The following is a 55686-nucleotide window of genomic DNA, read 5'->3' as shown; positions in this document are numbered from 1 at the left end:
GCCAGGCCGACACCGCCCTGCGGACGGCCGACTCGGGCTACCTCACCCGTCGTCTGGTCGACGTCTCCCAGGACGTGATCATCCGCGAGGAGGACTGCGGCACCGAGTCCGGTCTGCCCAAGCGGATCGCGATCGAGAAGAACGGTGTGCTCGTCCCCGATCCGACCATCGAGACGGCGGTGTACGCCCGGTGCCTGGCCACCGACATCACCGACGCCGACGGTGAGGTCCTGCTGCAGGCCGGTGTCGACCTCGGCGACGTGAACATCGCGATGCTCATCGACAACGGGATCACCCAGGTCAAGGTGCGCTCGGTGCTCACCTGTGAGTCCACCTCCGGCACCTGCGCGATGTGCTACGGCCGTTCGCTCGCGACCGGCAAGCTGGTCGATGTCGGCGAGGCCGTCGGCATCGTCGCGGCCCAGTCGATCGGTGAGCCCGGCACCCAGCTGACGATGCGTACGTTCCACACCGGTGGTGTGGCCGGCGACGACATCACCCAGGGTCTGCCGCGTGTCGTCGAGCTCTTCGAGGCCCGCTCCCCGAAGGCCAAGGCCCCGATCGCGGGTGCCGCCGGCCGGATCCGGCTGGAGGCCACCGACCGCGGGCGCAAGATGTACATCGTGCCCGACGACGGCGCCGAGGAGTTCGAGGTGCTGCTGGGCCGTCGTGCCCGGCTGCTGGTGGAGGACGGCGATCACGTCGCGGTCGGCCAGCAGCTGACCAACGGTCAGCTCGACCCGCAGGACGTGCTCGAGGTGCTCGGTGTCGCCGCGGTGCAGCAGCACCTGGTGGACGAGGTCCAGAAGGTGTACGGCACGCAGGGCGCCCCGATCCACGACAAGCACCTGGAGATCATCATCCGCCAGATGCTGCGCCGGGTGACGGTGCTGGAGTCGGGCGACACCGACATGCTCCCCGGTGAGCTGGTCGATCGTCCGTCGTACGTCGCGCAGAACCGCAAGGTCGTCGCCGAGGGTGGCCAGCCCGCCCAGGGGCGTCCGGTCCTGATGGGCATCACGAAGGCCTCGTTGGCCACTGACTCGTGGCTGTCCGCGGCCTCCTTCCAGGAGACCACCAAGGTGCTCACCGACGCCGCCATCCACGGCAAGTCGGATTCCCTGGTGGGCCTGAAGGAGAACGTGATCCTCGGCAAGCTGATCCCGGCCGGCACCGGCCTGGAGCGCTACCGCAACATCCGGGTCGAGCCGACCCCGGAGGCGAAGGCGGCGGCCTACACGATGGCCAGCTACGAGGCGTACGACTACGACCTGATGTCCGGCGCCGGCACCTCGGTCCCGCCGCTGGACGACTTCGACCTGGGCGGCTACCGCTGATCGGAGTCGGTCACCGACGCTGAAGCGCCGTGGGGGTGTCCTGGTGGACGCCCCCACAGCGCTTCCGGTGGACAGCGAGGGGCCGCTCAGTACGGGTGTTTTGACCAACGGCTCGTAAGTCGGTAGCCTTGCTACCTGTGTCCGGCATGTCCGGGCCAGTCGCAGCGCCCGCTCGCGGGGTGATCGGTCATCGGCCATCGGCCGTCATGGGCCGATCGTGGTGAACAACCTGGGTGAGGTCCCGGACTGCGCAGTGCATGAGCAGTGCGCGGGGTCGGCCACCGAAGGCTTCCGTTCCGCCGGCAGAGCCGCGAACATGCGGTCGTTCCGCCGCCACGAGGCGACGTCGCGCGAGGGTTCTCCCGTGCGTACGTCCTCGTCGGTAGGGGATCGCAGCCAGGAGTCATCAGACCCCGCACAGGAGTCGTACGACATCAGGGCATACCCGACAGCCGGGTGCGCCCGACCAACGGAAAGAGATACCAGCCGGTGCCAACTATCCAGCAGCTGGTCCGCAAGGGCCGGACCGACAAGGCGACGAAGAGCAAGACGCCTGCCCTCAAGGGTTCTCCGCAGCGCCGTGGCGTCTGCACCCGCGTCTACACCACCACCCCGAAGAAGCCGAACTCGGCCCTGCGGAAGGTTGCCCGTGTGCGCCTCTCCAGCGGCGTCGAGGTGACCGCGTACATCCCGGGTGTGGGCCACAACCTGCAGGAGCACTCGATGGTGCTCGTGCGCGGCGGTCGTGTGAAGGACCTGCCGGGCGTTCGCTACAAGATCATCCGCGGCTCGCTGGACACCCAGGGCGTCAAGAACCGTAAGCAGGCCCGCAGCCGCTACGGTGCGAAGAAGGAGAAGTAATGCCTCGTAAGGGTCCCGCACCCCGTCGCCCGATGCCCGCCGACCCGGTCTACGGCTCGCCCCTGGTGAGCCAGCTGGTCAGCAAGGTGCTCGTCGACGGCAAGAAGTCCGTCGCGCAGAACATCGTCTACACCGCTCTCGAGGGCACCCGGACCAAGACCGGCGTCGACCCCGTGCAGACCCTCAAGCGTGCGCTGGACAACGTCAAGCCCGCCCTCGAGGTCAAGTCCCGCCGGGTCGGTGGCGCCACCTACCAGGTGCCGGTCGAGGTCAAGCCCGCCCGGGCCACCACCCTGGCCCTCCGCTGGCTGGTCGGGTTCTCCCGCGACCGCCGCGAGAAGACCATGGCCGAGCGCCTGATGAACGAGATCCTCGACGCCTCCAACGGCCTCGGCGCCTCGGTGAAGCGCCGCGAGGACACCCACAAGATGGCAGAGGCCAACAAGGCTTTCGCTCACTACCGTTGGTGACACACCCTGCTTCACGGCGCCGGGCGCCGATGGTCCGCTGCGACGGTTCGCACCTGGTGCGTACCGGTCGGGTTGGATCGTCGGCGCCCGGCGCCGTACCCTGTCCAGGGTCGCGTGTCGCACGCCCATCGGGCCGCGCCGCCATGGGGGCGTGCGTCGGCCACCACATCACTGACCACCGGTCACGCCGCCATGTGCGGTCCACCCGGAAGACCGCACACATGACGAGAGGTACCCTTCGTGGCTGTCGAGATTGAAACCGACCTCGCCAAGGTCCGCAACATCGGGATCATGGCGCACATCGATGCCGGTAAGACCACCACCACTGAACGCATCCTGTTCTACACCGGTATCAACTACAAGATCGGCGACACCCACGAGGGCACCGCCACGATGGACTGGATGGAGCAGGAGCAGGAGCGCGGCATCACCATCACCTCCGCCGCCACCACCTGCCACTGGCACGACATCCAGATCAACATCATCGACACCCCCGGCCACGTCGACTTCACCGTCGAGGTGGAGCGTTCGCTGCGCGTCCTCGACGGGGCGGTGGCCGTGTTCGACGGTGTCGCCGGTGTCGAGCCGCAGTCGATGACCGTGTGGCGCCAGGCCGACAAGTACGGTGTCCCGCGCATCTGTTTCGTCAACAAGCTGGACCGTACGGGTGCCAGCTTCGACCACGCGGTCGACACCATCCGGACCCGCCTGAACGCGACTGCCGCCGTGATGCAGCTGCCGCTGGGTGCCGAGTCCGACTTCTACGGCGTCATCGACCTGGTCGAGATGCGTGCCCTGGTGTGGCGCGGTGAGACCTCGGTCGGCGAGGACTACGAGGTCGAGGAGATCCCGGCCGACCTGCGGGAGGCCGCCGAGGCCGCCCGGGCCGAGCTGCTCGAGGTCGTCGCCGAGAACGACGACGAGTTCATGGAGAAATACCTCGGCGGCGAGGAGTTCACCACCGCGGAGTTCAAGGCCGCGGTCCGCCGGGCCGTGCTGTCCAGCTCGATCACCGCCGTGTTCTGCGGCACCGCGTTCAAGAACAAGGGCATCCAGCCGCTGCTCGACGCGGTGGTCGACTACCTGCCCTCGCCGCTCGACATCCCGGCCATCGAGGGCTTCAAGCCCGGCGACGAGTCCGTCGTGATCGAGCGTCACCCGGCCGACGACCAGCCGCTGTCCATGCTCGCCTTCAAGATCGCTGCCGACCCGCACCTGGGCCGGCTGACCTACATCCGCGTGTACTCCGGCCGCCTCGTGACCGGTGCCACCGTGCTGAACTCGGTCAAGGGCAAGAAGGAGCGCATCGGCAAGATCTACCAGATGCACGCCAACAAGCGTCAGGAGATCGCCTCCATCGGTGCCGGCCAGATCGTCGCCGTGATGGGCCTGAAGGACACCAGCACCGGTGACACCCTGTGCGATCCGGCCAACCCGGTCGTGCTGGAGTCGATGACCTTCCCGGCCCCGGTCATCGAGCAGGCCATCGAGCCGAAGTCGAAGGCGGACCAGGAGAAGCTCGGCATCGCCATCCAGCGGCTCGCCGAGGAGGACCCGACCTTCCAGGTGCACACCGACGAGGAGACCGGCCAGACCATCATCGCCGGCATGGGCGAGCTGCACCTCGACGTGCTGATCGACCGGATGAAGCGCGAGTTCCACGTCGAGGCGAACATCGGCAAGCCGCAGGTGGCCTACCGTGAGTCGCTGCGCAAGAAGGTCGAGAAGTTCGAGTACACCCACAAGAAGCAGTCGGGTGGTTCGGGCCAGTACGGTCGCGTCATCATCGACCTCGAGCCGCAGGAGCCGGGCGCGGGCTACGAGTTCGTCAACGCCGTCACCGGTGGCCGCATCCCCCGGGAGTACATCCCCTCGGTCGACGCGGGCATCCAGGAGGCCATGCAGTTCGGTGTGCTGGCCGGTTACCCGGTCGAGGACGTCAAGGTGACCCTGGTCGACGGCGCCTACCACGACGTCGACTCCTCCGAGCTCGCGTTCAAGATCGCCGGTTCGATGGCCTTCAAGGAGGCCGCCAGGAAGGCCAACCCGGTCCTGCTCGAGCCGATCATGTCCGTCGACGTGACCACCCCGGAGGACTTCCTGGGCACCGTCATCGGTGACCTGAACGCCCGTCGTGGCCAGGTCCAGTCGATGGAGGACCAGCACGGCAACAAGGTCGTGCACGCCCTCGTCCCGCTGTCGGAGATGTTCGGTTACGTCGGTGACCTGCGCTCGAAGACCTCGGGCCAGGCGTCGTACTCCATGGAGTTCGACTCGTACGCCGAGACCCCGAAGAACGTGTCCGACGAGGTCATCCAGAAGGCCCGCGGCGGCGAGTGATCGCCTGAACTTCTGATCGGCGCCGCATAGGATGGACCGGATAGTATAACCCCGGTTTGACTATGCGGCGCCGGTGCAGAAAACTTGGTCGGGTCACCCTCGGGAGACCCGGCGAAAGCGTCAGACCGGTAGTAATCAACGCTTGCCTCGCAACCAGTGAGGCGACCATCAAGAAGGAGCCCCAGTGGCAAAGGCCAAGTTCGAGCGGACCAAGCCGCACGTCAACATCGGCACCATCGGGCACATCGACCACGGCAAGACCACTCTGACCGCGGCGATCTCGAAGGTGCTCCACGACAAGTACCCGGACCTCAACGAGGAGTCTCCCTTCGACTCCATCGACAAGGCTCCCGAGGAGCGCCAGCGCGGTATCACGATCTCGATCGCGCACATCGAGTACCAGACCGAGAAGCGCCACTACGCGCACGTTGACTGCCCCGGTCACGCTGACTACGTCAAGAACATGATCACGGGTGCCGCTCAGATGGACGGCGCCATTCTGGTCGTGGCCGCGACCGACGGCCCGATGCCGCAGACCCGCGAGCACGTGCTGCTCGCCCGCCAGGTGGGCGTGCCGGCCATCGTCGTGGCGCTGAACAAGTGCGACATGGTCGACGACCCCGAGCTCATCGAGCTCGTCGAGATGGAGGTCCGCGAGCTGCTGGCTTCGCAGGAGTTCGACGAGGACTGCCCGGTCGTCCAGATCTCCGCCTACCAGGCCCTCCAGGGCGACCCCAAGTGGGTCAAGTCCGTCGAGGACCTGATGGACGCGGTCGACGAGTACATCCCGACCCCGGCCCGCGAGACCGAGAAGCCGTTCCTCATGCCTGTCGAGGACGTCTTCACCATCACCGGTCGTGGCACGGTCGTCACCGGCCGGATCGAGCGCGGTGTGATCAAGGTCAACGAGACCGTCGAGATCGTCGGCATCCACGACGCCACCCAGACCACCACGGTCACCGGTGTCGAGATGTTCCGCAAGCTGCTCGACGAGGGCCAGGCCGGTGAGAACGTCGGCCTGCTGCTGCGTGGCACCAAGAAGGAAGACGTGCAGCGCGGCATGGTCGTCTGCAAGCCGGGCTCGGTCACCCCGCACACCGAGTTCGAGGGCCGCGTCTACATCCTGAACAAGGACGAGGGTGGCCGTCACAAGCCGTTCTTCGCGCACTACTCCCCGCAGTTCTACTTCCGCACCACCGACGTCACCGGCGCCATCGAGCTGCCGGAGGGTGTCGACATGGTCATGCCCGGTGACAACACCGACATGAAGGTGAAGCTGATCCACCCGATCGCCCTGGAAGAGGGCCTGAAGTTCGCCATCCGCGAGGGTGGCCGCACCGTCGGCGCCGGCAACGTCACCAAGATCATCAAGTGATCCTGGCGTACCTGCCGCGCTGATCAGGCACCGCTGATCGCACCCGGAGGCCCGTCCCCAGACAGGGGGCGGGCCTCCGGCGTGTTCGGGTACGCTCACCCGGACGGGGTGGTGCTGGCCGGGTGGTGCCGGACGTCGGTGGTGCTGGCCGGGTGGTGGGGCCGCCCGGTGTCGGCCGGGTGGTGCTGGCTGGGTGGTGGGGCCGCTCGGTGTCGGCCGGGTGGTGCCGGACGTCGGTGGTGCGGGCCGGGTGGTGGGGCCGCCCGGTGCTGGATGCGCGGTAGGCACGGACAGGGCGTTCTCGCGGATGTTGGGTGGTTCCCGCGGATGCTGCCGGGGTCCGTGTGGTCGGCAAGGCGTTCCCGCGGACCTAGTGCTCTTCCCGCAGACACGTGGGTATCCGCGGGAACACACGAAGGTCAGCGGGAACACACGAAGGTCAGCGGGGACTCCGTCGCCCACGGGGCCGTCTTCCTGGGCCTGATGGAGCACCCTTGACCGGGGAAAATGGGCGTGTGAGGATCGCCGCATGTGCAACTACTGCGGCTGCCAGGACATGACGCTGATCCGCGACTACTACGCGGAGCACAACAGCTCCCGTGACCTGGCCGACGCCGCCCGGCGGGCGATGGACGCGGGGGCGTACGACACGGCGCGCGAGGAGATCGCCCGGCTGGCCACCGAGCTGGAGAGCCACTGGCAGGGTGAGGAGGGTGGTCTGTTCGCCGTGATGGTCGAGCGCTACCCGGATGACTTCGCCGACTACATCGCCCCGCTGGTCGCCGAACACCGGGCGCTGGCGGAGTTCCTGCGCGGGCTCGACATCACCGATGCCGTGCACCGGAAGGCCTTCGCCGACCAGGTCCTCGAACTGCACGAGCACATGCTGCGCGAGGAGGACTCGCTGTTCCCCGCCTCCGTGGTGACGTTCGACGGCGAGGACTGGACCCGGGCGATCGACGGCTGGCAGTCGGCGCACCCGGACCGGGAGCTCATCGCAGACTGAGGGCCGACGACGAGGCGGGGGACGGCGCGCGGGGCGCGGGGGGCGGGGCGCGGGGGGCCGATCAGGTGCACCGGGGAGTGCTCGGGCACAGCAGGCGATGCCCGGGCGCACCAGGGAGTTACCCAGGCGCAACCGGAAACGAGTAGCAGGAGCCTCAACAGGGAACGATCAGGCGCAGCCCTCCGGGCCGCAGGACGGCGCGTCACCGTTGTCGATGCTGATGAAGTTGCGGGGCGCCGGATGGGCTTCCTCCCACACCTTCTGCAGAGCCTGGGAGAACAGCTCGGTGGGCTGGGCGCCGGAGATGGCGTACTTGTCCTCGAGCACGAAGAAGGGCACCCCGGTGACGCCGATCGAGCGGGCGGTGCGGAAATCGGCGAGCACCTCGGCGCGGATCGCGTCATCGTCGAGGGCGGCCCGGACGGCGTCCTCGGACAGGCCGTGGCGGCCGCCGACCGCCACCAGCACGTCCGGGTCACTGATCGACTCGCCGCGGAGGAAGTGGGCTGCGAGCAGGTCGTCCTTCACTGCGGCGACGTCGGTCCCGGCGGTGCGCCGGGCCAGATGCAGCAGCTGGTGGCCGCGCAGCGAATTGGCCGGGACGAGGTGCTCGAAGTCGTACGTCAGGCCGACGGTGGCCGCCTGCTCCGACACCATCTCGAGCATCTGCCGGACCTGCTGGGCCGGCATCTGCTTGACCTCGGCGAGGTATTCCGCCTCGGTGCCGTTGTAGCGATCGGGCAGATCGGGATCCAGCTGGTAGGACCGCCAGGTCACCCGGACGTCGTCCCGGTGGGCGAAGCCGGCCAGTGCCGCCTCGAACCGGCGCTTGCCGATGTAGCACCACGGGCAGGCGATGTCGGACCAGATGTCCACGCGCAGGGTCATGGCGGCCTTCCTGTTGTTCTCATCCTGTTGTTGTCGTTGCGCCGGGTCGTTCCGTCCCGTCGCGCCGGGTCGTTCCAGGTCAGGCATCACCGGCTCGTCGCGTTGCCGGGGATCGTCCCGTTGTCTCGGCCCGTCCCGTTGCCGGGGATCGTCCCGTCGCCCCTCGGCCCGGTGTGGCCGGCGGCTCACTGCCGGACGAGCAGTCCCACCGGGTAGTCGACGAGGATGTCCGACAGTGCGACCGTACCCGACCACTCCAGTCCCTGCAGCTGGCCGCGATAGGTGCCATCGAGATGCACCACGGTGTCGCGCCAGCCGCCGCGGTGGGTGAGACCGTACGGCAGGCGGGTGGCCAGGGTGATCGCGCCGCCGCGGTCGAAGGCGAGGAGATGCTCGGCGGCCGGCCCCTCGGCATGCACCGGGGTGTAACCGGTGAACAGTTCCGGGCGGTCGCGTCGCAGCCGCAGCGCCCGGGAGGTGACCCACAGCTTGGCCGCGCCGGTGGCGTCCAGCAGCGGCGCGTCGGTGCGGCGGAGCAGCTCGGCGCAGGCGGCGAAGTCCACCGGCCGACGGTTGTCCGGGTCGACCAGCGACTCGTCCCACAACTCGGTGCCCTGGTAGACGTCGGGCACCCCGGGCATGGTGAGCTGGACCAGCTTCTGGCCCAGCGAGTTCGACCAGCCGGGGCGGGCGACCAACCCGAGCAGGGTCCGCATCAGCTCGACGGTGTCCGGGTCGTCGTACGCCCGGTCGATCGCCGCGTGCACCTCCTGCTCGAACTCCTCGTTCGGGTCGGTCCAGCTGGTCTGGTCGGACGCCTCGCGCATCGCCTTGGTGGCGTACGCGTGCATCCGCTCCCGGGAGATCGGTGCGGCGCCGATGAAGGTCTGGGCCAGCAGGTAGGCCAGCGGGCGATTGGCGATGTCCATCCGCTCCACCACCCCTTGGGCGAACGGGCCCCAGACGTCGCCGATCTCGGACAGTACGTTGAGCCGGGCCCGGATGTCCTCGCTGCGCTTGGTGTCGTGGGTCGACAGCGACGTCATCGACTCCGGCCAGGATGCCTGCCGCTGCGCCATCCGGCGGTGGAACTCCGCCACCCCGATCCCGAAGGTGCCCGGGTCGCCGCCGACCTCGTTCAGGGCGATGAACCGGGAGTAGCGGTAGTACGCAGTGTCCTCGACACCCTTCGCCGTCACGGCGCCGCTGAGCTGTTGGAACCGGGCGGCGATCTCGTCGGTCGGGTCGTGCAGCCGGCCGCTGATCGCCCCGATCACCTCGGCGAGGTCGGGGCGCGCCTCGGCGGCGGCCCGCTCGGCGGCGACGAGATAGCCGTCGCCCTGCGGCAGGTAGGACCGATAGACCTCGAAACGGGCGGCGATCTCGGCCAGCGCCGCCTCGAGCGATTCGGCCTCGAGCTCGGGGGCGAGCCGGGAGATCCGGTGCCGCTCCGCCTCCAGCAGGTCGTACGCCGCGGTGAGCTTGCCCTCCAGGACGTGGTCGGCGATGCCGACCTGGTCACCGGTGATCGAGGTGTAGATCCGGGTGAACTGCTTCTCGGCGCCCGGGTCGAGGAAGACGGCTCCGGCGTCGAACATCGCGTCGTAGCCGCTGGTGCCCTGGATCGGCCAGGTCGGCAGGTGCTCGCCGCGCTCGAGGATCTTCTCCCCGACGATCCAGGCGTCCGGCGCCAGCTCGCGCAGCCGGACGAAGTAGCCGCCCGGGTCGCACAGCCCGTCGGGGTGGTCCACCCGCAGGCCGTCGACCTGTCCGTCGGCGATCCACCGGGCGATCCGGGCGTGGGTGGCGGCGAACACCGCCGGGTCCTCCTGACGCAGCCCGGCCAGGGTGGTGACGGTGAAGAACCGCCGGTAGGTGACCTCGGAGTCGCCGCGGCGCCAGGAGATCAACCGGTAGTGCTGCCGGCCGTGGACGGCCGCGGCCGAGTCACCCGGTTGCCAGGTGCCCTCGGCGACCGGGTAGCGGTGGCCGAAGTAGTCCAGCTCCACCCCGTCCGGGGTCTCGACCAGGGTGAGGTTCTCGTCGCGGTCCTCGCCGAGCACCGGCAGCAGGATCGGGTAACGACTCCAGTCGACGTCGTACCAGGCGGCGTACGGGGAGTCCCGGCCCTCCTTGAGCACGCTCCACCAGCTCGGGTTCTGGGCGGGCTCGGCGATCCCCAGGTGATTGGGGACGATGTCGACGACGATCCCGATGCCGGCCGAGTGGGCCGCCTCGACGAGTTCGGCCCAGGCCTGTTCGCCGCCCCGCTCGTCGTCGATCCGGGTCGGGTCGACGCAGTCGTAGCCGTGCTCGGAGCCGGACGTCGAGGCGAGCACAGGGGAGAGGTAGAGCGCGCCCACCCCCAGGTCACGCAGGTAGCCCACCATCGCGGTGGCATCGCGCAGGGTGTACTCCCGGGTGATCTGCAGTCGGTAGGTCGAGGTGGGGGTGCGCACAGGTTGTCCTTCCGTCGCTCCCTCCTCACACTATCGGCGCCCGGGATCATGCGTAGGCTGGAGGCGCCGACACCGGCGCTGTCGACCCTGCTCGAGGAGAACCCATGACGTCCGTACCACTCGCCCCGACCACTCCGCTGCGCAGCGGCGGAGCGATACCGTTGCTCGGGCTGGGCACCTGGCCGATGACCGGACCCGCGTGCACCGAGGCGGTGGCGATCGCGATCGAGGCCGGCTACCGCCTCGTCGACACCGCGGAGAACTACGAGAACGAGGATGCCGTCGGGGCCGGTGTCCGCCGGGCCGCCGTCCCGCGCGAGGAGGTCTTCGTCACCACCAAGTTCAACAAGAAGTGGCACGGCCGTGAGCTGGTCCGCGCGTCGCTCGAGGCGGCGCTGGAGCGGATGGGTCTCGACTACGTCGACCTGCTGCTGATCCACTGGCCCAACCCCGACCAGGGCAAGCACGTCGAGGCGTACGAGGGTCTGCTCGCCGTTCAACAGGCCGGCCTGGCCAGAGCCATCGGCACCTCCAACTTCACCGAGCCGTTCCTCACCGACCTGTTCGGTCACGGGTACGTGCCCGAGGTGAACCAGATCGAGCTGGACCCGACCCGCCCACGGCGCGACCTGGTGGCGATCCACCGCGAGCACGGCATCGTCACCGAGGCCTGGAGCCCGCTGGGCCGCGACCATCGCGACGACCTGATGGCCTCGCCGGCCGTGGTCGAGGCGGCGCGCGCAGTGGGGCGTACGCCGTCCCAGGTGGTGCTGCGCTGGCAGGTGCAGCAGGGCTTCGTCGCCGTGCCGAAGTCCGCCGATCCGGGCCGCCAGGTGGAGAACCTCTCCGTCTTCGACTTCAGTCTGTCGGACGAGCAGATGGCGGCGATCAACGCTCTGGAGGACCCGCAGGCCGACATCGTCGACCCGTACGCATTCGGGCACTGACCGCCCGGCAGGTCCTCGCTGACGGCCCGGGCCGGTCGGCGTGCTCCGTACGGGGTGCCGGTCGGCCCGGGCCGCGGTGGCTGAGGTGCCGGCCCGGAGCCGACGTCGCTGTAGCATCGGCGCCGGCTCCCGCGTCCGCGTTCCGCCTGCGCCGACGGCGCTGTTCGTGCTGACCCGGAGGCTGCGCCGGCGGCGCTGTTGCGATAGCCTTGCCTCCCTTCTGCCAGCCTGTCCTCGCTATCGGGACGGTGCCTGGACGGTTACCCTCGAACCACATGAGCACCCAACAGGCCGCCGCGCCGGCCACGGACACGCGTTACCTCCGCCGCTTCATGTGGCTCTCGGTCGGTGCCGCCCTCGCCACGATGGCCATCAAGGGGGGCGCGGCCCTGTTGACCGGATCCGTCGGTCTGCTGTCCGACGCGATGGAGTCGATGGTCAACCTCGCGGCGGCCCTGATCGGCGTGTGGGCCCTGGGGCTGGCGGCCAAGCCGGCCGACGAGGGACACCCGTTCGGCCACGGCAAGGCGGAGTACTTCTCCTCCCTGGCCGAGGGATCGATGATCCTGGTCGCCGCGACGCTGATCATCTACACCGCGGTGGAGCGGCTGGTCCACCCCCGGCCGGTCGAGGGACTGGGGCTCGGCCTGCTGCTGGCCACCGGCGCCTCGCTGATCAACCTGGCCGTCTCGCTGGTGCTGCGCAGGGCCGGGCGCCGGCACCGGTCGATCGCCCTGGAGGCGGACGGCAAGCACCTGATGACCGACGTGTGGACCTCGGTCGGTGTGCTGGTCGGCATCGGCCTGGTCGCGCTCACCCACTGGCAGCCGCTCGACCCGATCGTCGCGCTGCTGGTCGGCGGCAACATCCTGTTCACCGGCTGGGGCCTGCTGCGCCGCTCCGGGACGCTGCTGCTGAGTTCCTCCCTGGACGCCGAGGACGTGGCCCGGATCCGGGCCGTCGAGGCCGACTTCGCCGCCCGCGAGCCGGTGCATTTCCTGGCCAGCCAGACCGTCCAGCAGGGCCAGCTGGCCGTCGTGCACTCCTTCATGTGTGTGCCCGACGACTGGACCGTCGGGCACGCCCGGGCCCTGGCCGAGCAGGTCAAGGGCGCCATCGCCGCGCAGCTGCGCCGCAGCGACGTGTACGTGCATGTCCAGTCGCACTCCTCGCACGACGTGCCCGAGGAGCCGCTGCCGGACAAGCCGGTGCCGCCCCGGCGCTGACCACGACGCCGTGCCCTGCCGGCCCGGCAGGGCACGCCGCCCGAGCAGCGACAGACCCGGACGTACGCCAGGCCCGGAGTGCCGGCCGACCTGTCGGGGTCCTGCCGACGTGCCGATCGGCTCAGCAGACCGCCGGGGCCGCGTCCGAGCCCACGGTGCCGACGAGGCGGACACCGGTCCGTTCGCCCTCGGCGAGCTCGGCCCAGGTACACGGCACCTCGATCTCGGTGATCGAGGAGACCGGGAAGGCACAGCGCTGCGCATCGGCGTCTCCGTGTCCGGCGTCGTACGCCAGTTCCGAGGCCAGCGCCGGCAGGCCGGGGGAGTGGCCCACCACGAGCAGGGCGGTCACCTCGTCCTCGATCTCCCCGATCCGCTGCAGCAGCGTCTCGACGTCGGCGAGATAGAGCGCTTCCTGGAACTCCTGTCGCGGCGCGCCCGGCAACCGCAGCCCCGCGACCGTCTCGCGGCACCGCTCGGCCGTGGAGCTCATCACCACCTCGATGCCCCGGTCGGCGAGCAGGGCGCCGGCGTCGGCGGCCTGCCGACGGCCGAAGTCGCTGAGTGGACGGTCACGGTCGGACGCGGTGGAGTGCGCCGCGGCCTCGCCGTGGCGCATCAGGTAGAGATGGCGTTGCATACCCCCCAGGGTAATCGGTGGGGTGGCGGGCCGGGCCTCCCCGTCCCACCACCCCACCGATCAGCCGGCCCGAGCGGTCAGCAGACCCGACCGGTCAGCTGTGCTGCTCCGGCTCCGGGCGGACCTGGCCACCGCGGGACCGATCCAGCGAGACCGGCCCGACGATCGGCTCCCAGCCGCGGTCGGGACGCCGGATCACCGGGTCGGCGGCCCGGGAGCGGTAGACGATGTACGGCCGGGTGGGGTAGCCGAGCGGCACCGAGAAGGCGTGCACCAGACGGGTGTACGGCCATACCGCGAACAGCAGGAACGCCGCGATGACGTGCAGCTGGAAGGCCAGCGGGACGTCCGACATCAGGTCGGCGCGCGGTTGCAGGATGAACAGCGAGCGCAGCCATGGCGAGATGGTCTCCCGGTAGTCGTAGCCCTGGCCGCTGCCGAAGACCTGGTGCAGCAGGGTGGCGGTGATGCCGAGCACCACCGGCAGCGCGAGCAGCACGTACATGAACTTGTCGTTGCGGGTGGTGGCCTGGAAGACGCCGTGGACGAACCGCCGCCGGACGATCAGCAGGACCAGGCCGACCCCGGCCGCCAGCCCGGCCAGCCCGCCGCCCAGGGTGGCGACGAGGTGATAGGCGCCTTCGTGCAGGCCGATCGCCTCGGTCCAGGTCTTCGGGATGACCAGGCCCATGACGTGGCCGGCGGCGACGGCGAGGATGCCGTAGTGGAACAGCGGTGAGCCGAGCCGCAGCATCCGGCTCTCATAGAGCTCCGAGGAGCGGGTGGTCCAGCCGAACTTGTCGTGGCGCCAGCGCCAGACGGTGCCGACGATCAGCATGGTGAGGGACACGTACGGGAAGGCGATCCACAGCATCGCATCGAGGGTGCGCATGATCCGTTACTCCTGGGGTCGTGCCGGTGAGGGGATGAGCGGCAGGTGGGACCCGGTCGCGGCGGCGACCAGCGGCTCGCCCGGACCGAGTGCGTCCGCGCCGACCATCTCGGCCGGTGGCCCACCGGCGATCAGGTCGAGGGTCCGCCGGCGGGTCGCCTCGTCGACGTGCGGCAGAGTGAGGGTGACCGCCTCCACCACACCGGTCCACGGGCTGCCGAGTGCCGCGAGCGCCTCCCGCAGCACCTCCAGCCCCTCGCGGTGTGAGGCGAGCAGCACCCCGGCCAGCTCGGCGTCGCCGACGGCGGAGAACTCCAGCACCACCGGCAGGAAGTCCGGCAGCTCCGCGGCGTCGAACTCGAAGCCGGCCGCCCGGTACACCTCGAGGAACGTCACCAGCGCGGTGCCACGCTTGCGGGTGTCGCCGGTGAGGAAGTACGAGAGGTAGAGCGAGCACTTCCGTTTCAGGTCGAAGGTCGCGACGTACTCCTGGGCCAGACCGTCGGGCCCCACGTGCTCGGCGTGGGTCAGGAACGCCCCGAGCCGGTCGGCGATCGGGCGCGGCAGCCCACCCAGCTCGGCGGCGATCGTCGGGTACTTCGCCACGGCCTCCTCACCGGGGTAGGCGAGCAGCACCGAGGTGGCCATGTGGGTGAGCGCCCGCTGCCGGGCCGTGTGCGGCACCGGCGGCCGGGGCTGCCGACGCGCCCGGCCGAGGAAACTGACCGGACCGATCCCGGGGAGGCTCACAGCGCACCCCCGGCCCAGCCCGGCTGTCCGGGGAACCCGTCCAGGTCCTCGCGGCGGCTCAGCGTCAGGCGCACCCGCTGCGATCCGCCGGGCCCGCCCGGCCCGGCCGAGGTCCGGGCGGTGCCCGCGACGTGTTCGGGCGCGGCCAGACCCGGACCGTTCATCCCGATCCCCTCCGGCCCCTCCAGCGAGCAGCCCATCGGGTCGACCTCGGCCATCGCCCGGCCGATCTCGCCGTGTGTGCTCGGGATGACGTAGCGGTCGTCGTAGTCGGCGATCGCCAGCAGGCGGTACATGTCCTCCAGCTCCTGCCCGGTCATCCCGACCGCTGCGGCGATCTCCTCCTGCGGTTCATCGCCCAGGTTGAGGTCGCGCATGTACGAGCGCATCGCCGCGAGCCGGCGCAGCGCCAGCTCGACGGGCCGGGGGTCACCGGCGGTGAACAGCTCGGCCATGTACTCCAGCGGGATCCGCATCGTCGACAGGGCGGTGAGCAGCACCCGGTGGTCCTCGGCGTCGTTGCCCGTCCGGGCCACCTCGTCGACGATCGGCGACAGCGGCGGGATGTACCAGACCATCGGCAGGGTACGGAACTCCGGGTGGAGCGGCAGCGCCACCTCGTAATCGTTGATCAGCCGCCAGATCGGGGAACGGCGGGCCGCCTCGATCCAGTCGTGCGGGATCCCGGCGGCCTCCGCGGCGCGCTGCACCGCCGGGTCGTGCGGGTCGAGGAAGGCCCGGCGCTGGGCGGCGAGCAGCTGGTGCTCGTCGGCCACCGAGGCCGCCTCGGTCACCCGGTCGGCGTCGTAGAGGACGATGCCGAGGTAACGCAGCCGGCCGACGCAGGTCTCCGAGCAGACCGTCGGCAGCCCCTCCTCCAGCCGGGGGTAGCAGAGGGTGCACTTCTCCGCCTTGCCGGTGCGGTGGTTGAAGTAGACCTTCTTGTACGGGCAGCCGGACACGCACATCCGCCAGCCGCGGCACTGGTCCTGGTCGACCAGCACGATGCCGTCCTCGACCCGCTTGTACATCGCGCCCGAGGGGCACGAGGCGACGCACGACGGGTTGAGGCAGTGCTCGCAGATCCGCGGCAGGTAGAACATGAAGGTCTTCTCGTACTCGAGCCGGACCTGCTCGTTCATCTTCGCCAGGATCGGGTCGTTCACCGCGATCTCCTGGGAGCCGGCGAGATCGTCGTCCCAGTTGGCCGACCAGGAGATCTTCATCTCCTCGCCGGTGATCAGCGAGCGCGGCCGGGCCACCGGCACGTGCGGCGAGTCCGCCGGCGCGCTGAGCAGCATGTCGTAGTCGTACGTCCAGGGCTCGTAGTAGTCCGCGATCTTCGGCAGGTCGGGGTTGTAGAAGATCGTCGCGAGCTTGCGCAGCCGCCCGCCCGCCCGGGGCCGGATCTTCCCGTTGGGCAGGCGGACCCAGCCGCCCTTCCACCGGTCCTGGTCCTCGTACGTCCGGGGGTAGCCGAGGCCGGGGCGGGTCTCGACGTTGTTGAACCAGACGTACTCCAGGCCCGCCCGGTTCGTCCACGCCTGCTTGCAGGTGACCGAACAGGTGTGGCACCCGATGCACTTGTCGAGGTTCATCACCATCGCCATCTGGGCCATGATCCGCATCAGTACTGCACCTCCTGGCTTCGGCGACGGATGACGGTGACCTCGTCGCGTTGGTTGCCGGTCGGGCCGACATAGTTGAAGGCGTACGCGTGTTGGGCGTAGCCGCCGATCAGGTGGGTGGGTTTCATCAGCACCCGGGTGAGGGAGTTGTGGATGCCGCCGCGGGTGCCGGAGGTCTCTGACCGGGGCACATCGACGGTCCGTTCGGTGGCGTGGTGCATGAACACGGTGCCCTCCGGCATCCGGTGCGACACGACGGCGCGGGCCACCACCACGCCGTTGCGGTTGAACGACTCGACCCACTCGTTGTCCTTGACCCCGATCTTCGCAGCGTCGGCCGGCGACATCCAGATGTTGGGGCCGCCACGGCTCAGCGAGAGCATGTACAGGTTGTCCTGGTACTCGGAGTGGATCGACCACTTGTTGTGCGGGGTGAGATAACGCACTCCGACCTGCAGGCCGGCACCGGCGCCGGCCTCACCGGGGACGGCGGAGCCGAGCCGGGCATCGCCGAACAGGCGGTGCATGTCCAGCGGCGGCTTGAAGGTCGGCAGGTTCTCGCCGAGGTCGGCCATCCAGTCGTGGTCCAGGAAGAAGTGCATCCGCCCGGTCAGGGTGTGCCACGGCTTGTCGCGCTCGACGTTCTGGACGAAGGCCGAGTAGCGCCGGCCGCCGGTCTCCGATCCGGACCACTCCGGGGAGGTGATCACCGGCTGGGGCTGCTGGGCGGTGTCGGCGAAGGTGATCCGCCGACCCTCGTTCTCGGCCGCCAGGTCGGCGAGCCGGGTGCCGGTGCGCTGCTCGAGGGTGTGGAAGCCCTGGGTGGCGAGGTGGCCGTTGGAGGTGCCGGACAGCCGCAGGATCATCTCGGCGGCCTTGACGTCGGTGTCGACCAGCGGGCGCCCGGCGCACGGGCCGGACCGGGCGACGCCGTTCATCCGGGCCAGTTCGGCGATCTCCTGCTCGGGGTGCAGCAGCACGCCCTTGATCGGCATCCCGGCCTTCTCCGGCAGCGGGCCGATGGTGTCGAACTTCGCCCGGATCGCCGTGTAGTCCCGCTCGACGGTGATCAGCTTGGGCATCGTCACGCCCGGGACCATCGGCGTCTCGGCCAGCGGCCGGGTCGCGCCGTGCGGCATCCCGAGGGCGTCGGGGGTGTCGTGGCTGAGCGGCGCCGCCAGCAGGTCGCGGCGGGTGCCGAGGTGGGTCTTCGCCAGCTCCGACACCGCCCCGGCCAGGTCGCGGAACACCTCGTAGTCGGTCCGCGACTCCCACGGTGGGGCGATCGCCGGATTGAACGAGTGGATGAACGGGTGCATGTCGGTGGTCGAGATGTCGTGTTTCTCGTACCAGGTGGCGGCCGGCAGCACCAGGTCCGAATGCAGCGTCGTCGACGTCATCCGGAAGTCCATCGTCATGAACAGGTCGACCTTGCCGGTCGCCGCCTCGTCCCGCCAGATCATGTCGACCGGGCGCCGGTCCGGGCCGCACTCGGCCGCCCGGACCGCGTTGGTCGCCCCGAGCAGGTGCTTGTGGAAGTACTCCGCGCCCTTCGCCGAGGAGCCGATCAGGTTGGTGCGCCAGTTGGTCACCACCCGGGGGAAGTTCTCCGGGTTGTCCGGGTCCTCGCAGGCGTAGCGCAGCCCGCCCTTCTGCAGCTGGTCCACCACGTACGCCGGGACCTCCATCCCGGCGGCGGCCGCGTCCTCGGTGATCTGCAGCGAGCTGCGGTCGAAGGTCGGGTACGAGGGCATCCAGCCGCGCTTGTTCGCCTCCATCAGTGCATCGGCGGTCGTTCGGCCGCGCAGTCGGTCGCCGGCCAGCGGGGAGAGCAGCGCGTCGGCCGGCAGCCCGTCGTAGCGCCACTGGTCGGTCGCCAGGTACCAGTACGAGGCGGTGGTCATGTGCCGGGTCGGGCGCTGCCAGTCCAGGGCGAAGGCGTACTGCTGGAAGCCGGTGATCGGGCGGACCTTCTCCTGCCCGACGTAGTGCGCCCAGCCGCCGCCGTTGCGGCCCTGGCAACCGCACATCATCACCAGCGCGATCATCGTCCGGTAGATGGTGTCGGAGTGGAAGTAGTGGTTGGTGCCGGCACCCATCAGGATCATCGACCGGCCGCCACTGTCGGCGGCGTTGCGGGCGAACTCCCGGGCCACCCGGGTGATCTGTGCCGCCGGGACCCCGGTGATCGTCTCCGCCCAGCCGGGCGTGCCGACCGCCTCCTCGTCGTCCTCCCCGCGTGGCCACGCGCCGGGCAGGTCGGCCCGCTCCACGCCGTACTGGGCCAGCATCAGGTCGTAGACGGTGGTGACCAGTCGGTCACCGATCCGCCGGGCCGGGACGCCGCGACGGTGCACGGCCGAGGCACCCAGGTGCTGGGTGTCCTCGTCGCCCGGCTCCGGCACCACGTCGAACCGGGGCAGCAGCAGCTCGACCGGCTCGTACGCCCCGGTCTCCAGCACCGACAGCGCCGGGTCGAGGTCGCCGAGGTCCAGGTTCCACCGGCCCTTGCCGGACTCGCCGAACCGGTGGCCGAGGGAGCCGTTGGGCACCTGCGGGGTGCCGGCCCGGTCCAGCATCACCGTACGGAACGCGGCGTTCTCCTCGGCGGCGTGCCCGGGCAGGTCCTCGGCGGTGAGGAACTTGCCGGGGACGTACGCCCGGGTGCCGTCCGGAGCGGTGTGCTCGGCCAGCGCGACCAGGTACGGCGCGTCGGTGTACTTCTTCATGTAGTCGAGGAAGTACGGGGTGCCCTGCGCGACGTGGAAATCGCGCAGGATCACATGGCCCATCGCCAGCCCCAGCGCCCCGTCGGTGCCCGGGTGGATCGCCATCCACTCGTCGGCGAACTTGGTGTTGTCGGCGTAGTCGGGCGACACCGCGACGACCTTGGTGCCGCGGTAGCGCACCTCGGTCATGAAGTGCGCGTCCGGGGTCCGGGTGACCGGGACGTTGGAGCCCCACATCATCAGGTACGAGCTGTTGTACCAGTCACCCGACTCGGGCACGTCGGTCTGGTCACCGAACACCTGCGGGGACGCCATCGGCAGGTCCGCGTACCAGTCGTAGAAGGACAGGATCGTGCCGCCGAGCAGCGAGTAGAAGCGGGTCCCGGCGCTGTACGACACCTGGCTCATCGCCGGGATGACGGAGAACCCGGCCAGTCGGTCGGGGCCGTAGCGCTTGATCGTGTAGACGTGCGCCGCCGCGGCGATCTCGTTGGCGGTGTCCCAGCTGATCCGGACCAGGCCACCCTTGCCACGCTGTGACTTGTACGCCCGGGCCTTGTCGGGGTCCTCGACGATCGACTGCCAGGCATCGACCGGGTCGGGGTGGGCCGCCTTCGCCTCGCGCCACAGCCGCAGCAGCACCGACCGGGCGTACGGGTAGCGCACCCGGGTGGGGGAGTAGGTGTACCAGCTGAACGCCGCCCCGCGCGGACAGCCCCGCGGCTCGTAGTCGGGCAGGTCCGGGCCGGTGTCGGGGTAGTCGGTCTGCTGCGCCTCCCAGGTGATGATGCCGTCCTTGACGTACACCTTCCACGAGCAGGAGCCGGTGCAGTTCACCCCGTGGGTGGAGCGGACCACCTTGTCGTGCGACCAGCGGTCGCGGTAGAAGACGTCACCCTCCCGGCCGCCGGTGAGGAACAGCTGGCGCTTGTCGCCCCACGCGGTGCCGCGCCGGAAGAACGTGCCGAGCCCCAGCAGGCCGTTGTCGTCGTTCGGCGGCCGGTCGGCCCGCTCAGGGCCGCCGGTGGTGGGCTGTGCAGTGGTCGTCATGGGAATCCTTTCGCTGCGGTGCGTGGATCGGCCGGGGGCCCGGTCAGCCCGGGAAGGGTGCCTTCGGGCGGGCGTACATCACCCAGGTGAGGACGGTGCAGAAGAGGAAGAAGATGCCGCAGCCGATGAAGAAGGCGAAGTTGTCGAGCTTGGCCAGTGCCACGCCGACGATGAACGGGCCGAAGGAGGCGATCGCTGCGGTGAAGCCGATCGCGCCGCCGGCCTGCCGCGGCGGCATGATCATCGGCATCTGCTTGAACGTGCCGGCGTTGCCGATGCCGGCGAAGAAGAACATCGCGAACATCGCCCAGAGGAAGCCCTTGTACTGGTCGGGCGAGGTGGGGTTGAGGAAGCTCGCGGCGACCAGGATCGAGATCGTCATCCCGACCCCGGAGACGAAGGTCCAGATCGCGCCGCCGAAGCGGTCACACAGCGGCCCCCAGAGCACCCGGACCGCGGAGGCGATCATCGGCGGCAGGAAGGCGTAACCGGCACCCGCGACCAGCCCGGTGACGTCACCGCTGGCCGGGACGAACTTCGAGGTGATGCCGTACGTGTTGTTGAGCAGCAGGGCGAACTGGGCGGCGAACCCGGAGAAGGTGCCGAAGGTCATCACGTAGATCAGCATCAGGAACCAGGTGTTGCGGTTGCTGAAGATGTCGATCTGCTGGCGGAAGTTCGCCTTGATCGGCACGTCCCGGAGGTACACCCAGGCCAGCACGGCGGCCAGCACCACCCAGGGGATCAGCACCAGCCCGACGTTGTGCAGCCAGATCGGGTGCCCGGCGGCCTGCTGGGGAGTGAGGAACGCCGTCCCCAACAGGCCGAAGCCCATCACCCAGGGGCCGAGGATCTGGATGATCGACATCCCGAAGTTGCCGATGCCGGCCTGGATGCCGAGTGCGGTGCCGGCCATCCGCTTGGGGAAGAAGTAGCCGGTCGAGGGCATGTAGCCGGAGAAGATCCCGCCGCCGATGCCGCAGGCCAGGGCGAGCACCAGCAGTGTCCAGTACGGGGTGGTGTGGTCGCGGACGGCCAGCGTCCAGCCGCCCATCGGGATCAGCATCAGCAGCGAGGAGATGGTGATCAGTTTGCGCGTCCCCAGGATCGGGGGCAGGAACATCCAGATCAGCCGGAAGATGCCGGCGGCCAGGCCGGGCATGGCGGTCAACCAGTAGAGCTGCTCCTTGGTGAGGTGGAAGCCGACCTTGTTCAGCTGCGGGGCCACGGTGGAGACGATGTACCAGGTGCAGAACGCCAGGATCATCGAGTACGTCGAGATCCACAGTGTTCGCCAGGCCAGGCGACTGTCCCAGGTCTCGTCCTTGTTGGGGTCCCAGTTGGAAAGATCCGGGGCCAATTCGGTGCCGACTGCCATGGTCATCCTCACGCTTCGATGGGTGCTGCTGCCCAGTGCTGTGGTGCTCTGCTGTTGTGTCGCTGCGCTGCGCGGTGAGCACCGGGTGCTCGATCTACTACCGGACATAGTGGCCGAACGGCGGCGTATTTTCCAGCTGAAAACCGAAGAAATTATGTGATCATCGTCGGGCGGGGGTCGGCGGAGCCTCCGGCAGGGGCCGGGATCGGGCCCGGGGCAGGGGCAGGGGCCGCGACCGGGGTGCGGACGGCTGTGGTGAGGGCGGCTGTGGTGAGGAGGGTGTCCAGGCGGGCGTGGTCGGCCCAGGTGTCGATGTCGGTGCCCTCGGCACCTTCGACCGGGACCGGCCGCAGGTCCAGATGGGCGGTCAGCCGGCGCACCGAGGCGTCACGGATGCCGGCGTCGGCGGCCAGGGCGGCCAGCGCGCGGCGCAGTCCCTCGGGTCGGTAGACGGCGGCGAGCCACTGGGCCCGCCCGTCGGGATCGACGAGGAAGGCGCCGTCCGCCGGGCGGATGGCGGGATCCTGGTAGGCCGCGAGCAGCCGGGGCAGGGCGGTCGCGACGTGAGGGATGTCACAGGCGAGCACCAGCACCGGCAGATCGGGCCGGTCGGCCGAGCGTCGGTGCCGGTCCAGCATCGCGAGGCCGACGTCGATGCCGGCCACCGGGCCGCCGTGGGCCGGGTGCTCCTGGGTGTGCAGGACATCCGGCGGCACGGTCAGGGTCGGTGGACCGACGACCACCCGTCGCCGTGCCGCGGTGGTGGCGCGCAGGGAATAGTCGAGCAGTCGATGCCCGTGCAACAGGACGTCGGGCTTGGAGATGCCGTCGAGGCGCCGGGCCCGCCCGCCCGCGAGGATGATGGTGTCGTATGCGACCACGTCCATGAAGGGACTCTAGGTCACCGAACGGACGGCGCAGCTGTGATCGGGGTCATCCACAGGGAACTGTGTCCGCGCGGGGCGGCCGGCGTTCGTGCTGGTCAGTTGTGGTCCGTGCGAGGTGGCCGACGTCCGGGCCGGTCGGCTGTCCTCAGGACGGGGTCAGATGTCGAGCAGGCCGCAGAGGGCGTCGAGCCGGGGGAAGGTGATCTGGGCCGGCGCCTGCTCGCGGACCACCGGCTTGGCGCAGAAGGCCACCCCCAGGCCGGCAGCGGCGATCATCGCCAGGTCGTTCGCACCGTCCCCCAGGGCGACCGTCCGCCGCGGGTCGGCGCCGCCCGCGGCGGCGTACGCGCCGAGCTGGCGCTCCTTGACCCGACGGTCGACGATCTCGCCGACGGTCCGTCCGGTGAGCCGGCCGGCATCGTCGACCTCGAGCCGGTTCGCGTGCACCAGGGTGATGTCGAGCCGGGCCGCCAGCGGGCCGACGATCTCCAGGAACCCGCCCGAGACCAGGCCGATGTGACCGCCGCGGCGGTGGACCGTCCGGACGAGTTCCTCGGCCCCCGGGGTGTAGCTGACCCGCGCGGCGACCTCGGCCAGGACGCCGACCGGCACCCCGGCCAGCGTGGCGACCCGAGCGGCGAGACTCTCGGCGAAGTCGATCTCGCCCCGCATCGCCTGTTCGGTGACCCGGGTGACCTCCTCGCGTGATCCGGCCGCGTCGGCGATCTCCTCGATCACCTCGCTGGTGATGAAGGTGGAGTCGACGTCCATCACGACGAGCTGCGGCCCGTCCAGCAGCGGACCGTGCACCACGGCGCCGGAGATGGCGTACCCGGTCGTCACCGGGCGGACGTCGAGCGGCGCCCCGGCCTCCCCCTCGAGGTAGACCGCCTGCCAGGCGGGCGCCTCGCGGTGGCGTACGCAGGTGCTGCCGGGAAACAGGGCCCGGGCCGCCGCGACGGCGTCCTCCGGGATCTCGCGGTCGCTGACGAGGGCCAGACGCTGGGGCACGGAGGGGCGCTGCTGCACGTGCCGACGATATCGTGCGGCGCTGCGAGGCCGGACCCGTCCCGTGCGGCGCCGCGACACCCGGGGCCCCGGGTGTTGGGGGTGCCGCCGGGCGGACGGGTCGGCAGGGCAATTTGCCCGATCCGGCGCGAGGTGACAACATAGTGGGGTTGCTCCGACAGGGCAGCAGGTGTCATCTACATTCCATAGGGTCTCCACGCAGGGTCGTCGGCCGAGCTGATCGGCGGGTGACGTGGGAGTCGGTCCCGATCGAGGGGCCCAGGGTAATGGGTGATGGCACGCGCTGTCCGGCCGCCGCGTTCGCGGGTACGGCTCGGACACCGGGGATGCCCAGGCGTCGACTCCCGGTGAACGAGGCGTCAGACCCGGGACATGTACAAGGAACCAGGGGAGATCTGGGTCCTGTTGTGCCCCGGATGCGCGACACGCCCGACCGCGTGGGTCGCTCGATCGTCCTGATCGTGCGGGTCTTCCGGCCGGAAGGGTGGGGAGGAACGTTGACCGGTACTGCTCACCCGAGTGGCCGCCGAAGCACGAGAAGAAGGACGAACTGTGGCGGGACAAAAGATCCGCATCAGGCTGAAGGCCTATGACCATGAGGTCATCGACTCCTCGGCGCGCAAGATCGTCGATACGGTGACGCGAACTGGTGCCCAGGTTGCCGGCCCGGTGCCGCTGCCCACGGAGAAGAACGTGTTCTGTGTGATCCGTTCGCCGCACAAGTACAAGGACAGCCGCGAGCACTTCGAGATGCGTACGCACAAGCGGCTCATCGACATCATCGATCCGACGCCGAAGACGGTCGACTCGCTCATGCGTCTCGATCTGCCCGCCGGTGTCGACATCGAGATCAAGCTCTGAGGGACGTCTGAATCATGAGCACTGAACACAAGGTGAAGGGCCTGCTGGGCACCAAGCTCGGCATGACCCAGGTCTGGGACGCCGACAACAAGATCGTCCCGGTGACCGTCATCCAGGCCGGTCCGAACGTGGTCACCCTGGTCCGCAGCCCCGAGGCCGACGGCTACGCCGCCGTGCAGCTCGGCTTCGGCGCGGTCAAGGCCAAGAAGGTCACCAAGCCGATGGCCGGTCACTTCGAGAAGGCCGGCGTGACGCCGCGCCGGCACCTGATGGAGCTGCGCACGTCCGACGCCGCCGAGTACGAGGTCGGCCAGGAGCTGCTCGCCGACGTCTTCGCCGCGGGCGAGTACGTCGATGTCACGGGTATCACCCGCGGCCACGGCACCGCCGGTGTCATGAAGCGGCACGGCTTCAAGGGTCTGGGCGCCGGGCACGGCGTCCACCGCAAGCACCGCTCGCCGGGCTCCATCGGTGGCTGCTCCACGCCGGGTCGCGTCTTCCGCGGCCTGCGGATGGCCGGCCGGATGGGTGTCGACAAGAAGACGGTGCAGAACCTCAAGGTCCACGCGGTCGACGTCGAGAAGGGCCTCATCCTGGTCAAGGGCGCGATCCCGGGCACCAAGGGTGGCCTGGTCGTCCTCCGCAGCGCCAACAAGAAGGCTGCCAAGGAAGGGAAGGCCGCATGAGCACCCTGACCATCGACGTCCTGGACGCCCAGGGCAAGAAGGCCGGCACCGCTGATCTCCCCGCCGAGATCTTCGACGTCGAGCCGAACATCGCGCTGATCCACCAGGTCGTGACCGCCCAGCTGGCCGCCGCCCGCCAGGGCACCCACAAGGTCAAGACCCGTGGTGAGGTCTCCGGCGGCGGCAAGAAGCCGTGGCGTCAGAAGGGCACCGGCCGCGCCCGCCAGGGCTCGATCCGTTCGCCCCAGTGGACCGGCGGTGGCGTCGCGCACGGCCCGCAGCCGCGCTCGTACGCCCAGCGGACCCCGAAGAAGATGATCGCCGCCGCGCTCTACGGCTCGCTGACCGACCGTTTCCGTGACGGCAACCTGCGTGTCGTGACCGGCTTCGGACTGGCTGAGAAGCCGTCCACCAGGACCGCCGTCGCGTCCCTCGGCAAGGTGTCGGAGGCCCGCAAGGTGCTCGTCGTCGTGAACCGCGACGAAGAGATGGCCCAGCTGAGCCTGCGCAACGCCACCAGCGTGCACCTGCTGGTCCCCGACCAGCTGAACGCCTACGACGTGCTGAACGCCGATGACGTGGTGTTCACCAAGGCCGCCCTGGACACCTTCGTCGGCGTGCGCAACGCTGTCGAGGTTGTCGGCTCGGTTGATGAGGAGCAGAAGTGAACGAGCAGCCGCTGAAGATCCGCGACCACCACGACGTGCTGATCAAGCCGGTGGTCTCGGAGAAGAGCTACAGCCTGATCGACCAGAACAAGTACACGTTCCTGGTGGACCCGGACGCCAACAAGACCGAGATCAAGATCGCGGTCGAGAAGGTCTTCGGCGTCAAGGTCGTCGCGGTGAACACCATCAACCGCCAGGGCAAGGTGCGTCGGACCAAGTTCGGCACCGGCAAGCGCCCCGACACCAAGCGTGCGATCATCACGGTCGCCGACGGCCAGCGCATCGACATCTTCGGAGGCTCGGTCGACTGACCGGGGCTCCTCGCTGAGACAAGGAAACGCATCCTATGGGTATCCGTAAGTACAAGCCGACAACTCCGGGCCGCCGTGGCTCGTCGGTTGCCGACTTCGTCGAGCTGACCCGGTCGACGCCGGAGAAGTCGCTGCTCGTCGCGAAGCCGAAGACCGGCGGCCGTAACAACAACGGCCGGATCACCACCCGCCACATCGGTGGTGGGCACAAGCAGGCCTACCGCCTGATCGATTTCAAGCGCTACGACAAGGACGGCGTGCCGGCCAAGGTCGCTCACATCGAGTACGACCCGAACCGCACCGCCCGCATCGCGCTGCTGCACTACGTCGATGGCGAGAAGCGCTACATCATCGCACCGAAGGACCTCCAGCAGGGGGCCCGGGTGGTGTCCGGTGAGGGCGCCGACATCAAGCCCGGCAACAACCTGCCGCTGCGCTCCATCCCGGTCGGCACCACGGTCCACGCCGTGGAGCTGCGCCCCGGCGGCGGCGCCAAGATGGGCCGCTCCGCCGGTGCGTCGGTGCAGCTGGTCGCCCGTGAGGGCAAGAAGGCCACGCTGCGTCTGCCGTCCGGTGAGATGCGCATGGTCGACGTCCGCTGCCGCGCCACCGTCGGTGAGGTCGGCAACGCCGAGCAGTCGAACATCGACTGGGGCAAGGCCGGCCGCAACCGCTGGAAGGGCAAGCGCCCGACCGTGCGTGGTGTGGTGATGAACCCGATCGACCACCCGCACGGTGGTGGTGAGGGCCGCACCTCCGGTGGCCGTCACCCCGTGTCGCCCTGGGGCAAGCCCGAGGGTCGTACGCGTGACAAGAACAAGGCCAGCAACCGCGACATCGTGCGGCGTCGCAAGTCCGGCAAGAAGCGCTGATCGAGGAAGGGACAGTAGAAAATGCCTCGCAGTCTGAAGAAGGGCCCCTTCGTCGACGACCACCTGTGGAAGAAGGTGGACGCGCAGAACGAGAAGGGCACCAAGAACGTCATCAAGACCTGGTCGCGCCGCTCGATGATCCTGCCGGACATGATCGGGCACACCATCGCGGTGCACGACGGTCGCAAGCACGTGCCGGTGTTCATCACCGACGCCATGGTCGGCCACAAGCTGGGTGAGTTCGCGCCCACCCGTACGTTCAAGGGCCACATCAAGGACGACCGCAAGTCGCGTCGTCGCTGAGACCGAGGAAGTTGAGAGCCAATGAGCAACACTGACAAGGCACGGCCGAGCCGTCGCGCGGCCCTGCTCGGCGATCGCCCCGGTAACTACGCGATCGCGAAGGCAGTCCGGATGTCGCCGCAGAAGGTCCGCCGCGTGGTGGACATGGTGCGCGGGATGGACGTCGACTCCGCCCTGGACACCCTCAAGTTCGCCCCCCAGGCCGCAGCGCTGCCGGTCTCCAAGGTGGTGGCCTCCGCGGCCGCCAACGCGGAGAACACCGACGGCCTGCGTCGCAACGATCTGTACATCTCGCAGGCGTTCGTCGACGAGGGCATGACGATGCGTCGGATCCGTCCCCGGGCCAAGGGGTCGGCCAGCCGCATCCTCAAGCGTTCCAGCCACATCACCGTCGTCGTCGAGCCCCGCTCGCACGAGACCGAGTCGAAGAAGAAGGAGGCCTGAGCATGGGTCAGAAGATCAACCCGAACGGCTTCCGTCTCGGTATCACGACCGATCATGTGAGCCGCTGGTACGCCGACAAGCAGTACGCCGAGTTCGTCGGCGAGGACACCAAGATCCGTGACTGGATCCACTCCAACCTCGAGCGGGCCGGCATTTCCAACGTGGAGATCGAGCGTCGTTCCGAGCGGGTGACGATCTACCTGTACGCCGCCCGTCCGGGCATCGACATCGGCCGCAACGGTGCCGAGGCGGAGCGCGTCCGTGGCCAGCTGGAGAAGCTGACCGGCAAGCAGGTGCAGCTGAACATCCTCGAGGTCAAGGACCCCGACACCGATGCCCAGCTGGTCGCCCAGGGCGTGGCCGAGCAGCTCGGCGCCCGCGTGGCCTTCCGTCGCGCGATGCGCAAGGCCCAGCAGTCGGCCATGCGAGCCGGGGCCAAGGGCATCCGGATCCAGTGCTCCGGCCGTCTGGGCGGTGCCGAGATGAGCCGCTCCGAGTTCTACCGCGAGGGTCGCGTGCCGCTGCACACCCTGCGCGCCGACGTGGACTACGGCTTCTACGAGGCCCGTACGACCTTCGGTCGCATCGGTGTGAAGGTGTGGATCTACAAGGGTGACGTCTCCGGGACCCGCGCCGAGCGGGCCGCCCAGAAGGCCGCCCGTCAGAACACCAACCAGCGCCAGCGCCCGGCGCGCGGTGGCCGTGGCCGTGGGGATCGCCCCGACCGCGGTGGCCGTCGCCGCCAGGATGCTGCGGCAGCCAGCGCGCCCCAGGGCGGCGAGACTGCCTCCGCGACCGAGAACGCAGGAGCCTGATAGCCATGCTGATCCCCCGTCGAGTGAAGTACCGCAAGCAGCACCACCCGGGACGCTCCGGCGCCGCCAAGGGTGGTACCGAGCTTGCATTCGGTGACTACGGCATCCAGGCCCTGTCCAACGCCTACGTCACCAACCGGCAGATCGAGTCCGCTCGTATCGCCATGACCCGTCACATGAAGCGTGGCGGCAAGGTCTGGATCAACATCTACCCGGACCGCCCGATGACCAAGCACCCCGCCGAGTCCCGCATGGGTTCCGGCAAGGGCACCCCGGAGTGGTGGATCGCGAACGTCAAGGCCGGTGCCGTGATGTTCGAGCTCGCCGGTGTTCCGGAGGACGTGGCTCGCGAGGCGCTGCGCCTGGCGATCCACAAGCTCCCGATGAAGGCGCGCTTCATCAAGCGCGAGGCAGGTGAGAACTGATGGCGAAGACCACCAGCGCAGCCGATCTGCGCCAGATGAGCCGTGAGGCCCTCAACGAGAAGGTCGTGGAGCTGAAGAAGGAGCTCTTCAACCTCCGCTTCCAGCACGCGACCGGGCAGCTCGAGTCGCACGGTCGTCTGCGTGAGGTCCGCAAGGACATCGCCCGGATCTACACCGTGCTGCAGGAGCGCAACCTCGGGATCGTCGACGACCCGGACCAGGCGGCCGTCGCGGCTGCGGCCGAGAAGGATGAGAAGGCAGACGCATGAGCGAGCAGACCCAGACCGAGGCCGGCGCCGTCGAGCGCGGTCGCCGCAAGGTGCTGACCGGCTACGTCGTCAGCGACAAGATGGAGAAGACCATCGTCGTGACCGTGGAGGAGCGCAAGAAGCACTCCCTCTACGGCAAGGTGATGCGTCAGACCGCGCGGTACAAGGCCCACGACGAGAACAACGAGGCCGGCATCGGCGACCGCGTTCGGATCATGGAGACCCGCCCCACCTCGCGTACCAAGCGTTGGCGCCTCATCGAGATCGTCGAGAAGGCCAAGTAACCACATCGAGTTCCGCCAGGCCCTCGGAAACGGGGGAACCGGTGGGACAACCAGGAGATAGAAGATGATCCAGCAGGAGTCGCGACTGAAGGTCGCCGACAACACTGGTGCGAAGGAACTCCTTTGCATCCGTGTTCTCGGTGGATCCGGTCGTCGCTACGCCGGCCTCGGCGACACCATCGTCTGCACCGTGAAGGACGCCATCCCCGGTGGCAACGTCAAGAAGGGTGAGGTCGTCAAGGCCGTCGTGGTCCGTACCGTCAAGGAGACCCGTCGCCCCGACGGTTCGTACATCAAGTTCGACGAGAACGCCGCCGTCATCCTGAAGAACGACGGGGAGCCCCGCGGCACCCGTATCTTCGGCCCGGTCGGCCGCGAGCTGCGTGACAAGAAGTTCATGCGCATCATCTCGCTCGCTCCGGAGGTGATCTGACATGGCAGCACAGAAGAAGCTCCACGTGAAGAAGGGTGACCGGGTCAAGGTCATCGCGGGCAAGGACAAGGGCACCGTCGGTGAGATCATCGCCGTCGATCCCGCCAACGACCGGGTGACCGTCCAGGGCGTGAACATCGTCAAGCGTCACCTGACCGACCGCCAGGCCGGCGGCCGGGTCGAGAAGGGCGGCATCGTCTCGTCCGAGGCGCCGATCCACGTCTCGAACGTGCAGCCCGTCGTGAAGAAGGACGGCGTCGAGGTCGTCACCCGGGTCGGCCACAAGCGCGAGAAGGTCACCCGGACCCGCGCCGACGGCTCGACCTACGAGGCCCTCCGCAGCGTCCGTTACGCCAAGGCCACGGGGGAGGAGTTCTGATGTCGACCAGCACCACCGAGACCACCACGCGTGAGGTGCCCCGTCTGAAGACGAAGTACCGCGAGGAGATCGCCCCGGCGCTCCAGGCCGAGTACGCGTACGCCAACCCGATGCTGATCCCGGGCCTGGTGAAGATCACCGTGAACATGGGCGTCGGCGACGCCGCCCGTGACTCCAAGGTGATGGACGGTGCCCTCAAGGACCTGACCGCGATCACCGGTCAGAAGCCGCAGGTCACCAACGCCCGCAAGTCGATCGCCCAGTTCAAGCTCCGCGAGGGCCAGGCCATCGGCGCGCACGTCACCCTGCGCGGCGACCGCATGTGGGAGTTCCTGGACCGACTGCTGACCCTGGCACTGCCCCGTATCCGCGACTTCCGTGGCCTCAACCAGTGGCAGTTCGACGGCAAGGGCAACTACACCTTCGGTCTCACCGAGCAGGTGATGTTCCACGAGATCGACCAGGACAGGATCGATCGCACCCGTGGCATGGACATCACCGTCGTGACCTCGGCGGCCAACGACGAAGAGGGCCGCGCGCTGCTCAAGCAGCTCGGGTTCCCCTTCAACGACAACCCGAAGAAGGCCAAGGCCAAGGCCAAGGGCCCGCGCTACTCCCGTGGGAAGAAGTGAGTAACTGATGGCAAAGACCGGTCTGAAGGTCAAGCAGTCCCGCAAGCCGAAGTTCGGCGTCCGGGCCTACACCCGCTGCCAGAAGTGCGGCCGGCCGCACTCGGTGTACCGCAAGTTCGGCCTGTGCCGTGTGTGCCTGCGCGACATGGCGCACAAGGGCGAGCTGCCCGGCGTCACCAAGTCGTCCTGGTGAGCCCCGCGTACGCGGTGCGCTCCCGCTGTCCGCAGCGGGCGGGCGCCGCGTACGTGGGCCACGGGCCCACACCGCATCGCATCCCACGATTTTCAACTTCCAACGCCGCAGGTCCGGGGCACCGCCCCGGAAACCGCAGTGAGAAAGAGGCTTCCTGAGCCATGAGCATGACCGATCCGATCGCAGACATGCTGACGCGTCTGCGTAACGCCAACCAGGCGTACCACGACGAGGCGTCGATGCCCCACTCGAAGATCAAGGCGGGTATCGCCGAGATCCTCAAGCAGGAGGGCTACATCGCCGCCTACGAGGTCACCGAGCCCGCCGAGGGCGAGGTCGGCAAGACCCTGACCGTGACCCTGAAGTACGGGGAGGACCGCGAGCGTTCCATCGCCGGCGTCCGCCGTATCTCCAAGCCGGGTCTGCGGGTCTACGCCAAGTCGACCAACCTGCCGAAGGTCCTCGGTGGCCTCGGCATCGCCATCATCTCGACCTCGCAAGGTCTGCTGACCGACCGTGAGGCCAAGGCCAAGAGCGTGGGTGGGGAAGTCCTCGCCTACGTGTGGTGACGGACGAGACCGAGAGGAGAGAACACCATGTCCCGAATTGGAAGGCTCCCGATCAGCGTCCCGTCCGGCGTCGAGGTCACCCTTGACGGCCAGCAGGTCACGGTCAAGGGTCCGAAGGGCGAGCTGGAGCACAGCGTCGCCGAGCCGATCACCGTCAGCCGCAACGAGGCCGGCGAGCTGATCGTCGAGCGCCCGGACGACGAGCGGCAGAACCGCTCGCTGCACGGCCTGACCCGCACGCTGGTGAACAACATGGTCACCGGTGTGACCCAGGGGTACGAGAAGAAGCTCGAGATCCAGGGCGTCGGCTACCGCGTCCAGGCCAAGGGCCCCCAGCAGCTCGAGTTCAACCTCGGGTTCTCGCACCCGGTGATCGTCGACGCCCCCCAGGGCATCACCTTCACCGTCGAGAACCCGACGCACTTCGCGGTGCAGGGGATCGACAAGCAGCTGGTCGGCGAGGTCGCCGCCAACATCCGCAAGATCCGCAAGCCCGAGCCGTACAAGGGCAAGGGTGTCCGGTACGTGGGCGAGCACGTCCGCCGCAAGGCCGGAAAGGCAGGTAAGTGACGATGGGCATCTCCCTGACGCACAACAAGAACGCCGCTCCGAAGGCTGCGTCCAAGCAGCGCCGCCAGGTGCGTGGTCGCAAGAAGATCTTCGGTTCCGCCGAGCGCCCCCGCCTCGTCGTGTCCCGGTCCGCCAAGCACATGTTCGTGCAGGTGATCGACGACACCCAGGGACGGACGCTTGCGTCGGCGTCGACGATGGAGGCCGACCTGCGCTCGCTGGAGGGCGACAAGTCCGCCAAGGCCCGCAAGGTGGGCGCGCTCGTCGCTGAGCGGGCGAAGTCCGCCGGCGTCGAGCAGGTCGTCTTCGACCGTGCCGGCTACAAGTACCAGGGTCGTGTCGCTGCGCTCGCCGATGGCGCGCGCGAGGCCGGCCTGGACTTCTGAGCGAACGACGAGAGGAAAAGGAAAGCGATGAGTGAGAACCAGGGCCGCAGCGGTGGCCGTGGCGAGCGTCGCGGCCGTGACGATCGTCGAGGCGGCCGGAACACCGAGGACAAGAACCAGTTCATCGAGCGCGTGGTGACCATCAACCGGGTCGCCAAGGTCGTCAAGGGCGGCCGTCGCTTCAGCTTCACCGCGCTGGTCGTGGTGGGCGACGGCGACGGCACCGTGGGCATCGGCTACGGCAAGGCCAAGGAGGTGCCGGCGGCGATCGCCAAGGGTGTCGAGGAGGCGAAGAAGAACTTCTTCCGCGTCCCGCGCATCCAGAAGACGATCCCGCACCCGGTCCAGGGCGAGAAGGCCGCCGGCGTGGTCATGCTGCGCCCGGCCGCTCCCGGTACCGGTGTGATCGCCGGTGGCGCCGTCCGCGCCGTGCTCGAGTGCGCGGGCATCCAGGATGTACTGGCCAAGTCCCTCGGCTCGCCCAATGCGATCAACGTGGTGCACGCCACCGAGGTCGCGCTGAAGATGCTCGAGGAGCCCGAGGACGTCGCCAAGCGCCGCACCAAGGCCGTCCAGGACGTGGCTCCGGCCGCGCTGCTGCGGGCCCGTGACGAGGCGAAGCAGGAGGTGGCTTCCTGATGGCGAAGCTGCAGATCACCCAGCTCAAGGGCGTCGTCGGCGAGAAGCCGCAGATGGGCCGGACCCTGCGCGGTCTCGGTCTGCGCAAGATCGGCCAGACCGTCGAGCAGCCCGACAACCCGGCCATCCGTGGCATGGTCCGTACGGTCCGCCACCTGGTCACCGTAGAGGAGGTTGACTGATTATGGCGATCAAGCTCCATGATCTCCAGCCGGCTCCCGGCTCCAAGCGGGACCGGATCCGGGTCGGCCGTGGTGAGGGTTCCAAGGGCAAGACCTCGGGCCGTGGCACCAAGGGCACCGGCGCACGCAAGAACACCCCGGAGAACTTCGAGGGTGGCCAGATGCCGATGCACATGCGGGTCCCGAAGCTGCGTGGCTTCAAGAACCCGTTCCGCGTCGAGTACCAGGTGGTGAACCTGGACAAGCTCGTGGCTCTCTACCCGGAGGGTGGCGAGGTGTCGGTCGACGACCTCGTCGCCAAGGGCGCCGTCCGCGACGGTTGGCCGGTCAAGGTCCTGGGCGCCGGCGAGCTGTCGGTCAAGCTCCAGGTCACGGTGAACAAGTTCTCGGCTTCGGCCAAGGAGAAGATCGAGGCCGCCGGCGGCACCGCCGAGGTCCTCTGATCCACTGATCCGGCGATCCATGCCGGAATGCTGAAGGGCGGTCCCCGCAGGGGGACCGCCCTTCATGCTGTGTCCGTGGCCTACAGGAGCTTCGGGGCGTACGGCGTGTCCGTGGCGTCCGGCGTGTCCGGGGCGTCCGTGGCGCACGGGCGTACGGGTCGCATTCCGTCCGCGTTTGCCGTCGGTGACGTGGCTGACAACACTGATAGAGTCACGGGGCACGCCTGTGTGGGTGTGATGTCCACGCGGGTGGCCCCGGCAAGGACCGGTCCACCCCGGGCGTGTCGTCGTCGTACAAGAGAGGGGCACGGTGCTCTCCGCATTCACCAATGCCTTCCGGACACCCGATCTTCGGAACAAGATCCTCTTCTCGCTGGGGATCATCGTCATCTTCCGGCTCGGATCGGCGATCCCGATCCCCAACGTCAACGTCCAACAGGTCGACACCTGTCGGGCGATGGCGACCGGCGGGGCGGCCGGCTTCGCCTCGATGCTGAACATGTTCTCCGGCGGGGCGCTGCTGAAGCTGGCGATCTTCGCCCTCGGTGTGATGCCCTACATCACCTCCTCGATCATCCTGCAGCTGCTCACCGTGGTGATCCCGCGGCTGGAGTCGCTGCGCAAGGAGGGTGGCCAGGGCCAGGAGAAGATCACCCAGTACACCCGCTACCTGACGATCCTGCTGGCGATCATGCAGTCGACCGCGTTCGTCACCCTGGCGGTCAACGACCAGCTGATCCCCGGCTGCCGCGGTCTGGTGTACAACACCGGTCTGTTCCCGATCATCGTGATGATCCTGACGATGACCGCCGGCACCAGCCTGGTGATGTGGCTCGGTGAGCTGATCACCGAGAAGGGCGTCGGCAACGGCATGTCCGTGCTGATCTTCACCTCGGTCGCCGCCCAGTTCCCGAACGGCCTGGCCTCGGTGCGCCAGTCCCGCCCGGGCCAGCAGGGCCTGATCGTGATGGGCCTGGTGATCCTGGTCGGCCTGGCCGTGATGGCCGCCGTGGTCTTCATCGAGCAGGGCCAGCGGCGGATCGGGGTGCAGTACGCCAAGAAGATGATCGGCGGCAAGCTGCGCGGCGGCACCTCGACGTACATCCCGATCAAGGTCAACCAGGCCGGCGTCATCCCGGTCATCTTCGCCTCGTCGATGCTCTACCTGCCGGTGCTGTTCTCCACGTTCCGGCCGACCGGCGCGGCGGCGCAGTGGGTGAGCAAGTACTTCGGCTCGATGTCGCACCCGGTCTACGTCATCACGTACGCGATCCTGATCATCTTCTTCGCCTACTTCTACGTGGCGATCACCTTCAACACCGAGGAGATCGCCGACAACATGAAGAAGTACGGCGGGTTCATCCCGGGCATCCGGGCCGGGGCCCCGACGGAGAAGTACCTGTCGTACGTCCTCAGCCGGCTGACCGCGCCCGGGTCGATCTACCTGGCGCTGATCGCGCTGATCCCGTCGGTGGCGTTCATCCTGTTCCAGGCCAACCAGAACTTCCCGTTCGGCGGCACCTCGTTGCTGATCATCGTCGGCGTCGGTCTGGACACCATCAAACAGATCGAATCCAAGCTCCAACAGCACAACTACGAAGGGTTCCTACGATGAGGCTCCTGATCATGGGTCCGCCCGGTGCGGGCAAGGGCACGCAGGCCAAGGGCATCGCTGCCCGCTACGCCATCCCGGCCGTGTCCACCGGTGACATCTTCCGCACCAACGTGAAGAACGAGACCCCGCTGGGCCTCAGGGTCAAGGAGATCATGGCCTCCGGCGGTTACGTCGGCGACGACATCACCAACGGGCTGGTGCGCAACCGGCTGGCCGAGGAGGACGCCGGCGCCGGCTTCCTGCTCGACGGCTACCCGCGCACCCTCGCCCAGGTGGAGGCTCTGGACGCGATGCTCGGTGATCTCGGCGTTGCTCTCGACGCCGTCATCTCCCTCACCGCCGACACCGACGAGGTGGTCGCCCGGCTGCTCAAGCGCGCCGAGATCGAGGGCCGCGCGGACGACAACGAGGAGACCATCCGGACCCGGCTGCGGGTCTACGACGAGGAGACCGCCCCGCTGCTGGCGACGTACGCCGAGCGGGGCCTGCTCGTCGAGGTGGACGGGCTGGGGGCCATCGACGAGGTCGGGCAACGGATCGCCGCCGAGCTGGACCAGCGGCTCGGGCTCAACGCAGAGAAGGCCTGAGTGTTCCGCAACAGTCGAGGCATCGAACTGAAGACCGACGACCAGCTGTGCCTGATGCGGAAGGCGGGGCTGGTCGTCGCAGACCTGCTCGACACCATCACCGCCGAGGCACGCCCCGGCGTCACCCTGCGGGAGCTGGACCGGATCGGTCGCGAGACGCTGGCGCGCCACGGGGCCGAGTCGAACTTCCTCGAGTACGGCGCCGACGCGCGCGGTGAGGGCGGTTTCAAGGGCGTCGTCTGCCTGTCGGTCAACGAGGTGATCGTCCACGGCCGCCCCACCGACGACATCCTCCAGGACGGTGACACGCTGTCGGTCGACGGCGGCGCCATCCTGGCCGGCTGGCACGGCGACTCGGCCCGTACGGTCCAGGTCGGCACCCCGGTCGCCGAGAGGCAGACCCTCAGCGACGTCACCGAGGGCGCGATGTGGGCCGGGATCGCCGCTGCCCACCTGAACGGACGGATCGGTGACGTCAGTGCCGCCGTCGAGGCCTACATCGAGAACGCCGGCCCGTACGGCATCGTCCGCGAGTACGTCGGGCACGGCATCGGCACCGCGATGCACCAGCCGCCCGATGTGCCCAACTACGGCCGTGCCGGCCGTGGGCCGCGGATCAGCCGCGGGATGGCCTTCTGCGTCGAACCGATGGTGACCGTCGGGTCGCCGGAGAACGCGGTGCTGGAGGACGACTGGACCGTCGTCACCCTCGACGGCAGCTCGGCTGCGCACTGGGAGCACACCGTCACCTGCACCCCGAAGGGTCTGTGGGTGCTGACCGCCGCCGACGGCGGCGAGGAGATGCTCGGGCGCCTCGGCGTGCCCTTCGGCCCGCTGGCCGACTGACCCGGCGCCGACCGGCCTCTGGTCTGCGGGGACATCCGGGTGGCACACTTGCCTGACCATGGCCCGTGGGCAGGATGCGCGGGCCCGGAGCATCGGGAGGCCCCGTGTCCCGTGACGATGACCACCGCCAGGACCACGACGAACACGTCGCCGATCCGTGCCGGCCGCTGCCCCGCCGGGCCGCCGAGCACCTCGGCCGTGAGCTGCCGCCCGAGCCCTCACCGCTGGAGCTGATGGAGCTGATGGAGCGGCTGCGGACGTTCCTCTCCCAGCACTGCGCCACGCCGTACGAGATCGACCCGGATGACCAGCCGGCCCGCGAGGCATGCTGGGCCCTGGCCGCATTCCTGGAGGACAAGCCGGTCCGGGACCGGAGCGAGGTCGCGGCGCTGTGGTACGTGGCCCGGCGCTGTGCCGCCACCGGGGCCTCGCCCCGGCGCCTGGGCAAGCTGCTGGAGCCGGCGATCGTCTGGCTCGCTCCCGACGACGAGGCCGCGCTGCCGATCCGGTCGCGGTTCGCCCGGTGGATGGTGCAGTGCGGCGGGGAGCGCGCCCGGTTCGGGCCGTTGCGTGCCGCGCAGCTCTACCGCAGCCTGGTGCCGGCGCTGTCCGGGCACGGAGTCAGCCGGGCGCGGCCGATCGAGGTGTGGCGGGAGACGCTGGCGGGGCTGTCCGAGCTGGGCCAGTGGGCCGGTGGCCCCGGCGGCCGGCACCCGGTGATCGGGCTGGAGTCGGGGCTGGCGTACGCCCGGCTGGCCGACCAGGTGGGGCGTCGGGCCGAGGCCGTCAGCCGCCTGCAGACCCTGCACCGGCAGCTGCGTGAACCGGGGGCGGCGGCCGAGCACGCCGCCACGCTGCACCTCACCCTGCTCGACATCGAGCTGGACCTGTGCGTCCTGGGCGCCGTGCCGCTCGATTGACCCGGCGTCACCCTCGGCGGCGCGGGATGTCACCCGATTGGTACCGTCAGGACCGTCTTACCGGCCGGATCCCGGGTCGGTGACGGGGCAGAATGAGCCCGCAGCGACACGGTGGTGCGAAGGCGCGCCGCAGAGGAAAGGACTCAACGCGATGAAGTCAGCCCGTTTCGGAGTCGTCGGCGCGATCGCCGCCGCCACGATGCTCCTCGCCGCCTGCGGCAACTCCACCGGTTCGACCGCAGGGTCCCAGTCGTCGACGACGAAGACGTACCGGATCGGGATCACCCAGATCGTCTCGCACCCGTCGCTGGACGCCTCCCGGGAGGGCTTCAAGAAGGCTCTGGCCGACGCCGGCCTCAAGGTCGACTACGACGAGCAGAACGCCCAGGGTGACCAGGCGACGGCGACCTCGATCGCCACCAAGTTCGCCACCGACAAGAAGGACCTCGTCCTCGCCATCGCCACACCGACCGCGCAGGCTGCGGCCCAGGCGATCACTGACACGCCGATCCTCTTCACCGCGGTCACCGACCCGGTCTCCGCCCAGCTGGTGAAGTCCCTCGACGCCCCCGGCAGCAACGTCACCGGCACCACCGACCTCAACCCGGTCGCCAAGCAGATCGGCCTGGTCAAGCAGCTCAAGCCGTCGGCCACCACCGTCGGCATCATCTACAGCTCCGGCGAGGTCAACTCCGCGGTGCAGGTGAAGCTGGCCAAGGAGGCGGCCGCCAAGGAGGGCCTGACCGTCAAGGAGACGGCCGTCTCGACCTCCTCCGAGGTCCAGCAGGGCGCCCAGTCCCTCGCCGGGGTGGACGCCATCTATGTCCCGACGGACAATGTCGTGGTCTCGGCGCTGGAGTCGGTGATCCAGGTCGGCGAGAGCAGGAAGATCCCGGTGATCGCCGGTGAGGGCGACTCGGTCAAGCGTGGCACCGTCGCCACGTACGGCATCGACTACGCCAAGCTCGGCTACCAGACCGGCCAGATGGCGGTGAAGATCCTCACCGCCGGAGCGAAGCCGGCCACCATGCCGGTGGAGTCGCAGGCCGACGTGCAGCTGGTCATCAACAAGGCCGCCGCCGAGCGGATGGGCGTGACCATCCCCGACGACCTGGCCAAGCAGGCCGCACAGACCTACTGACCGGTCACCCCTACCGACCGTCGCCGGCGGCCGTCGCGGGAGGAGACTCCCGCCGGCCGCCGCCGATCCAGGCATCCGGTCCCCCGCGCGGCGCACCCGCGGGGGACCACCGTTCGACAACAGAGAAGGAGGAGGGCGCATGATCGTCGCCCTGGACCTGGGATTCATCTTCGCCGTGATGGCGTTGGGGGTCTATATCTCCTTCCGGATCCTCGACTTCGCCGACCTCACCGTCGACGGGTCGTTCACCAGCGGCGCCGCGACCACCGCCGCGCTCATCGTCGCCGGGGTGAACCCCTGGCTGGCCACCGCCGCGGCGATCGTCGTCGGCCTGGCCGCCGGGGCGGTCACCGGCGTGCTGCACGCCAAGGGGGGCATCAACCCGCTGCTGGCCGGCATCCTCACCCAGATCGCGCTGTACTCGATCAACCTGCGGATCATGGGGCGGGCGAACGTACCGCTGCTGCGTACGCAGACGATCATCACCCCGCTGCGGGAGGCCAAGCTGCTCGGCACCCCGGTCTCGGTGCTGATCTTCCTCGGCCTCGGCGCCGTGCTCACCGCCGTGCTGGTCTGGCTGCTGTCGACCGACTTCGGTCTGGCGATGCAGGCGACCGGCGACAACCAGGCGATGATCCGCTCGCTGGGGGTGAACACCGATCGGATGAAGATCATCGGGCTGGCGCTCTCCAACGGCCTGGTCGCCCTGTGCGGCGCGTTGATCGCCCAGTACCAGGGCTTCGCCGACATCGGCATGGGCATCGGCCTGATCGTCGCCGGCCTGGCCTCGGTGATCATCGGCCAGGCGATCTTCGGGCAGCGTACGGTCCTCGTCGCCGCCTCGGCGGTGGTGATCGGCTCGGTCATCTACCGGCTGGTGATCCAGCTCGCCCTGATGATCGGCTTCAACCCGAACGACATGAAGCTCATCTCCGCCGTCCTCGTCGTCGCCGCGCTGCTGCTGCCGCGCTGGGACGTGGTCCGCCGGCTCAGCGCCCGACGCCAGGAACGCCTGCAGAAGCTGACCGAACCGTACGAGGAGGGCGCCGCCGCGGCGGACGCCGTGGAGGAGAGCGTGCGATGACGACCCACGAGGCCAAGCTCGAGCTGACCAACGTCACCAAGGTCTTCTACCCGCACACCGTCAACGAGCGGGTGGCGCTCAAGGCGGTGTCCCTCACCCTCAGCGAGGGGGACTTCGTCACCATCATCGGCTCCAACGGCGCCGGCAAGTCGACCCTGCTGAACGTCATCGCCGGCGCGCACCGCCCCGAGGCGGGCAGCATCCGGATCGACGGCCGGGAGGTCTCCCGGCTCGCCGACTTCCAGCGCGCCCGGTACATCAGCCGGGTCTTCCAGGACCCGATGGCCGGCACCTCGCCGCACATGACCATCGAGCAGAACCTCGCGATGGCGCTGTCCCGGGGCCGGCGGCGCGGCCTGGGGGCCGGCGTCTCGGCCCGCAAGCGGGAGCGGTTCCGGGCGGAACTGGCCACCCTCGAGCTCGGCCTGGAGGACCGGCTGGGCGTACGGGTCGGGATGCTCTCCGGGGGACAGCGGCAGGCGCTGTCACTGCTGATGGCCACCTTCAGCGAGCCCGAGATCCTGCTGCTCGACGAGCACACCGCCGCCCTCGACCCGCAGCGGGCCGCCCTGGTCACCCGGCTGACCGGCGAGGCGGTCAGGCGGCACGGGCTCACCGCGCTGATGGTCACCCACAACATGGAGCAGGCGCTGCAGCTCGGCAACCGGCTGATCATGATGCACGAGGGCGACGTGATCTTCGAGATCGACGCCGGCGCCAAGGCCAAGGCGACCGTCCCCGACCTGCTCAATGAGTTCGGCAAGGTGCGCGGGGCCACCGAGGCCCTCAGCGACCGTACGCTCCTCGGCTGACGGCCCGCTGACAAGCCTTCGGCTGTCGGCCCGCTGACCGACCCCGGTCGACGGCCCACGGCCGGGCCGGCCGGGCGCGGGGGGCGGCTGACCGACCGACCGTCCGGGGCCGCAGACGAGCATCGTGTGAAACCCCGGACACCGAGGTGCGGGGCGGCGTACCCTACGCCCTCGATGGTCGGACCAACGGGGCGGGGGGCTGCATCCCCGGCGCAGGGGCGCGGGAACAATGCTCGCATGGTGAATTCTGACGTGCATGCCGCGATCAACGTGCGCCTGGCACTCCTCGGCCTGCCGGTGGCCGAGGGCAGCGCCGGGGGCGCCGAGGCCCGCCTCGTCGCGCCCCTGCTGGCCCGGCAGCGCGAGATCGGCCGCCGACTCCTCGACCAGCTGTGCCCGGTCGACGCCCGCATCCAGGCGTTCCTCGACGACTACCTCGCCGACGCGCCGGTGCGGCCGCATCTGCCCGCCACGACCCTCGTCCTCGACCAGGCCGGGCTGGCCCGCGGCCTGTCGCTGCCGCAGCACGGCGACTCCTTCACGTCCCCGTACGTCCACAGCTATCGGCTGACCAACGGCGTGCTGCACAATCCGGTCAACGACCGGCGGACCACCGCCGGCGTCTTCCACATCGCCCAGGGCGGGCTGCCGATCCCCGACGACAAGATCAGCGTCCGCAAGGACGTCTTCGGCCGGCTGCTCGAGCTGGCCCTGTGCCCGCCGGACGACGCGCTGGAACTGCCCTGGACCGCCGGCTCCGACACCCCCGCGCGGACCTTCGTCTCGCTGCTGATGCGACCCGTTGTGGTCCCCGAGGTGCCCGGCGTCTGCCCGCAGCGGATGGAGGTGCGTTTCATCGTGCCCGGCGGCCTGGTCAGCAACCTCGATTTCGTCGAGGGCATCTTCGGCAACGCCGGTGACCCCCAGCTGCCGGAGAGCGACGCCGCCCTCGACCCGGAGCACTGGACCGGCACCACCGGCTGCATCATCCTCGCCCCGCACCTCATCCACGTCACCAAGCGTGACCTCGGCCTGCCGCACTGGGACGAGGCCACCGAGCGGGAGCGTCGCGACGGGCAGTGCTGGCACTCCGAGGACGAGCGGTACAACGACGGCAAGGCCTTCAAGGTCTGTGCCCGGACCGCCGCCGGCGTCATCGTCACGGTCATCGCCGACAACTACTTCGGCTACTGCAAGAAGGAGGTGAAGACCCAGATCGGCTACTCCGCCAACCTGGTCGGCGGCGCGGAGGAGGAGCACTCCGGCGGCGCGCTGGTGTTCCCGAGCTATCTGGAGGGTCAGGAATACTACGACGACCTGGCCGGCGACGACTGGGACCTCGCCGACGTGCTCGCCCGCGAAGAGGACCGCTTCGTCCGGCAGCCCGAGGGCCACGCGCTGGACCCGGCCGACCCGTCGGTCGTGCTGGTCCCCGGTGGGGCCTTCTTCAGCCTGCGGGAACGGTCGGTCTCCTGGGCCGACGGCCACGGCGGCCGGGCCGCCATCCCGCTGCGCGCCGACCGTACGTACGTCGGCCCGCACGGCTACCGGATCCGGATGGCGCAGTCCGGTGTGGACCGCACCCAGTGGAGCCTGATCGGCACCTCGGCCGCCTCGACCGCCTGCCACAAGCCGAGCACCGTCTCGGGCGGGGGCAAGTCGGAGATCTCCAAGGCGATCACCGACGCGTTCGTCTACGGCAACGCGTACGTCAAGGACTTCGACGCCGACATCGACACGGTCGCCTCGATCCTGGCCCGCGACTTCGCCAACCGGTTCGCCGACCCGGCGCGCAACGGCGCCGACCATCGCGAGGTGCTCAGCGACCGGCGCAGCATCGGCAGCGTGATCAAGCTGCTCACCCCCTCCGACGACTACACCTGGGAGTACAACGAGTGGCTGCGCACGATCCCGCAGCACATCAAGGAGCTGGTCTTCGTCGTCAAGCGCTCCTACCGGCCGGAGTGGGGCACCGACTGGCGCCGCCACTTCAGCGTCGGCATCATGAACGGCCGCGCCGGCAACGCTCTGCGCCTGGACGGCGACAAGGTGATCGTCAACATGCTCCGGGTCGGCTTCGACCAGGACGGCTCGTGGCGGCTGTTCAGCCTGCGTCCCGACTTCAGCCCGGCGCTCAAGGTGCAGACCGAGGACGACATCACCGCCAGCACGGTGGTGCCCGCCGCCGTGCTCGGGCTGCCCGGCGACCTGTCCCGCAAGGTGGTCACCAACTGCGAGCGGTTGCTCTTCCAGCGCCCCGACGACGCCATCCACCGCGGCTACGACAAGCAGGCCGAGCGCGACATCGCCCGCCCGGACACCTTCCTGTCCAACTTCCAGCCGCTCGACCACCGCGACGCCCGGCAGATGCGCGACGACGCGGTCGACTTCAGCACTTTCAGCGAGCCCGCCCAGGAGCTCATCAGCCGGGTCGCCGACCTGCCCGACGACCAGGCGCCGGCGTGGTGGGTGTGCTCGGCACAGCCGCGGCTGGTCGACGGGAAGCCGTCGAAGAACCCCCGCTACCTGCAGCTGCGCCCCGACATCGCCGACCCGGGCGAGACCGCGAAGGCCGATCTGGCGATCCACCTGCACCGGCGCATCCCCAGCTCGCAGCCCGAGCCGGTGCCGGTCGACCTGGTGGCGGCCGGGCGGCGCAACAACCCGCCCGAGCCCGGCATCCCGCCACTGTGCGCCTTCAACCCGCTGCACTACCTCGAGCTGCCGGAACTGTTCATGGAGTTCATCAGCTCGATGACCGGCAAGTCGCCGTCCACCACCGGGGCCGGCTCCGAGGGTGCCCTGACCAAGGGCCCGTTCAACGCACTGCCGGCGGTCTTCGACCTCAACGCGGCCCTGCTCTCCTACATCCTCACCGGCTACGACGGCTGGCTGTCGTGCGCCGGCCACCTCGGCCCGAAGGTCCGCGTCGACCACGACATCAGCCTGCTGGTGCCGGAGGTCTTCTCGCGGATGAGCGAGGCCGAGCGCGACGCCCGGACGCTGATCGAGCAGGGCTTCCTGGAGAAGGTCGGTGACGTGGCGGTCGAGGGACGTACGGTGCCCGCGAGCCGGCTCGGCTACCGGATGACGAAGCGCTTCGCGACCGCCTACTTCGGGCGGATCTTCATGCACCCCGACGTGGTGTTCACCGACGAGATGCTGCGCCCCGAGCTGCAGGACCCGGCCGTCTTCGCCGAGAGCGTGGACACCATCGTGCACACCCACGAACGGGTCGCCGCGGCGTACTTCGCCGACGGCACCGCAGACCTGGCCTGCCCGCCGCTGCGCGCGGTGCTGGAGATCATGGCCTTCGGCGCCACCGCCGACGGTCGTACCCTCGACGACCCGGCGGTGCGGGAGCTCTTCACCCGGGAGAACGTCCTGGCCGGTGACTGGTACGCCGCCCGACTCGACGCCCAGCAGACCGCCCGGGTACGGCGGGCCGGGGCGGCCGTCGATCACCTGACCCGGTTCGTCGGCCGCTCCGACGCGACCGAGGTGACCGAACGACTCGGCCTGACGGACCGGTTGACCCGCGCCCGGGCCGAACTGGCCCGGGTCTCCGCACCGGACTACCGCGCCCGGCTGGTCGGCGAGCTCGGCCTCCAGCCGCAGCTGGGCTGATTCGCGTCACCGGCGGAGCGGACCGTCGGTGGGCAATCCACCGCAGTTGCGCGGCCTGCGGGACGCGCCACCGGCGGGACCGAGCCGTGCTGGGCTCGGCCCCCGAGCTCAGGCCGCGGTGACGCTGAGCTCCCAGGGACGCCCCGGCCGGGCGGGGGCGTCCAGCCGGACCTCGAAGGCCGCCCCCAGCTCGGCCGCCAGAGCGGTGGGCGTACGGGCCGCCGAGCCGTGCTCGCAGAGCCGGCGGGCGACGAGGCCGCGGGTGTGCTTGGCGTGGTGGCTGGCCCCGGGCACCACGATCCGCACCCAGCGCCGGGCGGTGGCGCCGGTCGGGTGCCAGGCCGGCAGATAGGTGCCGGAGCGGCAGTCCACCACCAGTCCGGTGCCGGCGGCCGCAGTGAGCTCCGCGCCCAGCCGATCGCGCCACCACGGCCCGAGCCGGCCGACGCCGGGCAGCTCGACGTCCATCGCCAGCCGGTAGGCGCCGACCCGGTCGGCCGGCCGCAGCGCCCCGTACGCCGCCGACACCACCACCAGCCAGGCGTTCGCGCGGCGGCGGGCCGGGCCGGTGAGGGTCGGCAGGTCCAGCGCGTCGTACAGCACCCCGGTGTAGAGCCGGCCGGCCGGGGTGGCGGGGGAGTCCAGCACCGTGGTGTTGCGGGCGACCTCCGCCGCCAGCGATTCCGGCACGCCCAGCACGCCGGTGGCACCCGGGGCCGCCGACACCTCGGCCAACGCCGTCAGCACGGTCCGGCGCGCCGCGGTCAGCCCGGGGAAGGACAGTCCTGCGAGGTCGGGCGGCGCCCCGTGGGTCCGCGCGGTCTTGGTCTCCGACGGTGGCAGCAGGATCAGCACCGGCCCAGCATGCCAGCGTCGCCGCCTCCCCACGGACGGCGTCCGGTCGCCGGGGCCCCGTCCGACCGTCAGCCGGTCCTTCGGTCTCCGCGGCGGGCATCCCGTCGCGCGGAGGCCTGCCGGGTCACGGCTAGTCTGGGGCCATGAGCAGCAACCTGCCCGTGCCGTATCGCTACCGCTCGGAACCCGCGACGCCGGTGTCCGACCAGGAGCGCGATGACCTCACCGCCCGGGTCAATGCGGCCTACACCGACGGCAGGCTCGACGACGAGGCCTACCATGCCGCCCTGGACCGGGTGTTCGCCGCCCGGACGCTGGGCGAGCTGGTGCCGGTCGTCGAGGTGGTGGGGGCGGTGCCGACGTACCGGGAGCCGGCGATCGTCGCCTCGACCACGACCAACAGGCCCGGCGAGCTGGCCGACATCAAGGGCCCCGGCCGGGCCGGTCTGCTGGTGCTGGCGATCGGCGGCGGCGCACTCCTGGTGCTGGTCGTCCTCCTCGCCGTGCTGCTGGTGTTCTGAGTTCCGCGTTCTGGTCCCGATTCCGCGCACGTTCCGATCCCGCACGCGAGGTCTGCTCCGGGCGGGTCCGCCTTGCGTGCCGCGCCTGCTCCGGGCGGGTCCCCATTGCGTGCCGCCTGTTCCGGGCGTCCGTGCCGCTGCATGCACCGGACAGCGCCGATGTTTCGGAACTGACCGAACGATCAATACCATCGAATGCGTGCCAAAGAAGCAGGTCACCCCGGGGAAGATCCGTGATCATGTGGAACGGCTGGGGGAGCTGTACCCGCCGATCCCGTTGTCCTCGGTGGATCGTACGGTGCGCGATCCGGAACTCGTCCGCACCCGCTTCGGCCATGTCCTCAACTACCTCGCCCGCGTCGAGCTCGAGGTGGACCGCAACGTCCTGGAGATCCTCACCGTCATCCCGGGCATCGACGGGACCGACCGCTTCTTCTACCAGGACGTCTGGCAGCCGCAGGAGATCCAGCACGGCCTGATCCTGGACCGGCTGTGCACCGATGTCGGACTTCCGCCGTCCACCCCGAAGATGACCTTCGACTGGACCTTCCGACTGCTCGGTGCCCTGGCACACCTGCGCCCGATCCAGGACGTCTCCCGGATGATGTTCTACCTCACCGGCGCCTCGACCGAGCGCCAGGCGGTGCTGGCCTACAACAGTTTCACCGCCCGGCTGAAGGAGATCGGCGAGGACGTCATCGCCGAGTCGGTGATCCATCCGATCAAACGCCAGGAGCCGGGTCACTTCGCCTACTACCGGATGTCCGCCGAGCTGCTCGCCACCACGCTGCGGCCGTGGCAGCGCTGGCTGGTCCAGCAGCTGCGCAGCACCTCGTACGCGATGGTCGGCACCAACGGCGACGAGGAGTACAAGCGCGACATCGGCGGCCTGATGGTCACCTTCGACCTGGACCACGACCTCGAGGCGTACGCCCGCGAGGTCGGCCGGCTGGAGGCCCGCTTGATCTGGGCCGACCGCAACGGTCTGGAGTTCCCGCCGTACGTGCTGGAGAGCATGCGGGAGTCGGTGGAGCTCTACCGGGAGAAGGGTCTGTCGACGCTGCCCGCGCGCTACGACCTGGAGGGCCACGCCCTGGTCGAACGGCCCACCTCCCGCAGCCTCGTCGGGGTCCGCTGAGCCTGCTGTCGGGCCCGACCGCGGGAGTGTCCACCGGCCGCCCGTCGCCCGCGCCACAGGGCGCCGGCCGGGGCGTCGCAGCGGGCCCAGGAGGGGCGGACCGGGATTTGGGCAATCCTTGCCCCGCCGGGTAGAGTGACTCCTTGGTCACCTGTGTCGGTGCACCAGCGTGCCCATCGGTCGGTGGGGCGGGACTGACGATGTGAGGATCATGGCAAAGAAGGAAGGCGTTCTCGAGCTCGAGGGCACCGTCGTGGAGGCTCTGCCGAACGCGATGTTCCGGGTCGAGTTGTCCAACGGCCACAAGGTGCTGGCCACCATCAGCGGCAAGATGCGACAGCACTACATCCGCATCCTGCCGAGCGACCGTGTCGTCGTCGAGGTCTCTGCGTACGACCTCAACCGCGGACGCATCGTCTACCGACACAAGTGACACGCGGGTGGGCCCGGCCCACTCACACCACCCATCCACAGTCGGGCGCGGTCCGTTGACGGGCCACGCCCTGCGCCGATTCAGAAAGACGATCGATGAAGGTTCAGCCGAGCGTCAAGAAGATCTGCGACAAGTGCAAGGTCATCCGCCGGCACGGTCGCGTGATGGTGATCTGCGAGAACCCGCGCCACAAGCAGCGCCAGGGCTGACAGCCCCGGCCTGGCTCCCGGTGTCACACCGGGGGGCTGCCCCGGTGCCTCGCGTCACCGCTCCCGCTGGGAGGCCTCCGGGCCACCGAGCCGGGGCCTCTTCGCCGGACTCCGGTCCGGGACCCACAACCGAATACCTCACCCGCCGGAGCCATCCGGCTCGTGGGGCCAGCCATTCAGCGTGAATGCAACCCCGGGGCGTACGTCCCGGATCCACCCTCGGACGAAGGCCGAGGCCCTGCCGCGGTACAGCAGCATCAGGCGGACAGGGACGCTTCACGCCACACACCTTCGCGGACCACGGAGGTCATGCGGGTCGGGAGACCCGTTCCGTCGTCCGTCCACGGGAAAGGAACCCGCCACATGGCACGCCTGATCGGTGTCGACCTGCCGCGCGAGAAGCGCCTCGAGGTCGCCCTCACCTACATCTACGGCATCGGCCACACCCGCGCGCTCGAGACCCTCGCCGGTACCGGCATCTCGGGTGACAAGCGCGTCCACGAGCTCACCGAGGACGACCTGGTCGTCCTGCGTGACTTCATCGAGGCCAACTACCAGACCGAAGGTGACCTCCGCCGCGAGGTCGCCGCCGACATCCGCCGCAAGATCGAGATCGGCTCCTACCAGGGTCGTCGTCACCGCAGCGGTCTGCCGGTCCGTGGCCAGCGCACCCGCACCAACGCGCGTCAGCGCAAGGGCAAGCGCAAGGCCGTCGCCGGCAAGAAGAAGTGACCCTCACTTCCCCCGCTCACTGACTGACAGACTTTTCGAGGAGCAGAAACACTCTCATGGCTACTGCAGGCCGTAGCACCGGCAAGAAGGTGCGCCGCAAGGAAAAGAAGAATGTGGTCGCCGGCCAGGCCCACATCAAGTCCACCTTCAACAACACGATCATCTCGATCACCGATCCGACCGGCCAGGTCATCGCCTGGGCCTCGGCCGGCACCGTCGGGTTCAAGGGTTCGCGCAAGTCCACCCCGTACGCCGCTCAGATGGCCGCCGAGGCGGCCGGTCGTCGTGCCATGGAGCACGGCCTGAAGCGCGTCGACGTGTTCGTCAAGGGTCCGGGGTCGGGTCGTGAGACCGCGATCCGTTCGCTGGGCGCCATCGGTCTGGAGATCGGTCCGATCTCCGACGTGACCCCCGTCCCGCACAACGGCTGCCGCCCGCCCAAGCGCCGCCGCGTCTGACCCGAACGAACTAGCAAAGGACTGAACAAGAATGGCCCGTTACACCGGCCCCATGACCAAGAAGTCCCGTCGTCTCGGGACTGATCTCGTCGGCAACGACAAGGCGTTCGAGCGCCGCCCCTACCCGCCGGGCGTGCACGGCCGCGGCCGCACCAAGGACTCCGAGTACTCGCTGCAGCTGCGCGAGAAGCAGAAGGCGCGGTTCGCCTACGGCGTGCTGGAGAAGCAGTTCTCCCGCTACTACGAGGAGGCCAACCGTCAGCCCGGCCGCACCGGTGACAACCTGCTGCGCATCCTCGAGTCGCGTCTGGACAACGTCGTGTACCGCGCCGGGCTCGCCTCGACCCGCCGCCAGGCCCGTCAGCTCGTCAACCACGGGCACTTCCTGGTGAACGGCAGGAAGGTCAACATCCCGTCGTACCGCGTCGCCGAGCATGACATCATCCAGGTCAAGGAGAAGTCGCTCAACATCACCCCGTTCGTGGTGGCCCGCGAGACCCATTCCGAGCGCTCCGTGCCGGCGTGGCTCGAGGCTCGCCCGAACCAGATGAAGATCTTCGTGCACCAGCTGCCGACCCGTGAGCAGATCACGGTCGACGTGCAGGAGCAGCTGATCGTCGAGCTCTACTCGAAGTGATCCCGACGGCAGGAGGGGCGGTCCGCCGCCCCTCCTGCCGGGTTCACCCTGGGGGAGCACCCGACCGGGCGTCTCTCCCGCACCCGGGGCCGTACGGCATCTCGCCGTCGCTCCACTCGGATCGCGTCTTCAAATAGTGGTGGACGCGGAAAGGAACACACCCATGCTGATCGCCCAGCGCCCGACCCTGAGCGAAGAGGTCCTCGACGAGCACCGTTCGCGGTTCGTCATCGAGCCCCTCGAGCCCGGCTTCGGTTACACCCTCGGCAACTCGCTGCGTCGTACGTTGCTGTCCTCGATCCCCGGTGCTGCCCTGACCAGCATCAAGATCGACGGCAACCTGCACGAGTTCTCCACCCTCCCGGGTGTCGTCGAGGACGTCACCGAGATCATCCTCAATCTGAAGGGCCTCGTGCTCACCTCGGAGGAGGACGAGCCGGTGGTCATGTACCTGCGCAAGGCCGGTGCCGGTGAGGTCACTGCCGCCGACATCCAGCCGCCGGCCGGTGTCGAGGTGCACAACCCCGACCTGCACATCGCCACGCTCAACCGTGACGGTGCCATCGACATGGAGTTCGTGGTCGAGCGCGGCCGCGGCTACGTGTCGTCGGACCAGAACAAGGAGACCGAGCACGAGATCGGCCGCATCCCGGTCGACTCGATCTACTCCCCGGTGCTGAAGGTCAGCTACAAGGTCGAGGCCACCCGTGTCGAGCAGCGGACGGACTTCGACCGTCTCGTCGTCGACGTGGAGACCAAGCAGTCGATCACCCCGCGGGACGCGGTCGCCTCCGCCGGCCGTACCCTCGTCGAGCTCTTCGGCCTGTTCCGGGAGCTGAACGTCGAGGCCGAGGGTGTCGAGATCGGCCCGTCGCCGGTGGACGACCAGTACGCCACCGACCTGGCCCTGCCGGTCGAGGACCTCAACCTGTCCGTGCGTTCCTACAACTGCCTGCGTCGTGAGGGCATCCACACCGTGGGTGAGCTCATCTCGCGTTCCGAGCAGGACCTGCTCGACATCCGCAACTTCGGCTCCAAGTCCATCGACGAGGTCAAGCAGCAGCTGGCCACGATGGGTCTGGCCCTCAAGGACAGCGCCCCCGGCTTCGACCCCTACACCTATTCCGGTGCCGGGAACGACGACGAGGACGAGGACACCGATTTCGCGGAGACCGAGCAGTACTGAGCGCGCCGCTCCGTACGAGTCCCGGGCACCGCTTCTGATTGAACTGGAGAGACAAGAATGCCTACCCCCACCAAGGGCCCCCGTCTGGGCGGCAGCGCCACGCACCAGCGCATCATCCTGGCCAACCTGGCCAGCCAGCTGTTCGAGCACGGCAGTGTCGTGACGACCGAGGCCAAGGCCAAGCGGGTCCGTCCGCTGGCCGAGAAGATGATCACCAAGGCCAAGCGCGGCGACCTGCACGCCCGCCGCGTGGTGCTGAAGACCATCACCGACCCGAGCGTCGTGCACGTGCTGTTCACCGAGATCGCCCCGGCGATGGAGGGGCGCGACGGCGGCTACACCCGCATCACCAAGATCGGCAACAGTCAGGGCGACAACGCTCCGATGGCCAAGATCGAGGTCATCACCGAGAAGGTGGCCCCGAAGGTGTCGGCCGCCGAGGCCGCCACCACCACGGAGACCGCCGAGGAGATCAAGGCCGCCGTGGCCGAGGCCGAGACTGTCGAGACTGAGGTTGTCGAGGCCGAGGTTGTCGAGGCCGACGCCACCACGGCCGAGGACGAGGCGAAGGCCGACGAGGCGAAGGCCTGAGCCGCGACCGGATCGGACCGGGCGCGGCAGTGTCGCCGCGACCTGCCGCCGACAGGGCGTGGGAGGGAGACCTCCCACGCCCTGTGCGTTTCTCCGGTCGGGTGCGCGCACTGGCACAGGCGGAACGTGCCCGGCTCGGGTGTACGTCGTCCGGTCGGCAGTGTCCCCGATCATGCGACGTCTCCCTATCGGCGCACCTCCCGGGTAGTGCGTACGTCCCTGGGCTGGGCGTACGTCCTTGGGCTGGGCGTACGTCCCTGATCGTGCGTACCTGTCGGACGCAGAAGGGCGGGCCCCCGCACGGGGACCCGCCCTTCCGGACGTCCGGAGGCCGACTCAGGCCGGGTGGCCTGGGTGAGGGCTCAGGCCTGGGTGGCCTTGGTGAGGCGCTCGTTCACGTTGTTCCAGTTCACGACGTCCCACCAGGCGTTGACGAAGTCCGCCTTGACGTTCTTGTACTGCAGGTAGAAGGCGTGCTCCCACATGTCGAGGAGCAGCAGCGGGGTCTGACCGACCGGCAGGTTGCCCTGGTGGTCGAAGACCTGGTAGACGCGCAGGGCCTGGGAGAGCGCGTCGTAGCCGAGGACGGCCCAGCCGGAGCCCTGGATGCCGAGGGCCACCGCGGAGAACTCCTTCTTGAAGGAGTCCAGGCCACCGAACGTGGTGTCCAGCGCGGTCTTGATGTCACCGGTCGGCTCGGAGCCGCCCGGCGCCATGTTGGTCCAGAAGACGGAGTGGTTGAAGTGGCCGCCCAGGTTGAAGGCGAGGTCCTTCTCCAGCTTGTTGATGACGCCGAAGTTGCCCTTGTCCCGCGCGTCGGCCAGCTGCTCCAGGGCGGTGTTGGCGCCCTTGACGTAGGTGGCGTGGTGCTTGTCGTGGTGCAGCTCCATGATCTCCGGGACGATGGCCGGGGCCAGAGCGTTGTAGTCGTACGGGAGGTCGGGCAGCTGGTAGGTCATGGTGGTACTCCTTCACGCGGCGCGAGGCCGATCGATGGCGAGTTACAGTCTCTTCTCACCCTACCGACGTGACCCCGCTGGTCAATGACTCATTCCGGGCCCGACACCGGCCGACGGCCGCTCAGCCGGGCCGACCACCGCCGGGAGCACCCGCCGACGCCCGGGTCGCGTCGGGTCGCGTCGGGTTGCGCCGAGCCGCGTCGGGTCGCGCCGAGCCGCGTCAGGCCGGGTGGGTCGCCGGATCGGCCGATCCCGACCGGCCTCAGCCGCGGCGGACCTCCAACACCCGGAAGCCCTTCGCGCTGGCCAGCCGCTCGGTGGGCCAGCCCTGCTCGCCCAGCCACCGCTGCAGACTGTCCGCGCCGAGGTTCTTGCCGACCACCAGGACCGCCCGCCCGCCCGGCGCCAACCGGCCGAGCCAGGTCAGCAGCAGCGCATGCAGCGCCTCCTTGCCGATCCGGATCGGCGGGTTGGACCAGATCTCGTCGTACGTCACTGCCGGGTCGACCGTCTCGGGGGTGGCGGTCCACACCCGGTCGGCCACGCCGAGCGCGGTGGCGTTGTCCCGGGTGAGCGCCAGGGCGCGCTCGTTGGTGTCCACCGCGTCGACAGTGAGCCAGGGGCAGTCGAGGGCCAGGGTGAGGGCGATCGGCCCGTAGCCGCAGCCGACATCGACGATCCGACGGACCTGCGGCCCGGGCGGCGCCACCTCCTTGAGCAGGACCGCGGTGGCCGGATCCAGCCGACTGCCGGAGAACACGCCGTTGGCGGTCTGCAGGTCCAGCTCCCGGCCCCGGACGGTGACCCGGATCGTCCGCCGCTTCTCCTCGTCCTGCGGCGTGGCGAAGTAGTGCGCGAGGTGTTCGTCAGTCACAGCAGCAGTCTCCGTCCGTCGCCGGTGTCGTCGTCGCCTGGGTCGTGGTCGTGGTCCCGGACGCGGGGGCGCCGGTCGGGGCCGGTCCGGGCGGCAGCACCCGTACCGCCCGGGCGGCCCCGGCCCGGGCGACGAGCTCCTCGTCCGGCGGGTAGCCGACCTCCTCGAGGGTCAGGCCGTGGGCCGGCATCACCTGGATCGACGACTGCCGGGTGGTGGTGTCGCGGACGCCGCGCAGCCAGTCGAGGTCGCGCTGCCCGGTGCCCACCGCCGCCAGCGCACCGACCAGCGAGCGCACCATCGAGTGGCAGAACGCATCCGCCCGGACGGTGATCTCGACCGTCCCCGCCCCGGGGCCCTCGGCGCGGCGCTCGGCGGTGCAGTCCAGCAGCGTACGGATCGTGGTGGCTCCTTCGCGCGGCCGGCAGAACGCGGCGAAGTCGCGCAGGCCGAGCAGCTCCGCCCCGGCGGACCCGAGCACGGCCGGGTCCAGGGTGCCGCGGATGCGGGCCACGTGGCCGCGCAGCAGCGGGTCGGCGAACCCCGCCTCGTCCACCAGCCGGTAGACGTAGCGGCGCCACTGCGCCCCGAACCGGGCATCGAAGCCCGGCGGGGCCGGCCGGACGTCGCGGACCACGACGTCGGGTGGCAGCACCCGGCGCAGCCGGCGCTGCAGGGTGTCCACCGGGGCGTCGGCGGGCAGGTCGACGTGGGCGACCTGGCCGCGCGCGTGCACCCCGGCATCGGTCCGTCCTGCGACGGTGAGCGTCGGGGTGGTGGGCAGCCGCAGCACCTGGCCGATCCGGTGCTCGAGTTCGCCCTGGACCGTACGCCGGTCGGGCTGGGCGGCCCAGCCGCTGAACCCGGTGCCGTCGTAGGCGATGTCCAGCCGCCACCGGGTGAGGGCCCCGTCGGGGTGGTGCGCAGCAGACATGGTCATCGACCCGGAGGGGTCGGCGGGACCCGGCGGTAGACCAGGTCGCGGATGGTCCGCCCGGCGTCCAGCCCGCGCTGCTCGAAGCGGGTCACCGGCCGGGCGGGGTCGCGCGGCGCCCAGCCGTCGCCGTCGCGGTGGGCGTTGACCAGGTCGTCGCGGTGGTCGAGCACCTCGCGCATCTGCTCGGCGTAGTCCGCCCAGTCGGTCGCCAGGTGCCAGCTGCCACCGGGGCGCAGCCGGGAGGCGACCAGCGTCGCGGTGTCCGGGTTGACCAGTCGGCGCTTGTGGTGGCGCGCCTTGTGCCAGGGGTCGGGGAAGAAGGTGAAGATCCGCTCGACGCTGCCTGCCGGGATCCAGTGCCGCAGCGCGTCGATCCCGTCGACCTCGGCGAGCCGTACGTTCGTCAGGCCCGCGCGGGCGATCAGGCCGAGGGCACTGGCGAGGGCCGGCTTGAACACCTCGAACCCCAGGTAGTTCACCTCGGGGTGCCGGCCGGCGATCGCCGCGCAGGCCTCCCCGTTGCCGGTCCCGATCTCCAGCCACAGCGGGGCCGTACGTCCCCAGATCGCGTCAGGATCGAACGGCTGGCCGGCGGCGACGGAGGTGGTGGTGGCCCGGTGGGCCAGCGGAACGATCCACTCGGTGTGGTGGGCCTCCCAGTTGCGCTGCTGGGAGGCGTTCATCCGGGTGCTGCGACGGACGAAGGAGACGACGTCGCGGTGCACTCGGGGCAGTGGCGTAGCGGTGCCCGGCATCAGGCGCCCTTGCGTCGGTACGGGTTCGCCTGCGGCTTGCGGCGGTTGCGGTGCGCCGACGGGTGGTCGTTGGCGGCGCGCTCCTCGCGCCGCCGGGCGGCCTCGGCGTCCTTGGCCAGCTGGTCGGCGACCAATGCGTCGACCGCCTGCCGCTGTGACCGGTCGGTCCAGCGGCGGGTCAGGACGGAGCGCAGGTACATCGTCACGGTCAGGGTGACGGCGAAGGCCCCCAGTGACCAGCCCCAGCTGCCGGTCAGCTGCATGGCGAGCGCCCCGGCGGCGGCGGACAGCAGGGCGACGACCCACAGACCGATCTCCCGGATGAGCTTTCCGCGGCTGACGCCGCGGCGGACGATGTCCGCGGGGGAGCGGTCACCGAGGGGCTTGGAACTGTCGTCGGGCGTGCTGGGCATGGGGCCCAATCTACGGGGCGCCGACGCGCGCCCGACCTGCGTCCCGTCCCGGTGGGGGTCGTTCCCGTGGGGGCCCTACGGATCCCCACCGGAACCGGCC

General features: G+C 69.6%; 63 protein-coding genes (1 of these 63 only partly in view). 47 read left to right on the top strand and 16 right to left on the bottom strand.

From position 1 onward, the window contains the following. The 6 genes from VB059_RS05220 to VB059_RS05195 form a co-directional block, all read left to right on the top strand. Positions 1-1337, top strand: partial view of a DNA-directed RNA polymerase subunit beta' gene (locus VB059_RS05220; protein WP_323420965.1) — the end only. The gene continues 2521 nt to the left of window position 1, outside the view; the window shows 1337 of its 3858 coding nt (coding positions 2522-3858); its start codon lies beyond the left edge, outside the window; its stop codon occupies positions 1335-1337. A 489-nt stretch (positions 1338-1826) separates the two neighbouring features. Continuing rightward, complete coding sequence (rpsL, locus tag VB059_RS05215; RefSeq protein ID WP_317691119.1) at positions 1827-2198, top strand: 30S ribosomal protein S12; 372 nt, start codon at positions 1827-1829, stop codon at positions 2196-2198. Next, positions 2198-2668 carry a 30S ribosomal protein S7 gene (gene rpsG, locus VB059_RS05210; RefSeq protein ID WP_323420964.1) on the top strand — a complete coding sequence of 157 codons (471 nt, stop codon included), beginning with the start codon at positions 2198-2200 and terminating at the stop codon, positions 2666-2668. Before rpsL ends, rpsG begins: the two co-directional genes overlap by 1 nt. 240 nt (positions 2669-2908) lie before the next feature. After that, positions 2909-5008: an elongation factor G gene (gene fusA / locus VB059_RS05205; RefSeq protein ID WP_323420963.1), complete on the top strand. Its 2100-nt coding sequence runs from the start codon at positions 2909-2911 to the stop codon at positions 5006-5008. 184 nt (positions 5009-5192) lie between these two features. Then, on the top strand, positions 5193-6383 hold the full coding sequence (gene tuf / locus VB059_RS05200) for an elongation factor Tu (protein WP_323420962.1): 1191 nt from the start codon (positions 5193-5195) through the stop codon (positions 6381-6383). 529 nt (positions 6384-6912) lie between these two features. Then, a complete protein-coding gene (locus tag VB059_RS05195; RefSeq protein WP_323420961.1) occupies positions 6913-7389 on the top strand; it encodes a hemerythrin domain-containing protein in 477 nt (158 codons plus the stop codon). Between the two features lie 168 nt (positions 7390-7557). Here VB059_RS05195 and VB059_RS05190 read toward each other — a convergent pair whose 3' ends face one another. Then, positions 7558-8277: a DsbA family oxidoreductase gene (locus VB059_RS05190; RefSeq protein WP_323420960.1), complete on the bottom strand. Its 720-nt coding sequence runs from the start codon at positions 8275-8277 to the stop codon at positions 7558-7560. Positions 8278-8462: 185 nt separating this feature from the next. Next, positions 8463-10736 (bottom strand): malto-oligosyltrehalose synthase, encoded by a 2274-nt coding sequence (gene treY / locus VB059_RS05185; protein ID WP_323420959.1) that lies wholly within the window; start codon positions 10734-10736, stop codon positions 8463-8465. A gap of 104 nt (positions 10737-10840) precedes the next feature. Here treY and VB059_RS05180 point away from each other — a divergent pair, with 104 nt between their 5' ends. After that, positions 10841-11683 (top strand): aldo/keto reductase, encoded by an 843-nt coding sequence (locus tag VB059_RS05180; RefSeq protein WP_323420958.1) that lies wholly within the window; start codon positions 10841-10843, stop codon positions 11681-11683. Between the two features lie 275 nt (positions 11684-11958). Next, the gene (locus VB059_RS05175; protein WP_323420957.1) at positions 11959-12909 is read left to right on the top strand and encodes a cation diffusion facilitator family transporter; all 951 of its coding nucleotides are present in this window, start codon (positions 11959-11961) and stop codon (positions 12907-12909) included. Between the two features lie 121 nt (positions 12910-13030). Here VB059_RS05175 and VB059_RS05170 read toward each other — a convergent pair whose 3' ends face one another. The 6 genes from VB059_RS05170 to VB059_RS05145 form a co-directional block, all read right to left on the bottom strand. Further along, positions 13031-13549: a SixA phosphatase family protein gene (locus VB059_RS05170; RefSeq protein WP_323420956.1), complete on the bottom strand. Its 519-nt coding sequence runs from the start codon at positions 13547-13549 to the stop codon at positions 13031-13033. A gap of 94 nt (positions 13550-13643) precedes the next feature. After that, positions 13644-14441 (bottom strand): respiratory nitrate reductase subunit gamma, encoded by a 798-nt coding sequence (gene narI, locus VB059_RS05165; RefSeq protein ID WP_323420955.1) that lies wholly within the window; start codon positions 14439-14441, stop codon positions 13644-13646. Between the two features lie 6 nt (positions 14442-14447). Then, on the bottom strand, positions 14448-15191 hold the full coding sequence (narJ, locus tag VB059_RS05160; RefSeq protein WP_323420954.1) for a nitrate reductase molybdenum cofactor assembly chaperone: 744 nt from the start codon (positions 15189-15191) through the stop codon (positions 14448-14450). Continuing rightward, on the bottom strand, positions 15188-16819 hold the full coding sequence (gene narH / locus VB059_RS05155; protein WP_323420953.1) for a nitrate reductase subunit beta: 1632 nt from the start codon (positions 16817-16819) through the stop codon (positions 15188-15190). The genes narJ and narH overlap by 4 nt, the downstream gene beginning before the upstream one ends. Continuing rightward, positions 16819-20598 (bottom strand): nitrate reductase subunit alpha, encoded by a 3780-nt coding sequence (locus VB059_RS05150; RefSeq protein ID WP_323420952.1) that lies wholly within the window; start codon positions 20596-20598, stop codon positions 16819-16821. The genes narH and VB059_RS05150 overlap by 1 nt, the downstream gene beginning before the upstream one ends. A 43-nt stretch (positions 20599-20641) precedes the next feature. Beyond that, the gene (locus VB059_RS05145; protein WP_323420951.1) at positions 20642-21976 is read right to left on the bottom strand and encodes a nitrate/nitrite transporter; all 1335 of its coding nucleotides are present in this window, start codon (positions 21974-21976) and stop codon (positions 20642-20644) included. Between the two features lie 22 nt (positions 21977-21998). Here VB059_RS05145 and VB059_RS05140 point away from each other — a divergent pair, with 22 nt between their 5' ends. Beyond that, the gene (locus tag VB059_RS05140) at positions 21999-22136 is read left to right on the top strand and encodes a hypothetical protein (RefSeq protein WP_323420950.1); all 138 of its coding nucleotides are present in this window, start codon (positions 21999-22001) and stop codon (positions 22134-22136) included. Here the strand turns inward: VB059_RS05140 and mobA are convergent. Then, positions 22129-22863 (bottom strand): molybdenum cofactor guanylyltransferase, encoded by a 735-nt coding sequence (mobA, locus tag VB059_RS05135; protein ID WP_323420949.1) that lies wholly within the window; start codon positions 22861-22863, stop codon positions 22129-22131. The two genes, VB059_RS05140 and mobA, sit on opposite strands and share 8 nt — an antisense overlap. A gap of 156 nt (positions 22864-23019) precedes the next feature. Then, positions 23020-23892, bottom strand: coding sequence for a phosphoserine phosphatase SerB (gene serB / locus VB059_RS05130; RefSeq protein WP_323420948.1), 873 nt, complete (start codon positions 23890-23892; stop codon positions 23020-23022). Positions 23893-24444: 552 nt separating this feature from the next. On the opposite strand from serB, the gene rpsJ reads away from it, so the two are divergent. The 29 genes from rpsJ to VB059_RS04985 all read left to right on the top strand — a co-directional run bounded on the left by rpsJ (position 24445) and on the right by VB059_RS04985 (position 44888). Continuing rightward, entirely contained in the window at positions 24445-24753 is a 309-nt protein-coding gene (rpsJ, locus tag VB059_RS05125) for a 30S ribosomal protein S10 (RefSeq protein WP_091414454.1), read from the top strand. 14 nt (positions 24754-24767) lie between these two features. After that, positions 24768-25439, top strand: a complete 672-nt coding sequence (gene rplC / locus VB059_RS05120) for a 50S ribosomal protein L3 (protein WP_323420947.1) — start codon at positions 24768-24770, stop codon at positions 25437-25439. Then, the gene (gene rplD / locus VB059_RS05115; protein WP_323420946.1) at positions 25436-26107 is read left to right on the top strand and encodes a 50S ribosomal protein L4; all 672 of its coding nucleotides are present in this window, start codon (positions 25436-25438) and stop codon (positions 26105-26107) included. Before rplC ends, rplD begins: the two co-directional genes overlap by 4 nt. After that, the gene (rplW, locus tag VB059_RS05110) at positions 26104-26418 is read left to right on the top strand and encodes a 50S ribosomal protein L23 (protein WP_323420945.1); all 315 of its coding nucleotides are present in this window, start codon (positions 26104-26106) and stop codon (positions 26416-26418) included. Before rplD ends, rplW begins: the two co-directional genes overlap by 4 nt. Positions 26419-26453: 35 nt before the next feature. Beyond that, positions 26454-27290, top strand: a complete 837-nt coding sequence (rplB, locus tag VB059_RS05105) for a 50S ribosomal protein L2 (protein WP_323420944.1) — start codon at positions 26454-26456, stop codon at positions 27288-27290. A 21-nt stretch (positions 27291-27311) separates the two neighbouring features. After that, positions 27312-27593, top strand: coding sequence for a 30S ribosomal protein S19 (gene rpsS, locus VB059_RS05100; RefSeq protein WP_323420943.1), 282 nt, complete (start codon positions 27312-27314; stop codon positions 27591-27593). 21 nt (positions 27594-27614) lie between these two features. Continuing rightward, positions 27615-28037 carry a 50S ribosomal protein L22 gene (rplV, locus tag VB059_RS05095; RefSeq protein WP_323420942.1) on the top strand — a complete coding sequence of 141 codons (423 nt, stop codon included), beginning with the start codon at positions 27615-27617 and terminating at the stop codon, positions 28035-28037. Between the two features lie 2 nt (positions 28038-28039). Further along, the gene (gene rpsC / locus VB059_RS05090; RefSeq protein ID WP_323420941.1) at positions 28040-28852 is read left to right on the top strand and encodes a 30S ribosomal protein S3; all 813 of its coding nucleotides are present in this window, start codon (positions 28040-28042) and stop codon (positions 28850-28852) included. Between the two features lie 5 nt (positions 28853-28857). Further along, positions 28858-29277, top strand: a complete 420-nt coding sequence (gene rplP, locus VB059_RS05085; RefSeq protein ID WP_323420940.1) for a 50S ribosomal protein L16 — start codon at positions 28858-28860, stop codon at positions 29275-29277. Next, on the top strand, positions 29277-29546 hold the full coding sequence (gene rpmC, locus VB059_RS05080) for a 50S ribosomal protein L29 (protein ID WP_323420939.1): 270 nt from the start codon (positions 29277-29279) through the stop codon (positions 29544-29546). Before rplP ends, rpmC begins: the two co-directional genes overlap by 1 nt. Beyond that, on the top strand, positions 29543-29830 hold the full coding sequence (rpsQ, locus tag VB059_RS05075) for a 30S ribosomal protein S17 (protein WP_323420938.1): 288 nt from the start codon (positions 29543-29545) through the stop codon (positions 29828-29830). The genes rpmC and rpsQ overlap by 4 nt, the downstream gene beginning before the upstream one ends. Positions 29831-29894: 64 nt before the next feature. After that, positions 29895-30263: a 50S ribosomal protein L14 gene (gene rplN, locus VB059_RS05070; RefSeq protein ID WP_153571267.1), complete on the top strand. Its 369-nt coding sequence runs from the start codon at positions 29895-29897 to the stop codon at positions 30261-30263. Between the two features lies 1 nt (position 30264). Beyond that, entirely contained in the window at positions 30265-30642 is a 378-nt protein-coding gene (rplX, locus tag VB059_RS05065; RefSeq protein ID WP_323420937.1) for a 50S ribosomal protein L24, read from the top strand. Beyond that, on the top strand, positions 30642-31274 hold the full coding sequence (gene rplE / locus VB059_RS05060) for a 50S ribosomal protein L5 (protein ID WP_323420936.1): 633 nt from the start codon (positions 30642-30644) through the stop codon (positions 31272-31274). The genes rplX and rplE overlap by 1 nt, the downstream gene beginning before the upstream one ends. 7 nt (positions 31275-31281) lie before the next feature. Continuing rightward, a complete protein-coding gene (locus VB059_RS05055) occupies positions 31282-31467 on the top strand; it encodes a type Z 30S ribosomal protein S14 (protein WP_317691090.1) in 186 nt (61 codons plus the stop codon). Positions 31468-31628: 161 nt separating this feature from the next. Continuing rightward, positions 31629-32036 (top strand): 30S ribosomal protein S8, encoded by a 408-nt coding sequence (gene rpsH / locus VB059_RS05050; RefSeq protein WP_323420935.1) that lies wholly within the window; start codon positions 31629-31631, stop codon positions 32034-32036. A gap of 27 nt (positions 32037-32063) precedes the next feature. Further along, positions 32064-32606: a 50S ribosomal protein L6 gene (gene rplF, locus VB059_RS05045; protein WP_323420934.1), complete on the top strand. Its 543-nt coding sequence runs from the start codon at positions 32064-32066 to the stop codon at positions 32604-32606. Positions 32607-32608: 2 nt separating this feature from the next. Further along, entirely contained in the window at positions 32609-32992 is a 384-nt protein-coding gene (rplR, locus tag VB059_RS05040; protein WP_323420933.1) for a 50S ribosomal protein L18, read from the top strand. A 27-nt stretch (positions 32993-33019) separates the two neighbouring features. Beyond that, positions 33020-33631, top strand: coding sequence for a 30S ribosomal protein S5 (gene rpsE, locus VB059_RS05035; RefSeq protein ID WP_323420932.1), 612 nt, complete (start codon positions 33020-33022; stop codon positions 33629-33631). Continuing rightward, complete coding sequence (rpmD, locus tag VB059_RS05030) at positions 33631-33813, top strand: 50S ribosomal protein L30 (protein ID WP_323420931.1); 183 nt, start codon at positions 33631-33633, stop codon at positions 33811-33813. Before rpsE ends, rpmD begins: the two co-directional genes overlap by 1 nt. A gap of 2 nt (positions 33814-33815) precedes the next feature. Next, complete coding sequence (rplO, locus tag VB059_RS05025; protein WP_323420930.1) at positions 33816-34256, top strand: 50S ribosomal protein L15; 441 nt, start codon at positions 33816-33818, stop codon at positions 34254-34256. A 310-nt stretch (positions 34257-34566) separates the two neighbouring features. Next, positions 34567-35871: a preprotein translocase subunit SecY gene (secY, locus tag VB059_RS05020; protein WP_323420929.1), complete on the top strand. Its 1305-nt coding sequence runs from the start codon at positions 34567-34569 to the stop codon at positions 35869-35871. Further along, a complete protein-coding gene (locus VB059_RS05015) occupies positions 35868-36458 on the top strand; it encodes an adenylate kinase (protein WP_323420928.1) in 591 nt (196 codons plus the stop codon). The genes secY and VB059_RS05015 overlap by 4 nt, the downstream gene beginning before the upstream one ends. Then, on the top strand, positions 36459-37304 hold the full coding sequence (gene map / locus VB059_RS05010; RefSeq protein ID WP_323420927.1) for a type I methionyl aminopeptidase: 846 nt from the start codon (positions 36459-36461) through the stop codon (positions 37302-37304). It begins immediately after the preceding gene. Positions 37305-37408: 104 nt separating this feature from the next. Beyond that, the gene (locus VB059_RS05005; protein WP_323420926.1) at positions 37409-38224 is read left to right on the top strand and encodes a hypothetical protein; all 816 of its coding nucleotides are present in this window, start codon (positions 37409-37411) and stop codon (positions 38222-38224) included. A gap of 151 nt (positions 38225-38375) precedes the next feature. Then, positions 38376-39365: an ABC transporter substrate-binding protein gene (locus VB059_RS05000; RefSeq protein ID WP_323420925.1), complete on the top strand. Its 990-nt coding sequence runs from the start codon at positions 38376-38378 to the stop codon at positions 39363-39365. A 139-nt stretch (positions 39366-39504) separates the two neighbouring features. Continuing rightward, complete coding sequence (locus VB059_RS04995) at positions 39505-40449, top strand: ABC transporter permease (protein ID WP_323420924.1); 945 nt, start codon at positions 39505-39507, stop codon at positions 40447-40449. Then, positions 40446-41261 (top strand): ABC transporter ATP-binding protein, encoded by an 816-nt coding sequence (locus VB059_RS04990; RefSeq protein ID WP_323420923.1) that lies wholly within the window; start codon positions 40446-40448, stop codon positions 41259-41261. Before VB059_RS04995 ends, VB059_RS04990 begins: the two co-directional genes overlap by 4 nt. Before the next feature lie 237 nt (positions 41262-41498). Continuing rightward, positions 41499-44888 (top strand): hypothetical protein, encoded by a 3390-nt coding sequence (locus VB059_RS04985; RefSeq protein WP_323420922.1) that lies wholly within the window; start codon positions 41499-41501, stop codon positions 44886-44888. Between the two features lie 108 nt (positions 44889-44996). On the opposite strand, the gene VB059_RS04980 is transcribed toward VB059_RS04985, so the two are convergent. After that, on the bottom strand, positions 44997-45743 hold the full coding sequence (locus tag VB059_RS04980) for a peroxide stress protein YaaA (protein WP_323420921.1): 747 nt from the start codon (positions 45741-45743) through the stop codon (positions 44997-44999). A 143-nt stretch (positions 45744-45886) separates the two neighbouring features. Here VB059_RS04980 and VB059_RS04975 point away from each other — a divergent pair, with 143 nt between their 5' ends. The 9 genes from VB059_RS04975 (at position 45887) to rplQ (ending at position 51648) form a co-directional block, all read left to right on the top strand. Next, a complete protein-coding gene (locus tag VB059_RS04975) occupies positions 45887-46264 on the top strand; it encodes a DUF1707 domain-containing protein (protein WP_323420920.1) in 378 nt (125 codons plus the stop codon). Positions 46265-46463: 199 nt separating this feature from the next. Continuing rightward, complete coding sequence (locus tag VB059_RS04970; protein WP_323420919.1) at positions 46464-47402, top strand: GTP-binding protein LepA; 939 nt, start codon at positions 46464-46466, stop codon at positions 47400-47402. A gap of 211 nt (positions 47403-47613) precedes the next feature. Next, the gene (infA, locus tag VB059_RS04965; protein WP_092613392.1) at positions 47614-47835 is read left to right on the top strand and encodes a translation initiation factor IF-1; all 222 of its coding nucleotides are present in this window, start codon (positions 47614-47616) and stop codon (positions 47833-47835) included. Between the two features lie 95 nt (positions 47836-47930). Continuing rightward, complete coding sequence (rpmJ, locus tag VB059_RS04960; protein ID WP_020575560.1) at positions 47931-48044, top strand: 50S ribosomal protein L36; 114 nt, start codon at positions 47931-47933, stop codon at positions 48042-48044. A 363-nt stretch (positions 48045-48407) separates the two neighbouring features. Next, on the top strand, positions 48408-48776 hold the full coding sequence (gene rpsM / locus VB059_RS04955) for a 30S ribosomal protein S13 (protein ID WP_323420918.1): 369 nt from the start codon (positions 48408-48410) through the stop codon (positions 48774-48776). A gap of 56 nt (positions 48777-48832) precedes the next feature. Then, positions 48833-49234, top strand: a complete 402-nt coding sequence (gene rpsK, locus VB059_RS04950; RefSeq protein WP_323420917.1) for a 30S ribosomal protein S11 — start codon at positions 48833-48835, stop codon at positions 49232-49234. A 31-nt stretch (positions 49235-49265) separates the two neighbouring features. Next, entirely contained in the window at positions 49266-49871 is a 606-nt protein-coding gene (gene rpsD, locus VB059_RS04945) for a 30S ribosomal protein S4 (protein ID WP_323420916.1), read from the top strand. 163 nt (positions 49872-50034) lie between these two features. Then, positions 50035-51057: a DNA-directed RNA polymerase subunit alpha gene (locus VB059_RS04940; RefSeq protein WP_323420915.1), complete on the top strand. Its 1023-nt coding sequence runs from the start codon at positions 50035-50037 to the stop codon at positions 51055-51057. A gap of 57 nt (positions 51058-51114) precedes the next feature. After that, positions 51115-51648, top strand: a complete 534-nt coding sequence (gene rplQ, locus VB059_RS04935; RefSeq protein WP_323420914.1) for a 50S ribosomal protein L17 — start codon at positions 51115-51117, stop codon at positions 51646-51648. Between the two features lie 362 nt (positions 51649-52010). Here the strand turns inward: rplQ and VB059_RS04930 are convergent, their stop codons facing one another. The 5 genes from VB059_RS04930 to VB059_RS04910 all read right to left on the bottom strand — a co-directional run bounded on the left by VB059_RS04930 (position 52011) and on the right by VB059_RS04910 (position 55586). Next, entirely contained in the window at positions 52011-52607 is a 597-nt protein-coding gene (locus VB059_RS04930; protein ID WP_323420913.1) for a superoxide dismutase, read from the bottom strand. 262 nt (positions 52608-52869) lie between these two features. After that, positions 52870-53481 (bottom strand): class I SAM-dependent methyltransferase, encoded by a 612-nt coding sequence (locus tag VB059_RS04925; RefSeq protein WP_323420912.1) that lies wholly within the window; start codon positions 53479-53481, stop codon positions 52870-52872. After that, positions 53474-54415: a tRNA pseudouridine(38-40) synthase TruA gene (gene truA, locus VB059_RS04920; protein WP_323420969.1), complete on the bottom strand. Its 942-nt coding sequence runs from the start codon at positions 54413-54415 to the stop codon at positions 53474-53476. The genes VB059_RS04925 and truA overlap by 8 nt, the downstream gene beginning before the upstream one ends. A 2-nt stretch (positions 54416-54417) precedes the next feature. Further along, positions 54418-55173 carry a tRNA (guanosine(46)-N7)-methyltransferase TrmB gene (trmB, locus tag VB059_RS04915; RefSeq protein WP_323420911.1) on the bottom strand — a complete coding sequence of 252 codons (756 nt, stop codon included), beginning with the start codon at positions 55171-55173 and terminating at the stop codon, positions 54418-54420. Beyond that, complete coding sequence (locus VB059_RS04910) at positions 55173-55586, bottom strand: hypothetical protein (protein ID WP_323420910.1); 414 nt, start codon at positions 55584-55586, stop codon at positions 55173-55175. Before VB059_RS04910 ends, trmB begins: the two co-directional genes overlap by 1 nt. Between the last annotated feature and the right edge of the window lie 100 nt (positions 55587-55686).

Source organism: Raineyella sp. (assembly GCF_034933565.1).
Classification (GTDB): Bacteria; Actinomycetota; Actinomycetes; order Propionibacteriales; family Propionibacteriaceae; genus Raineyella.
This window is presented reverse-complemented; position numbering and strand designations above follow the sequence as displayed.

Excerpts from the sequence above, each read along its gene's own strand:
- rpsG (WP_323420964.1), top strand. The coding sequence starts at position 2,198 with ATGCCTCGTAAGGGTCCCGCACCCCGTCGCCCGATGCCCGCCGACCCG.
- VB059_RS05195 (WP_323420961.1), top strand. The coding sequence starts at position 6,913 with ATGTGCAACTACTGCGGCTGCCAGGACATGACGCTGATCCGCGACTAC.
- VB059_RS05190 (WP_323420960.1), bottom strand. The coding sequence starts at position 8,277 with ATGACCCTGCGCGTGGACATCTGGTCCGACATCGCCTGCCCGTGGTGC.
- VB059_RS05180 (WP_323420958.1), top strand. The coding sequence starts at position 10,841 with ATGACGTCCGTACCACTCGCCCCGACCACTCCGCTGCGCAGCGGCGGA.
- VB059_RS05175 (WP_323420957.1), top strand. The coding sequence starts at position 11,959 with ATGAGCACCCAACAGGCCGCCGCGCCGGCCACGGACACGCGTTACCTC.
- VB059_RS05170 (WP_323420956.1), bottom strand. The coding sequence starts at position 13,549 with ATGCAACGCCATCTCTACCTGATGCGCCACGGCGAGGCCGCGGCGCAC.
- narI (WP_323420955.1), bottom strand. The coding sequence starts at position 14,441 with ATGCGCACCCTCGATGCGATGCTGTGGATCGCCTTCCCGTACGTGTCC.
- narH (WP_323420953.1), bottom strand. The coding sequence starts at position 16,819 with ATGCGGATCATGGCCCAGATGGCGATGGTGATGAACCTCGACAAGTGC.
- VB059_RS05150 (WP_323420952.1), bottom strand. The coding sequence starts at position 20,598 with ATGACGACCACTGCACAGCCCACCACCGGCGGCCCTGAGCGGGCCGAC.
- VB059_RS05145 (WP_323420951.1), bottom strand. The coding sequence starts at position 21,976 with ATGGCAGTCGGCACCGAATTGGCCCCGGATCTTTCCAACTGGGACCCC.
- mobA (WP_323420949.1), bottom strand. The coding sequence starts at position 22,863 with ATGGACGTGGTCGCATACGACACCATCATCCTCGCGGGCGGGCGGGCC.
- rplC (WP_323420947.1), top strand. The coding sequence starts at position 24,768 with ATGAGCACTGAACACAAGGTGAAGGGCCTGCTGGGCACCAAGCTCGGC.
- rplD (WP_323420946.1), top strand. The coding sequence starts at position 25,436 with ATGAGCACCCTGACCATCGACGTCCTGGACGCCCAGGGCAAGAAGGCC.
- rplB (WP_323420944.1), top strand. The coding sequence starts at position 26,454 with ATGGGTATCCGTAAGTACAAGCCGACAACTCCGGGCCGCCGTGGCTCG.
- rpsS (WP_323420943.1), top strand. The coding sequence starts at position 27,312 with ATGCCTCGCAGTCTGAAGAAGGGCCCCTTCGTCGACGACCACCTGTGG.
- rplV (WP_323420942.1), top strand. The coding sequence starts at position 27,615 with ATGAGCAACACTGACAAGGCACGGCCGAGCCGTCGCGCGGCCCTGCTC.
- rpsC (WP_323420941.1), top strand. The coding sequence starts at position 28,040 with ATGGGTCAGAAGATCAACCCGAACGGCTTCCGTCTCGGTATCACGACC.
- rplP (WP_323420940.1), top strand. The coding sequence starts at position 28,858 with ATGCTGATCCCCCGTCGAGTGAAGTACCGCAAGCAGCACCACCCGGGA.
- rpmC (WP_323420939.1), top strand. The coding sequence starts at position 29,277 with ATGGCGAAGACCACCAGCGCAGCCGATCTGCGCCAGATGAGCCGTGAG.
- rpsQ (WP_323420938.1), top strand. The coding sequence starts at position 29,543 with ATGAGCGAGCAGACCCAGACCGAGGCCGGCGCCGTCGAGCGCGGTCGC.
- rplN (WP_153571267.1), top strand. The coding sequence starts at position 29,895 with ATGATCCAGCAGGAGTCGCGACTGAAGGTCGCCGACAACACTGGTGCG.
- rplX (WP_323420937.1), top strand. The coding sequence starts at position 30,265 with ATGGCAGCACAGAAGAAGCTCCACGTGAAGAAGGGTGACCGGGTCAAG.
- rplE (WP_323420936.1), top strand. The coding sequence starts at position 30,642 with ATGTCGACCAGCACCACCGAGACCACCACGCGTGAGGTGCCCCGTCTG.
- VB059_RS05055 (WP_317691090.1), top strand. The coding sequence starts at position 31,282 with ATGGCAAAGACCGGTCTGAAGGTCAAGCAGTCCCGCAAGCCGAAGTTC.
- rpsH (WP_323420935.1), top strand. The coding sequence starts at position 31,629 with ATGAGCATGACCGATCCGATCGCAGACATGCTGACGCGTCTGCGTAAC.
- rplF (WP_323420934.1), top strand. The coding sequence starts at position 32,064 with ATGTCCCGAATTGGAAGGCTCCCGATCAGCGTCCCGTCCGGCGTCGAG.
- rplR (WP_323420933.1), top strand. The coding sequence starts at position 32,609 with ATGGGCATCTCCCTGACGCACAACAAGAACGCCGCTCCGAAGGCTGCG.
- rpsE (WP_323420932.1), top strand. The coding sequence starts at position 33,020 with ATGAGTGAGAACCAGGGCCGCAGCGGTGGCCGTGGCGAGCGTCGCGGC.
- rpmD (WP_323420931.1), top strand. The coding sequence starts at position 33,631 with ATGGCGAAGCTGCAGATCACCCAGCTCAAGGGCGTCGTCGGCGAGAAG.
- rplO (WP_323420930.1), top strand. The coding sequence starts at position 33,816 with ATGGCGATCAAGCTCCATGATCTCCAGCCGGCTCCCGGCTCCAAGCGG.
- VB059_RS05015 (WP_323420928.1), top strand. The coding sequence starts at position 35,868 with ATGAGGCTCCTGATCATGGGTCCGCCCGGTGCGGGCAAGGGCACGCAG.
- VB059_RS05000 (WP_323420925.1), top strand. The coding sequence starts at position 38,376 with ATGAAGTCAGCCCGTTTCGGAGTCGTCGGCGCGATCGCCGCCGCCACG.
- VB059_RS04995 (WP_323420924.1), top strand. The coding sequence starts at position 39,505 with ATGATCGTCGCCCTGGACCTGGGATTCATCTTCGCCGTGATGGCGTTG.
- VB059_RS04990 (WP_323420923.1), top strand. The coding sequence starts at position 40,446 with ATGACGACCCACGAGGCCAAGCTCGAGCTGACCAACGTCACCAAGGTC.
- VB059_RS04985 (WP_323420922.1), top strand. The coding sequence starts at position 41,499 with ATGGTGAATTCTGACGTGCATGCCGCGATCAACGTGCGCCTGGCACTC.
- VB059_RS04975 (WP_323420920.1), top strand. The coding sequence starts at position 45,887 with ATGAGCAGCAACCTGCCCGTGCCGTATCGCTACCGCTCGGAACCCGCG.
- infA (WP_092613392.1), top strand. The coding sequence starts at position 47,614 with ATGGCAAAGAAGGAAGGCGTTCTCGAGCTCGAGGGCACCGTCGTGGAG.
- rpmJ (WP_020575560.1), top strand. The coding sequence starts at position 47,931 with ATGAAGGTTCAGCCGAGCGTCAAGAAGATCTGCGACAAGTGCAAGGTC.
- rpsM (WP_323420918.1), top strand. The coding sequence starts at position 48,408 with ATGGCACGCCTGATCGGTGTCGACCTGCCGCGCGAGAAGCGCCTCGAG.
- rpsK (WP_323420917.1), top strand. The coding sequence starts at position 48,833 with ATGGCTACTGCAGGCCGTAGCACCGGCAAGAAGGTGCGCCGCAAGGAA.
- rpsD (WP_323420916.1), top strand. The coding sequence starts at position 49,266 with ATGGCCCGTTACACCGGCCCCATGACCAAGAAGTCCCGTCGTCTCGGG.
- VB059_RS04940 (WP_323420915.1), top strand. The coding sequence starts at position 50,035 with ATGCTGATCGCCCAGCGCCCGACCCTGAGCGAAGAGGTCCTCGACGAG.
- rplQ (WP_323420914.1), top strand. The coding sequence starts at position 51,115 with ATGCCTACCCCCACCAAGGGCCCCCGTCTGGGCGGCAGCGCCACGCAC.
- VB059_RS04930 (WP_323420913.1), bottom strand. The coding sequence starts at position 52,607 with ATGACCTACCAGCTGCCCGACCTCCCGTACGACTACAACGCTCTGGCC.
- truA (WP_323420969.1), bottom strand. The coding sequence starts at position 54,415 with ATGTCTGCTGCGCACCACCCCGACGGGGCCCTCACCCGGTGGCGGCTG.
- trmB (WP_323420911.1), bottom strand. The coding sequence starts at position 55,173 with ATGCCGGGCACCGCTACGCCACTGCCCCGAGTGCACCGCGACGTCGTC.
- VB059_RS04910 (WP_323420910.1), bottom strand. The coding sequence starts at position 55,586 with ATGCCCAGCACGCCCGACGACAGTTCCAAGCCCCTCGGTGACCGCTCC.